This is a genomic window from Niallia taxi (genome assembly GCF_004005475.1).
GTDB lineage: Bacteria > Bacillota > Bacilli > Bacillales > Cytobacillaceae > Niallia > Niallia taxi.
In genome coordinates, this window is record NZ_RZTZ01000001.1 from 173,015 (window position 1) to 230,685 (window position 57,671).

A 57,671-nucleotide genomic window follows, 5' to 3' on the forward strand; every position below is an offset into this window, starting at 1 on the left:
AAATTTTGATATTGAGTGTATTTAATGCCTTCTTGACCGCTTCGACATTACGTGGACCAATTCTCATAACATCACTAGTTCCGCTAAATTGAAACATTTGTGCTCCACCGGCAATTTTTGCCTTTAAGGAAAACTTACTTGCCCCCAGTTCTCCTAACTTGTTTACTAGCTCCGTTATGGCTGTGTCAGCAAATTTAGCAATATTGACGGGTCCACTCTTGCTTAATGATGAATCAGGAAGCATGATATGAGCTAAACCTGCAATAGACCTTCTCTCATCATATAAAACGATGCCAACACAAGATCCAAGCCCGGAAGTTCTTATTAACTCCGGTGCTTTGACTGTGTTCATATCCGCTATACCAACCTTCACGATAGTAGCTTGATCAATCATCGAGCTTCACTCCCAATGATTCAAACAGGGTGTGAAAGGAATCAGGGTCTGGGAGCAGGAAAAAATGACCCTTAACCGTTTCAGAAAGTGATTTATCATCTTCATTGAGGGCAGTGTTGATGACAATAGCATAGTCGCTGACTTGTGATAATTCAATCAACCCATAGCTTACAATTGCTCCAACCATGTCAATTGCAAGTGCAGGAACAGATGGATATAGAGACAGATTGGTAAAATCCGACAATGCGGACAAATAAGACCCTGACAAAATATTGCCTAGCTCCTGTAAAGCAGATAAGGATAGTTCATCATATGGTTCGGACAATTGTGCTGTTTCGTCCCCTATCATGTCCCTGATAAAATTTGTTGCTTGTTCGATTGGGAGCATAAAGAACATACTGCCAGGCGCATCTCCTTCAATCCTCAGAAATACTCCTGCAGCAATATTGTCAGATCCTCCTGCCATATCCATCATCTCATCGAAAGACACTATTTCCACATTAGGGACTTTCATATCAATCTTTTTATTAAGAAGCTTGGAAAGAGCAGTGGCAGCATTGCCAGCCCCAATATTCCCAATCTCCCGTAATATGTCAAGATGAAGAGAAGTAATCTTATCTGTGAAGCCCATTAAAGTTCACTTCTAGCATATTTTTTTAACTCTTCGCGATCAAACACTCTTTCTAAGTTAACGAGGATAAGCAAGCGCTTGTCTACCTTCACAACACCACTGATGTAATCAACTTCCTGGCCGCCAACCACTTCTGGAGCAGGCTCAAAATCACCAGAATCTACATCAACAACATCGTTTGCAGCGTCAACAATCAACCCGACTTCCATGTCCTCGATCGCAATGATAATAATACGTGTCTGATCCGTATGTGCTAATTCCTCCAGATCAAAGCGTCTGCGTAAATCAATGATTGGTGTTACGACACCACGCAGGTTTATTACTCCTTTAACAAATGGAGCAATGTTAGGAATTCTCGTAATGTGCATGATTTTTTCAATTGATCTTACATCATTCACAGGAATCGCATACTCTTTTCCCTTCAGTTCGAAAATAATCAGTTTTACTTCTGTTGAAACCGATTCTACCATTTCATTCCTTCCTCTCTATCAAACAATCTTTGCATCAAATTTATCGATTATTTAATCAAAGCGTTGCAATCAACGATTAAGGCTACTTGTCCATCTCCTAATATTGTTGCACCAGAGATTGCAAATGCATTTGCTAAATAGTTTCCAAGTGATTTCAATACGACCTCTTGCTGTCCGATAAAGGAATCAACAACAAATCCTGCGAGCTTCTCACCTTTTCTTACAATAACAACCGAATAGAACTCTTCTTCTTCTTTCGTTTCTGGAACCTCAAAGATATCCTTCAAGAATAGAAGTGGAACTACTTTGCCACGGAAATCAATTACCGTTTGGTTATGTGCTTGAAGCACGTCCTGCTTATTAACGATTGCCGTTTCAATAATAGATGATAAAGGAATCGCATATTTTTCCTGCTGGATTTCCACAAGCATCACAGAAATGATAGAAAGTGTTAATGGCAACTGGATAGAGAATAAGGAACCTTTTCCTTCCTGTGATTCTATCGTTATAGTTCCGCCAAGTGATTCAATCGTGCTTTTTACAACATCAAGACCAACACCGCGACCAGAAATATCAGAAATTTTATCTGCTGTTGAGAAGCCTGATGCCAGAATTAATTCTGCAATCTGTGAATCAGTTAAGCTATTAGCTGTTTCTTGTGTGATTATCCCTTTGCTTAATGCCTTTTGAAGTACTTTTTCTTTGTTGATTCCAGCACCGTCGTCCTCAAGCTCAATAAACACATGGTTTCCACTATGATAAGCCCTTAGTACTACCGTTCCTTCTTCATTTTTACCATTAGCTCTTCTGACCTCTGGAGACTCCACTCCATGGTCTAAAGCATTTCTTATTAGATGGACAAGAGGATCACCGATTTCATCAATGACTGTTCGGTCCAATTCTGTTTCCGCGCCAATAATCTCAAGATTGATTTTTTTGTTCAAATCCCTTGCTAGCTGTCTGACCATACGAGGGAATCGATTAAATACAGTCTCAACAGGTACCATTCTCATATTTAAAATAATGTTTTGAAGGTCACCAGTGATTCTTGACATTCTTTCGACCGTTTCATGGAGCTCTTGAACCTGAAGGTCTTGCGAGATTTGATCTAATCTTCCTCTGTCAATGACTAGCTCCTCAAACAGATTCATTAATATATCAAGACGTTCAATGTTAACTCTGATTGTTTTGCTTGATTGCTTCGCCACAACAGCAGGCTTTTCCTCTTCTTTTTTCGGTGCTGCAGCAGGTTGAACAGGTACTGAGCTTTCTTGAGCTTGTGGAGCAGCTTCTTCTTCCGTCACTTGCTCTACACTCAACTCAGAAGCAGAGAAACTATTTACATTTACTTTTTCTACTTCAGATACCTTCATAATTCTTGCTTCAATCGTACTAGGCTCTTCCTTAGAAATAATTGTAACCAAGAAAGAATACTCGAACTTTTCTTCTTCCAATTCCTCAACAGGAGGATTTGATTTAATTACTTCACCTAATGATTCCAATGCTTCAAAAATCATAAATACCCTTGCTGCTTTGAGCAGACAGTTTTGACTTAACGAAATCTCAATTTCATATGTGTTGAAGCCTTGTTCTTTTGATTGCTGCATAACAGTGATTTCGAATTCATCATAGCTGCTTCCAGTTAGTGATACTTCAGCTACAGCAGTTGCCGTTTGATTTGCAGCTGTTTCAACAAATGCTTCTCCGCTTTCAATTGCTACTAGCTTTTTCACAACATCTTCTACATTTCTTTTTCCATCTCCACCGCTTGCAATCGATTCTACCATTGCTTCTAGGTCATCTACTGCAAGGAAGATAACATCTAACACTTCAGGTGTAACAGAAATTTTCTCGTTTCTAATTGCATCAAGAACATTCTCCATTTGGTGGGTAAGGCTCGCAAGATCTTCGTATCCCATTGTCGCAGACATACCTTTTAATGTATGAGCAGAACGGAATATCTCGTTTACAATTTGCAGGTTTTCTGGATTCTTTTCTAATTCCAGTAATTGTTCGTTACATGTTTGCAAATGCTCCTTGCTTTCTTCAATAAAAACTTCTAAATACTGGCTCATCTCCATAAATTTTACACCCCTTGGCGTTTATACATACTTCATTATTGTTTGTGCAATATTTTCTACATTTTGGACTTCATCTACATAGTTTGTCGCGATGGCAGCCTTTGGCATTCCAAAAACGATGGACGTTTCCTTCGATTCTGCAATGGACTTGACTCGTCCAGAGTTTACAAGCTTGATAAGGCCATTCGTTCCATCTGAACCCATCCCGGTCATTATTACCGCAAGCTTGTCATAGTTATTTAATTCACTTGCCGACTCAAACATAACATCTACACTTGGTCTATGACCATTTACAGGGGTCGATTGGTCTAGTTCAATTACAAGGGTGTTCCCTGAGGATTTCACTCTCAAGTGATATCCCCCTGGAGCAATATATGCTATCCCTTTTTGTATCGTTTCCCCGTCTTCCGCTTCCTTAACTGTTATCTCTGAAAGAGAGTTAAGCCTGTTAGCAAGCGACTGAGTAAAGCCTGCTGGCATATGCTGAACAATTAAAATCGGTGCATTAATGCTTGCAGGCAATTTTGTGATGACATGCTGTAACGCTCTTGGTCCGCCTGTTGAAGTTCCTAAGACGATAAGTTTACTTGAGGCGGGATTCCATTTTGAATCTACTATTTTTACTGTTTTTTCTTCTTTTGGTTCTATTTTACTATAACTAACTCTGTTACTAATAGGTTTTTTTTCCTGCATAGGAGAAATCAACAGTTTAGACAGCTTTACCTTACTTGCTGAAACTACTTTTTCAATTAATTCATCCTTTACCTTATATAAATCAAGAGATATCGCTCCAGACGGCTTAGCGATAAAATCAATGGCACCGATTTGCATTGCCTGAATGGTATTCTCTGCTCCTACCTTCGTTGTGCTCGAAAGCATGATAACAGGGACTGGGCTTTCTTTCATAATTCGTTCCAATGCACTAATGCCATCCATAATTGGCATCTCAACGTCCATCGTAACTACATCGGGTTTAAGTTCCTTGATTTTTTTTAATGCATCTTGTCCATTTCTGGCAGTGCCTACGACTGACATGCGTGAGTCTTCTGTAAGAAAATCAGTTATAAGTTTACGCATAAAAGCCGAATCGTCGACAATCAAGATTTTTATTTTTCCCACGACAACTCCACTACCTTTCAAACAGCAGCCTCTTCAATTTTGCCATGAACGGCTTTTTGTTTTCTTGAGGATCTGCAAACTCTTGTTTACAGTATCTATCGGCTATTTCTGTCAAAGCTTTAGAGGCTTGAGAATTTTCATTAAAAATAATGAATGGAACTTGTTTCCTTACCGCTTTGGCAACATTCTGATCGTCTGGTATCGCACCAAGATTAATAATATCCCGCTCCAAAAACCGGCCCACTACATTTTTTAATTTCTGGTAGGTTTCTTTGCCATCAAGGATACTAATTGTTCTATTTACAACAACGTAAAAAGGGATATCATCTTTTTGCAGGTGAATAAACTTCATTGCAGCATAGGCATCTGTTATAGAAGTAGGCTCAGGGGTAGTTAGCACAATCACATCATCGACAGAAAGGATGAAATGAAGGGTATCAGTACTTATACCTGCCCCCATATCAAATAATATATAGTCATAGTTGCTAAGATGGCTTTCAAATTCCTGAAAAAATCTTGCAAGCTGATTTTCCCCCATATCAAGAAAATCAGTTAGGCCTGAACCTCCTGCAATAAAGTCAATTCCACCTGCACCAGTATGGATAATGTCTGAAAAGGATGCATTATTTCTAAAATAATCGACAATAGAATAGGATGGCTGTGAACCCATTAATATATCAACATTACCCATTCCAATATCCATGTCTATTAAAAGAACAGAATAACCTTTCAATTTCAGCGATAAAGAGAAATTTAACGAGAAATTTGATTTCCCAACTCCTCCCTTTCCGCTAACAACGGCTAATGTTCTTTGCTTTTTTGGGTTATGAAACTGTTCAAATCTTTTTCTCAGCATTGCCGCCTGATCTGTCATATTAATCGACCTCTATCATCCTTTTTGCTATTTTTCGGGGATCTGCAGGCATTATATCGTCAGGAACATTTTGTCCTGTAGTCACATAAGCCACACCCTTTTGATATTTGACCACAAGATTGACCATTGCTCCATATGTTGAAGTTTCATCTAATTTTGTAAATATAAACTGATCGATATGAATCGAAGAAAATTGCTGATATATTTCTTCCATGTCTGTTTGTTTAGCAGTCAGTGATAAAACAAGCAATGTTTCCATATCACTATTATAATCGACCACTTCTTTCAAATCTTGAACATATTGTTGGTTACGGAAGTTTCTTCCAGCTGTATCCACAAGAATAATATCGCAATCTGCCAGGCTTTTTGTTGCTTTATCGAAATCCTCCAAGTTATAACAAACCTCGATTGGAACATTTAAAATTGTGGCGTATGTTTTCAGCTGATCAATGGCGGCGATACGGTATGTATCTGTAGTAATAAATCCTATCTTTTTCTTATGCTTCATCATAAACTCTGCTGCCATTTTAGCTAATGTCGTTGTTTTTCCGACACCAGTTGGCCCAATTACGTTTATGAATTTCTTCTTAAGCGGAAGCTCCCCAAAATTATATTGCTTCATTTCTTCATAAAGGAAGTCCTCAGCCCAGACGTAGACCTCTTCCACCGGGCTGTTTGCCCCTGCTAAATACCATCTTTCCAAAAGCTTTGCTGTCAGTCTTGACTGAATATCTACATCAAGGTCCTGATGCACTAAACTATCTATTACTGTTTGCAGCTGGATTGGCAGCTCCATTTGTAACTTACCGCTTTCAGACATTTTTTGGATATGTTGATTCATGCGCGCAAGCTGCTTCATGATTTCTTCACTTGCAGGAACAGGAGACTTTTGGAGCTCCTTCATTACTTCAAGATCAAGATTACGCTCTACTTTCGGTAATAGCTTTGGTGCTGGTATTGGCGCGGGCATCGGCTTTTCTTGTGGTGGTCTTGAAGTGTTCAAATCAGGATCTATTGCTGCAAGCACTTCAATATTTCTTTTTTTGAACATTCCTAAGAAACCGCCGGTATAAATGATTTTTGATTGTAAAATCACCGCATTATTACCTAATTCTGCCCTAACTTGCTTCATTGCGTCTGGCATGCTAGCTGCAATATATTTTTTTATTTTCATTCTATTGTCACCACCCCAACACTTTGAACTTCCACATTAGATTCTAACTCGTTATAAGACAGTATCGGTACCTGTGGGAAGTATCTCTCTGTCAACTGGCGGACATACATGCGGACAGCTGGAGAACAAAGAATAATTGGCATTTGTTCCATTATGGACTGCTGTTCTACTTGCCCTGCAACAGCCTCAAGGATTGCTTGGGACACACTTGGATCTAATGCTAAATAATTGCCGTGCTCTGTCTGCTGGATATTGTCTGCAATTAACTTTTCAACTTTTCCTGATAATGTGATTACCTTCAATATATCTGTCGTGCTTGTATACTGATTCGTAATTTGACGAGCTAATGCTTGTCTTACATATTCTGCAAGCAAATCTGTATCACTTGACATTTTTCCGTAATCTGCCAATGTCTCAAAGATAACAGGTAAGTTGCGAACAGACACATTCTCTTTTAATAGTTTAGCCAAAACCTTCTGAATATCTCCAATTGATAAAGGATTAGGTGTAACTTCCTCAACAAGAATTGGATAGGTTTCCTTCACATGGTCAACAAGCTGTTTTGTTTCTTGACGTCCTAAAAGCTCATGAGCATTTGACTTTATGACCTCCGTAATATGTGTGGAAACAACAGACGGAGGATCGACTACAGTGTAACCAAACATTTCTGCCTGTTCCTTAACCGTTTCCGTTATCCATTTTGCTGGAAGACCAAAGGATGGTTCAACAGTGTCGATACCTTTAATAGAATCATCATCAATTCCTGGGCTCATTGCTAAATAATGATCCAGCAAAAGTTCGCCTCTTGCCATTTCATTTCCCTTTATTTTCAAACGATATTCATTTGGCTGCAGCTGAATATTATCCCTGATGCGAACTACTGGAATGACAAGACCAAGCTCAATAGCCAACTGTCTTCTGATCATGACAACCCTGTCAAGAAGATCTCCTCCTTGGTTAGCATCTGCCAATGGAATCAAGCCATAACCAAATTCGAATTCTATCGGGTCCACATTCAGCAGGCTGACAACACTTTCTGGACTTTTGAGTTCGTTTGTTTGGATATCTTCTTCGATTTCCAGCATTTCTTCCAAATCTTGTTTTGGTGCCTTTGAAAGGGCATAGCCTCCAAATGCAAGCAAACCAGCAATCGGAATTGTCAAAAGGTCATTTATTGGTGTAATCAAGCCAAGCACAAAAATCGTTCCACCTGCTACATATAGCATCTTTGGGTAAGACAGAAGCTGCTTCGTTAAATCAGACCCAAGGTTGCCGTCTGAAGCTGCCCTTGTTACAACAATCCCTGTAGCAGTCGATATTAATAATGCAGGTATTTGGCTGACGATTCCATCCCCAATAGACATAAGAGAAAAGTTTTGAGCTGCATCTGCTATCGACATGTCTAGCTGAGTCATCCCGATAACAATACCAAATATCAAGTTAATAAATACGATAATAATCCCAGCAATGGCATCCCCTTTAACAAATTTACTGGCACCATCCATTGAGCCATAAAAGTCTGCTTCTCTGCTGACTTTTTCCCTGCGGGTTCTCGCATCTGCTTCTGAGATGAGTCCAGCGTTCAAATCTGCATCAATGGCCATTTGTTTCCCTGGCATCGCATCAAGCGTAAAACGGGCTGCCACTTCTGACACACGCTCAGACCCTTTTGTAATAACAATAAACTGTATAATAACCAAAATGGCAAATACAACTAATCCAACAACTAAATTTCCGCCAACCACGAATGTTCCAAATGTATGAACAACCCCGCCAGCTTCACCAGTGGACAGGATCGATCTTGTTGTGGAAACGTTCAGTCCAAGACGGAACAATGTCATTAGAAGCAGCAAAGATGGAAAGATGGAAAATTCCAACGCTTCACTCATGTTCATTGTCAATAATAATATTAATAATGCTAAAGAAATATTCAGCAGAATCAAGATACTTAGCATCCATGTAGGGAATGGAATAATGAGCATCGCTATGATTAGTATTACGCTGAATACGACTGTTAAATCTCTACCAGACATATTTTTCGCTCCTAACTAACAACCAAACATCTATTTTAAACAGGTGAATGTTATGAATGCTGTTTTTTTGTACGGTAAACATAGGCAAGTATTTCTGCAACTGTTTTAAAAAACTCTTCGGGAACTATATCCCCAACATCCACCTGACTGTAAAGCGCCCGTGCAAGGGGTCTGTTTTCCACTGTTATCACTTCATGCTCCTTGGCAATCAGCTTGATTTTCTGTGCCAGAAAATCAACGCCTTTTGCGACCACATATGGAGCATCATACTTATCCTCATCATATTTTAGACAAATTGCATAATGGGTCGGGTTCGTGATGACTACATCCGCTGTCGGCACATCCTGCATCATCCGGCGCATCGCCATTTCCCTCTGCCTTTGCTTAATCTTTGATTTAATTAATGGATCCCCTTCAACATTCTTATATTCATCCTTTATATCTTGTTTAGACATACGAATGTTTTTTTCATAATCATATTTCTGATATAAATAATCAAAAAGGGCTAAAAATAACAAGGCTCCTGAACCTACCAGGCCCATTTGTAAGGTTAATTTCGCAATTGTAATCAAGGCAGCTCCAATCGACTTCTGAGACAGAAGTAAGATTTGTTCGAGCTTGTTCCAAAGGATTGCAAATGTAACAATTCCAATAACAGTTATCTTTAAGATGGATTTAAGCAGCTCTACAATTGATCTTATCGAGAACATCCTTTTCAATCCAGATAAGGGGTTTATTTTTTCCAATTTAAATTTTATTGGTTCTGTCGTAAAAAGCACTCCGACCTGTATATAGTTGGCAATAACGCCTGCAATAATTGCGGCTGCCAATATAGGACTCAAAATGATGGCCGTTTGTTTCAATATCTCAATGAAGATACTCTTAATATTATGTTCTGTCAGCTCCATTAGCATGAGATCATTTAAGGAAAAATTCATAAGGGAAACAATCCCTTTTAAGATAGAACCACCTGCAAAGTTAAGAACCGCAAAAACTGCAATTAACACTAAAGCCGTATTGATATCCTGGCTTTTGGCGACCTGCCCCTTTTTCCGAGTATCTTGTTTCTTTTTTGGTGTTGCCTTTTCTGTTTTTTCCCCTGAAAAAAACTGTAAATCCAGTCTTAACAGCATGCTTAACCTCCCATCAATTTCATCATATCTCTCATTGTCGTCAATATTGTTGAAAACAGATTTGAAACAGATCCCATCAGAGTACCCATAACAACAACGAGCATAATAAGGCCGACTATTAGCTTCACAGGCATCCCTACAACGAAAATATTTAATTGCGGTACAGTCCTAGCTACAATCCCTAAAGCAACGTCTACTAAAAAGATGCAGCCTACAACAGGTATGGACATCTGAAAGGCAACCGCAAACATCAACGCAAGCGTTTTTGCTGCATATTTCATAATGTTTACATCTCCAAAATCAACCCATGACTGTTCAAGCGGGATGAATTGATAGCTGTAAAAAACTCCATCTAACAGCAAGTGATGCCCATTTATCGTCAATAAAAAAAAGAGAGCAATAATGTTTAAATACTGCCCTGTCAGCGGACTTTGAGCACCAGTTTGCGGGTCGATGACATTGGCGATGGCAAATCCCATCTGAAAGTCAATAAAGCCCCCGGCAATCTGAACGGCGGAAAATAGCATATATGCTAAAAAACCGATAAATAGCCCGACCATTGCTTCTTTTATAATTAAAAGATAATATGCCCCGTCCACCTCTAATTCAGGGGTTTCCATCCCAAAAAACATCATTAAAGAAAGAAAAAATGCAAAACCTACTTTATGACTTGTCGGTATCGTCCGATAAGAAAAGAGAGGGAGCATTAGAAAAAAGGATGTAACCCTAACAAAAATCAGCAAAAAGGCCGGAAACTTTGGTAAAAAATCCTCCATAGTATCACCCTATAAACCTTGTCAGGTTAGAAAAGATATCACTTGTGTAGGATAAAACATGGCTTAGCATCCAAGCTCCAAAAAAGATAATTCCTAAAAGGACTGCAACAATTTTCGGCACGAATGCAAGCGTCTGCTCTTGAATTTGGGTTGTAGCCTGAAAGATACTAATCAAAAGCCCTACAACAAGGGCAATAATAAGCAATGGGCCACTAACAATTAATACGGTAAGTACCCCTTTTTCCGCAACGGAAATAACCATTTCTTGTGACATGAAACATCACCCTTCTTAAAAGCTTTCTAATAAAGATTGAACTACCAAATACCAGCCATCGACCATTACAAACAACAATATTTTAAATGGCAATGAGATCATAACAGGTGGTAGCATCATCATCCCCATGGACATTAGGATACTTGCAACGACCATGTCGATGACCAAAAATGGGATAAATATCATAAAGCCGATTTGGAAGGCTGTTTTCAGTTCACTGATTGCATAGGCCGGAACCAATGTTGTTAATGGGATGTCTTGAATAGACTTAGGAGTTTCCGCTCCTGAATAATTCAAAAACAAAGCCAAATCCTTTTGTCTTGTATGTTTACTCATATATTCCTTAAAGGGGACTGCTGCATTTTCATATGCTTGGTCCAGGCTTATTTCCTCATTGAATAATGGAGTCAATGCTGTTTTATTTACCTCTTGAAATGTTGGTGCCATAATAAAAAATGTCATAAATAAGGACAGTCCGATAATAACTTGGTTTGGCGGCATTTGTTGTGTCGCAAGCGCCGTTCTGACAAAGGAAAGAACAATGACGATTCTCGTAAAGCTTGTCATCAATATCAGGATGCTTGGAGCTAAAGAAAGGACAGTCAATAGCAATAACAACTGCACAGAAGTCGAAACATTTTCTGGTGCACTGTCATTAAAAAGCTGCATAAACTCATTCATCTTTTTCTGAACCTCTCTTTTTCAATACTTTCATTATTTCTTTTCGGCCGTTCGATACTTCTTGCAATTGCTTCTTTAAATGACTGGCGAAGTCTTCCTTTTTGTGTTTCTGGTTAGGATAATTTTTTACGCCTTTCATAACCTTTGTCACAATATCGCTTGGCTGTATTAGCTGCTCCATCTTTTCGTTGTAGTCCTTAATGATGCTTGTATATTCCTCTTCCTCTTCAATCTCTTTAATAAGCTGAATATTTTCGCCAACCCCAACCACGAGCAAGCGCTTGCCTACTTTCACAATTTGAATAGATCGATTTGCACCTAATGCAGTTCCGCCTAAATTTTCAATTATTTGCGAGCTTTTATACACATGATTTCGTTTATTAATAAAACGAAGTACAACATAAAGCAGGGCAATAACAAAAAGGGTAGCAAAAATCATTTTGAGAAAATCCCAAAATGTCAGTCCTACGTCTCCAGTTGCGATCTGCGATGTTGAATCATTCGTTTCTGTGTTTGTTTCATTCTGATTTGTTGACTGCTCATCAGCAGTATTGTTTTTATCATCTGTTTGATTTTGATTTTTTTCGATTGCATCAAAGACACTATTATCAAGTTGTTCTGCATAGGCTTCATGATTAAAGCCTAGCAGAACAATTAAGAGTAGTGTGCATTTAATAAATAACTGTTTTGTATTCAATGATGACACCCTCTAATGTTTGTTTCTTATCCTAATGTTTTGCTGATTGCTTCAAGTACTCGATCAGCTTGGAATGGTTTTACAATGAAGTCTTTTGCTCCTGCTTGAATTGCATCAATTACCATTGCTTGCTGCCCCATTGCAGAACACATAATGATCTTAGCATTTGGATTAATCTTCTTGATTTCTTTTAATGCAGTAATACCATCCATTTCTGGCATTGTGATATCCATTGTTACAAGGTCTGGCTGTGTTTCTTTATATTTCTCAACAGCCTGTGCGCCGTCAGCAGCCTCTCCAACTACATCATATCCGTTTTTAGATAAGATATCTTTAATCATCATTCTCATAAATGCTGCATCGTCTACAATTAGTATTTTCTGTGCCATAAATCTCTACCCCCATAAAATATAATTAAGTTTATTTTAAATTGTTCAAGCGATCTGACTTGCTAACAATATCCGTAACACGGACTCCAAAGTTTTCATCGATAACGACTACCTCACCTTGGGCAATAAGCCTGTTGTTAACAAGTATATCAACTGGTTCCCCTGCAAGCTTATCTAGCTCAATAATGGAACCTGAGCTTAGCTCAAGGATTTCCTTCACAGAACGCTTTGTTCTGCCAAGCTCCACTGTAACTTTTAAAGGAATATCCAACAGCATGTTCAAATTTCTTGATTCATTTTCTGTTGGTGTAAAAGTTTCGAAATTAGAGAAAACAGCTGGCTGTACATTTGGCTGTCCTCCGCTGTAGTTTGAACCAAAGTGCTGCGGCTGGCTTGGTGCTCTTTGCTGCTGTTGCTGTTCTACATATACAGGCTCTGGTACTGGCGCTGCATATGTTTGCTGCTCTCGTGCAGGTGGTGCAGGTGGTTCAGGTCGCTGCATTTGCTGTGTTGGAGCAGGTGGTTCAACAGAATCGGCAGCAGGGTTCAACAAGCTATCCACAAGGCTTTTTGCAAAATCAAGCTGTAAAAGCTGCATAATATTTGAATCAATCAAGTTTCCAATTTTCAATCGGAAGGAAATCTTGACAAAAATATCATGATCAGGGATTGTGTCTGCTCCTTCTCCATCTGACAAGTTTAAAATGTCTATAGCAGGCGGGGAAATATCCACCTTTTTGCTAAAGATAGTCGACATGGATGTTGCAGCAGAGCCCATCATTTGATTCATTGCTTCTTGTACTGCGCTTAACTGAATTTCATTAAGCATTTCCGGTGGACTTATACCGTCTCCACCAAGCATTAAATCAGCAATGACAGCGGCATCTGATTGTTTTATAACTAAAAGATTCATACCAGAGAAGCCTTCTGTATAATTTACACTGATTGCCACATATGGATGTGGGAACTCTTCTGCTAAGTCTTTTTTCAGGACAATCGTAACATTTGGTGTCGTAATATCCACCTTTTGGTTTAAAAGGGTAGATAATGCTGTCGCAGAACTCCCAAACGAAATATTTCCTATTTCACCTAATGCATCTTCTTCTATTGATGTTAAATAATCCTCTACAGCCAGCTCTTCTTGCGGTTCTGGACTATCTCCTTTTAATAGAGCATCAATTTCATCTTGTGAAAGCATATCGTTACTCACCATCTTCTTTCCCCCTCTCTAAAGTCCCTAATACTTGAACGGCCACCTTCTTATTAACTTTACCAGGCTGTCCAATAAATTTAGGTATATCTCCAACTTTAATAGTCAAGGGTTGATCTATCGTTTGATTCATTTCAATAACATCCCCTATATCAAGCATCAAAAAATCTTGTATAGAAATATCGGATGTTCCTAATTCAGCAACAACAGAAACAATTGATTTTTGTATGTTATTTTGCAAAGCTTCGGCCACTTCAGGCACTGGTGCTTTCTTTTCTGTTTGCATCCAATAATGTCCAGAAAGCTTTGGGATAATTGGCTCTAAAACAACATGAGGGATACAAATGTTAATCATTCCACTTGTGTCACCAATCGTTGTATTTAAGGATATAACCACTACTGTTTCGTTCGGTGAAACCATTTGTAAAAATTGCGGGTTCACTTCAAACTCTGACAGTGTCGGTTCAATTTCTACAATATCCTCGAGCGCTTCTCTTAAGTAATCAAAGGCCTGTTCAAACGTATTGGACATGATCTTTGATTCAATCTCCGTCAAGTTTTCCACTTTATTGACGCTTGTCCCTTTTCCGCCCATCATACGATCCATCATGGCATAGGCGATATTCGGGTTTACTTCCATTAAAATTCTTCCATCTAAGGGTGTGACTTCAAACACATTCAAAATCGTCATCTTTGGAATGGACCGAATAAATTCTTCATAAGGTATCTGGTCAGCGGATGTGACAGATATTTGTACTAATGTTCTCAGCTGTGCGGAGAAATATGTCGTCAAAAGCCTTGCAAAGTTTTCATGTATACGCGTTAAGCTTCTGATTTGATCTTTAGAAAAGCGCAAGGCTCTTCTAAAGTCATAGGCTTTTACCTTTTTCTCTTGCTGTTCTTTTTTTAATTCATCTGCATCCATTTCACCTGATGATAAAGCGGATAATAATGCATCAATTTCATTTTGGGATAATATATCTCCTGACAAAAACTCTCACCTCAAATCTCTTTCATTCATCCAGTTTTTTATTGGAGAAGAGAATTGGTTATATATACTTGAACTACCTTTCCTTCTTGCATCAAATCATTAATTTTATCTTTCAAATCATTTTCTAACTTAACCTGACCTTCTTTACCTTGCATATCTTTTGGTGTTTTCTCAGACAGCTCTTGAATGATAATATTCTGAACTTGGAAAACACGTTTTTCTAGCTCTTCAGCGGCTTTTTTACTATCTGTTTGCACTTTAAAGGATATGCGAATGAAGTTATCAGTTGCTAAATTGGTTGTTAATTCAGGAATATCAATAGAAGCTTCCACTACTTCATCAATAGTTGGTTCCTTCTCTTCTTTATCGCCTGAAAACTTCCAGATATAAATGAATGCTCCTGCTCCAACAAGAGCAATTGTTAGTATTAAAACTAACATAATAACAAGGACTTTATTGTTCTTCATCGTCTCTCTCTCCCAAGTTCGGTAATCCAAAAAGGTTAACAGATTGATAAAAAGCTCTCACTGACTTCACAACTTCATCTTCTTTTTCTTTTACAACATATTTCCTCCCATTCGACAACGTTATCGTTGTATCTGGGAAGGATTCAATTGTCTCAATAAATAATGCATTAAGCCTGAAAGTCTTTCCATTTAGTCGAGTAACATTTATCACTGTTTTTCTCAGGAGAGTTCTGCTAGTTTATGCCTCTCCTGATCCTCCTTTTATTATCGTTTTAAGTTAACTAATTCTTGCAGGATTTCATCAGATGTAGTGATGATTTTTGTATTAGATTGGAAACCTCTTTGTGCAACAATCATATCTGTAAATTCTTCTGATAAATCAACATTGGACATTTCCAAGTAACCACTGTTAATACTTCCTGCTCCACCTTCATTTGCATTAGTTAAAGTAGCAGGACCAGAGTTCCCAGATACTTGGAACGTATTTCCGCCAGATTTTTGTAGGCCTTCTGGGTTAGAAAACTTAGCAAGCTGAATTTGGCCAGCATCTTGTGTTTCGCCGTTTTCATCCACATAAGAAATGCTTCCATCTGCACCAATACTGAAGGATTGCGCTGTTTCAGGAATTGTGCCCGCTCCAGCTAGTTTCATCCCACTTGATGTTACGATATTTCTGTTTGCATCAAAGTAGAAGTTTCCTGATCTAGTGTAGAAGTTAGAGCCTGCAGCATCTTGGACAACGAAATAGCCGTCTCCTGAAATTGCTAAATCAAGCGTTCTTCCAGTTGTCTGCATGCTTCCTTGTGTATGAATAGTATCTACAGAAGCAACCTGTGATCCAAGACCGACTTGCTTTGCGTTAATTCCTCCTGCAGTTGCTGTTGGAGCTGTAGCACCAGCAGATGTCTGGCTAATAAGATCACTGAAAGTAGTTCTTCCCTTTTTAAAGCCATACGTATTAACGTTGGAAATATTGTTTCCGATAACATCAAGCTTAGTCTGGAAGTTTTTCATACCGCTGATTCCTGAATATAGTGAACGTAACATTTATAATTTTCCCCTTTCGTTTTGAGCTGCTTCTATCTTTCCACAGCTAGGCTTCCTTACGGTCCAGCCTTTTCTCCCTAGTCATTGTTTTTTTTATTCATTCATAATTATTGTGCCATTTATATTAGTAAATATTTGTTCTGTTGCTTCTTTACGATCCATTGCCGTAATCACTGTATTGTTTTTTGCACTGACAATTAGAGCAGCATCCTGGAGCAAGACGAGTGATTCCTTAACTCCCATTTTTTTTGCTTGGTTTACTTTTTGTTCTATCTGCTTCCACTTCTCTTCATCAATCACAATGCCTCGCTGCTCAAGTCGTTGCGATGCATGTTTGGAGATGGACAGTTTATCAAGTGTCTGGATTGAACTTTGTAAATGCGATGAAAATGAAGCGTTACTACTGTTAGATTTGATATTCCTTATGCCACTATTGATTACGGCTTGTGATTTTAAAGAAGGATATATGGGTCTATCCATCTAATCACTTCCTATTCGATTTTCGTGATTTTTCCTGCAGTTATCTGACTTTGCTGGTCATCATCCAATGTTAGCTGAATTTGGCCATTTTTTAAGGAGACTGACTTAACGACACTGCTAATCTCTTCATTGTCTGCATTCAGATAGGAAACTGTTTTCCCAATCAAACGGCTAGCAGAAACCAAACTATTGTCATCAGATTCACTGTATACATTTGATATGTTGCCAGGGTTGACAACAGTGCCATCCTCAAGCGTAAATTCGACATCTGTTCCTTTATAAGCAATAGATGCAACTTTGCCTGTTCCAGTTGTTATAGATGATTCACCATTCTCACCTGTTTCTGCTTTTGTCCATGCAACTTCCTTGCCGACAAACTGTCCGTAAGAAATTAAGTTTGATTGTGTTTGCAAAGAGATGAAGTTGCTCATCGTCGTGTTCATATTTGTCATTTGCTCCAGGCTTGAAAATGTCGCCATTTGAGCTATAAAATCTTTATCTTCCATCGGGTTTGACGGATCCTGGTTTTGCAATTGTGTTATAAGGATTTTCAAGAATTCATCTTTGCCAAGACTTGAGTTGCCCGTTTTTGCTGTCTGGTTTTGTAATGTCGATAAATATAAGGAAGAATCATCGATAGTATTTGCCAAGTCTAACTCCCCTTTCTTACTGTTCCACTTGCAGAAGCTCTTCTAAGAAGCTTTTATCATCTTGCTCCTGTTCATTTCTGTTTTCCTCTTTTTCAGCAGGCCTGTGTTGCTGATGGTTTTCCTGCTGTTGTTGGTCTTTCGTTCCTTTTTCCTGTGAGGTTGGCACAAAATTAATTTCAATCTTATCAACATTAATATTTTGTGAGCTTAAGCCATGCTTTAAACTGTTTAAATGTGCATCAAGAGCATCCTTCGCCTGTGCAGTTGTCGTCATAATCTTGGCGACCAAATTTCCATCGGTTTGCAGTATCTCAATTCGTAATGAACCAAGGTTTTCTGGTGCAAGCCTTAAAATCATCTTTTGGGTATTTCCTATTTTCGTAAACGAACTGCTTTTCAGGATATTTTCAAGCTGCTCTTCCAACTCACTTCCAGAGACGGAATTACCTGTTGACTGCATTAAAGTTAATGCTTCTGGTTTTCCAAAGGAACTGCTGGTTTGAAGCTGGCCTACATAGGAAGGCATCTTCCATTCTGATTTACTAGCCGTGTCTGTTTCCTTCGTTTCTGTCTTTGTCTCTGACACGGAGACTGCATTACTTTCTGCCTTCTGCAAGGATCCTACAAGCAAGGGGTTCAATAGCCTTTTAGGAAGTGTATCCGTATTATCTTGCTTCTTAGAAAGTGTTTCGACCTTTTGAGCAATGGACTCAATCAATGTTTTCAAGCTGCCTGTTTGTCCATCCTCATCCATTACAGAAGCTTTTGCATCTTGTGCTCCCGTCCTGTCAGTAGCTGCCTCCTTTTGTAAAATAGCTGCAGCTTCTAAAGAAGCAGAGGTGCTTGGAGACTGACCATCTATTGCTTGCATGATGGTTGTAAATAGCTTGGACAAGCTTTGCATAACATCAGTAAGCTGCTTACTGAATTTAAAATCTGGATTTTGACCTGCAACCTGTTCAATTGCTTTCAGCTGATTTAAAACCTCTGGAAGATTCGTTTTGGAAAACATATCATCTGAGACATTTGTAAAATTCATCCCATTCATTAATTCCATCAGCTGATTTACTATGAGATTGAAGGCAGCTTCCAAGGAATCTGAATCGTCCTTTCCTTCTTCTCCATTATCAGCTAGCAGCTGCTGTATTGCTGTTAAGCTTTCTGCAAGCTTATCTGAATCTATCGTTTCACCTGTCAACAGGTCTGCCAAGCCTTGCAAACTAGAATCTTCTTTTTGCGTGGTTGCAGAGGTTTCTTGCTGTGAATCGCCGTTCATTATCCCATTGATCATCGATAAGAACTTTGTTTTATCTGCCGCTTTGAAAGAAAGCTGATTTGATGTAGTTCCTGCTGTACTAACTCCCACACTATTAAGCAGCATTTACCCACCTCCTTAAATATTAAGAATTACTCACTAGATGCTGTATCTGTGCTGGTATCAGATGAGCTTCCACTTGCAGAATTTGCAGCAAGCAGTTCTGTATATTTACTTGCAACAGAAGGCTCCATCTTTTCTAATATCGTCGCAAGTGTTACAGGTTTTAGCGATGCCAATATTTTCAATGCTTCATCCTGAGACATTGCAGAGAGAATTGCCGCAGATTTTTTTGCAGACATTGTTTCATATGTTTTGACAATGTCATCAAAAGCCTTTTGTGTTTTTTCCTGTGTGTTTTTGAGTTCATCAAGCTGATTTTGAAGTTTAATTTTATCAACCTTCAATGATTTGCTTTCCGCTTCACTTGCCTTTAGCTGTGACTCTAATGATTCTATATTCGCGGTTTGTTCCTTAAGCTGTTTTTCTAAATCTGCGATATTTTGTTTGTTGTCCGCAATACCCTGGTCAGTAGACGCCTTTTCTGAGCTAAGGAAAGGAATTTGGTTCATCAATTCCTTTCCTTTTGAGACCACGTCCGCACCAGAGTAAATCATCAGGATTAATGCAACGACAACAGCAAACATCAATGGAATAACAATTACCAGCAAAAACCGCTGAAAGAAATTGAATGATTTCTTTTTGTCATCGACCATATTATCCATTAGCTACCTAACCTTCCTGGCTGCATATATTGCTGAATGGAGATATCATCCATCTGCTTTGCTTCTAGTGCCTTTTCTGTATTGATAAAATGCAAGATATCTTTTTCTTTAATTTTGACAAACTTTTTTACTTCCAAGTTTTTATCAACAAGCTTTTGCTGATAATAGTTCATGGAATTCCGTGCATTTACGACCATCTGCTGGCTATGCTCAATCATCTTTGCCAGATTGCTGATAAAATGCTGATGATGTCGGATTGCTTGAACAGAAAGCCCGCCTACTAGCTTGTTAGATTGGTATTCTTCCAATTCTTCCTTTCGTTTCAGCAGCTCATACAATTTCTCTGCTGCATCTTCGAAACGCTTGACAGCCAGATTGTAATCAGCGCTAGCCTCATCCTTTTCTCTCTCTTTAATTGTCAGGATTTTTTCAAACTTAAACTTGTAGCTCATCGGTTATCTCCAACTCCAGATAATGATATTAATGCGTTGACACTTTCTTCTAAGGAGATTTTCTCGTCTGTTGATTGCTTTATATATGATAATATTTCAGGATATAAACGGATCGCTGTATCGATTTCTATCGATGAACCTTTTTTATATGCTCCGATGTTAATCAAATCTTCTGAATTAATATAAGTGCTGAGTAAACCACGTAATTTCTCCGCTGCATGAACATGTCCTTTAGGTACAATATGATTCATAACACGGCTCACACTTTTCAATACATTTACAGCTGGATATTGCCCCTTATTAGCGAGATCCCTATCTAAGACAAAGTGACCATCCAATATCCCCCGAACAGTATCGGCAATCGGCTCATTCATGTCATCTCCGTCTACTAGAACTGTATAAAAAGCCGTAATGCTTCCGTGTTCATTTGTTCCTGTTCTTTCTAGCAGCTTTGGCAAGATAGCGAAAACAGAAGGTGTGTATCCTTTCGTTGTCGGCGGCTCACCGATGGCTAGTCCAACTTCCCTTTGCGCCATCGCTACCCTTGTTACAGAATCCATCATCAGCATGACGTTTAATCCTTTGTCACGGAAGTATTCAGCAATTGCTGTTGCCGTGTATGCTCCCTTTATCCTCATTAGTGCAGGCTGATCACTTGTTGCGACAACAACAATCGATCGCTTTAAGCCTTCTGGACCTAAATCTCGTTCAATGAACTCTCTTACCTCTCTACCACGTTCTCCAATTAAGGCAATAACATTAAGATCGGCTTTTGTGTTTCTTGCGATCATACCAAGCAGAGTACTCTTACCGACACCACTACCGGCAAAAATCCCAAGACGCTGACCTGTTCCGACTGTTAGAAGGCCGTCAATCAGGCGCACCCCAACCTCCATCGATTCTGAAATCGGTGGTCTTTTTAATGGGTTCGGCGGGTCTTGATCAATCGGAACACTCTTTAATCCTTTTGGTAATGATGTGCCATCAAGCGGCATTCCAAGTGCATCAACGACTGTTCCAATCATGGCAGCACCAGCTTTAACCTCTAGGGGTTCAGATGTACCTTCTACTAAGCAGCCTGGTGATATATCGTTCACGGTCGTATATGGCATTAGAATGATACCATCTTCTTTAAATCCAACTACCTCTGCTTTAATAACTCGTTTATTTTTTGTACCAATATATATGTTACACACATCACCTATGGAGCTTTCAGGACCTTGCGACTCTATCATAAGACCAACTACTTTTTTAACCCTGCCATAACGTTTGTAAGGATCGATGGAATCGATCGATGATAGAAGTTCTGCCGCTCTCATCCTCATTCACTCTCCAATAGGTCTAGTAATTTTTGTTTAATCATGAGCAGCTGTGTATCAACACTTGCTTCAATCCGTCCATTAGCTGTCTCAATTATGCAGCCATTTTCTGCTGTTGCTTCATCAGGAAAAATAAACAAATTCGGCTTGATTGGAAATAACGATAATAACTCTTCCTTTTCTGAAAGGAGGTATTGATAATGAACCGGATTAACATGCAATTGAATTTCCTTTTGGTCTCTTGTTTCCTTCAAAACTTTTTTGACAAGCTGCATGAAATATTCTTCTTTTTCTGAAATACTTGTCTGAACAATCTTTTCAGCTACCTTCATGCTAAGTTCCAGGATTTCTGTTTCAGCACTATTTAAATATTTGTCATAATCCAATTTGCTTGCTTGAATAATTGATTTCGCTTCTTCAATATGCTCTGCATACTCTGTAAATCCTGCCATTCTTCCTTCATCAACACCAGATTGGTAGCCTTCTCGATGGGCTTCCTCCATCAAAAGATTTTTTTCTGACTGCCAATTGTTTTTTTCCTGTTGCAGCAGCTCTCTTAAAGCTGCTGCTTCTTTTTCTGCTTTTTCGCGGATGGCAGCTGCGTCTGCAGTCGCCTGTTCCATGATTTTTGTGTATTCGGGATCAGCATGGAAACCTGCACCCTGAAAGTTGTTTACATGTTTAATGGAGATAATCTTTTCATTTGCTTGTTCTGCATTTGCCCAACTTGATTTAATAAGCCTAGACAATAATATCATCTCCTCCACCGCGCGCAACGACAATCTCACCAGAGTCTTCTAAACGTCTGATAATAGCAACAATTCTTGATTGTGCTTCTTCAACATCTTTCAGTCGGACAGGTCCCATGAATTCCATTTCATCCTTGAAGGATTCAACCATTCTTGCAGACATGTTACTGAATACAATTTCCTTCACTTCGTCACCAGAAACCTTCAATGAAAGCATAAGGTCTTCATTTTCACAGTCACGGATAATACGTTGAATTGCTCTGTTATCCAATGTAACAATATCTTCGAATACGAACATTCTTTTCTTAATTTCTTCTGCCAACTCAGGATCCTGTATTTCAAGAGCGTCAAGAATTGTTCTTTCTGTCGAGCGGTCAACACCATTCAACACTTCAACAACTGCCTCAATACCACCAGTTTGTGTATAATCCTGTGTTACAGTGCTAGATAGCTTTCTTTCTAAGATTTGTTCCACTTCATTAATAATTTCAGGAGATGTACTGTCCATAACAGCAATTCTCTTCGCAATATCTGCCTGCATTTCCTGTGGCAGTTCAGATAATATCTGGCCTGCCTGGGTTGGATCTAAATAAGAAAGTATTAATGAAATGGTTTGTGGATGTTCATTTTGGATAAAGTTAAGGATTTGGCTCGGGTCGGCCTTTCTTGCAAAATCAAACGGTCTAACCTGCAAGGAAGAGGTTAATCGATTCAAGATGACAGATGCTTGATCTGTTCCTAACGCTTTTTCCAAAACTGTTTTAGCATATCCGATACCGCCTTGAGAGATATAATCCTGTGCTAACGCTATGTTATGGAACTCTTCTAGTACTTCTTCTTTAGAAGAGTTCTCCACCTTTTTAACACCAGATATCTCTAAGGAAAGTTTTTCTATCTCTTCTTCACTTAAATGCTTATAAACAGAAGCTGCTACATCTGGTCCTAATGATATAAGTAGAACAGCAGCTTTTTGTTTTCCTGTAAGCTCCGTAGCTTCTTTTCGTGCCATCGATATCCTCCTTGCCTTATTCCTCTGTTATCCAAGTGCGAAGAAGTTTCGCAAAGTCTTCTGGCTTATCTTTTGCCATTTTCTCTAATTGTTTTCTGCGAAGTGTTCCCTCTGATTCCACTTCATCATTTACGTCAGGAATGGATACAGGTGAAATAATTTCTTCTTCCGGCTCTGCTGCTTTCTTCTTACGTCCTCTTACAAACAAGAAGATTAATAGTCCAATTACAGCAAGTAATACTCCACCAACTGCGTATACCCACCAAGGAATTGACGTGCTAGCTGTTTCTGATGAAGCAGTAGTTTTTCCGTTAAATTGTTGCACAGATACGGCAATTTTACTTTGTAAGTCTGCATCTGAAAGAGTGCCTGTTTCTGTCTTATCAATAGAAGTTCTTACGATTGTTCCTAGCATATTTGTAATGTCGTCAACACTATCCTGTGAAAGTGAAGATGGATCATCTGCTGTAGGAGGCTCTACCATAACTTGAATACCAAGGTCACGGATTTTATATGGGCTCTCTACAATTTGCTTTTTAATTCTATTAACCTCGTAATTAATTGTGTTATCAATTTTCTCAGAGTCACCAGAACCTGATGTAGTTGTTTCCGTGTTCGTAGTAGTTGTATCTGCCTGATCTTCTGCTGCAGGTGTACCTTCTGCTGCAGCACTACCTCCTGTATATGTTTCAGAGATATTTTGTGCGCTCACTTCGATACCCTTCATATTTTCTTCATCAACTGGCGTAACCAGGTTTTCTTCTCTGTTTTCTTGGGTAAAGTCAATATCAGCAGTTACTGAAACCATGACTTTATTTTGTCCCATTAATGTGCCAAGCATTTGCTGAACTTGTCTTTGAATGTCTTTTTCAACTTGTTTTTTCACGTTATTTTGAGCAGTAAATGTGTCACCTGCATTATTAGTTGTAGAATTTAGGTCAAAATACTCAAAGTTTTGGTTTGTTATGACGATATTATCAGTAGGAAGGTTTGGAACACTTTTTGCGACAAGTGTATATAATCCTTTTATTTGACTCTCGGAGAAGTTATAGCCTGGTTTTGTGTTGAGAACAATAGAGGCTGAAGCTTCTCCGGCTTCATCTGATACAAACACACCTTTACTTGGTAATGTGATCATAACATTCGCATCGTTAATACCGTCGATGCCTTTAATCAAGTTAGAAATTTCTGTTTGCATTGCATCTAGCTTCATAACATTGAATTCATTATCTGTCATTCCGAAGCTCGCATTTTGACTGAAAAACGAATAATCAATACTGCCTGTATTCGGTATTCCTTCTGCTGCTAATTCCACCTTCAATGAATCCACAACATTTTCTGGAACGCTTATTGTTTTTCCGCCATCTGAAATCTCTGATGTGATTCCCTTGCTATCAAGGGTTTCTTTAATTTGTCCTGTTTCTGACGGAGACAGGTTGCTGTATAAAGGAACTAAATTTTCTTTTGTTAAGAAATAAGTTGCAAATGATACCATAAGAAGAAGCAAAAGAATGCCGCTTACCAAAACAGTCTTTTGCTTTTTAGAACGATTTGTCCAATATTCTTTTAAAGGATTAAAAAACTTATTCATGTTTTCTTTCATCTTTACCCCCGGTTACCGTTATTTTTAATGATAATAACCGCCCACAACTCAACTGACCTTAAATAGACATTCTCATCATTTCTTGATACGCTTCGACTGCTTTGTTTCTAAATTCTAATGTAGCTGACATCATAACACTTGCCTTTTGTGATGTAATCATTACTTGCGAAAGATCAACGTCTTCTCCTTTTGCAAGCTTGTTTGTAAGAACATCCGATTCATTTTGTGCTTTATTAACATTATTAATTGATTCCTTTAAAAAGGAAGAAAAGCTTTTTTGTACTTCTGAACCAGTCGCTTTCGTTGCTGTTGCAGAACTGTTAGTTAACGGCAATGTGGATGACACTGCTGGAAGATTTACTGTCGCCATTTATAATACCTACTTTCCAATCTCTAAAGTTTTCATAAGCATGCTTTTCGATGCATTTAATACTGTTACGTTCGCTTCATAAGACCTTGTAGCACTCATCAAATCAACCATTTCCCTTAATGGGTCCACATTCGGCATTTGTACATAACCGTCGGCATTAGCATCTGGGTTTTCCGGATCATACACCATTTCAAAAGGTGTTTCCGTATCTTCTGCAACCTTTGTTACTTTAACGCCATTTCCTGTGGCTGAATTGCCTGCTGTTGCGGCATTCAAATGTGACGCAAATGAATTGCCCTCTTGTGCTTGCAATACCACTGATTTTCTTCTGTACGGCTCCCATTCACCATTTACCAGCTTTCCTCTTGTTGTTTCTGCATTCGCCATATTAGAGGAGATAACGTCCATTCGCAGCCTGTTTGCTGTTAGCGCAGAAGCGGTTGTATTCATGCTATGAAATATCGTCATTTTATCTTCCTCCTTTTATGACATTTTCTAAAGAATTAAACTTACCGCTAATTCTCTCGACTAAAGCATTGTAGTAAATCTGATTTTCTGCCAGCTCACTCATCTCTTTATCCATATCAACGCTGTTGCCATTATTATTATAAGTAACGTTCTTATCTGTCGTTATTTGGACAGAGCCAGTAGCTCCTTCAAAATCAAAATGCCTGCTGTCCGTTTTGTTAGCATTCATGGCAGTTGCTAATGTATTTTTAAAGGTAACTTCCTTAGCCTTATAATTAGGCGTATCGACGTTAGCGATATTTTGTGAGATAACCTTCTGTTTTGTATTTGAATAATTCAAAGCATTTTCTAGTGTTGAAATAGTATTCGAAAAAAGCTTCATCTCACACCTCTTATTATCTATGATTATCGTATTTGTAGAATTTTGCAGTTTTATGACGAATATTTTTCAGATGATGTATTTAATTGTAATAAATGAAAAATAATCTGTCTATCATAATAAGGTCAATTTTAATAATCCAATAGTCCTATTTTAGTTAAAAATATTTGAGAAATTATCCTTTCACTAATAAGAAAGGTATATTTTTGTTATTTTTGATATGAATTAACTCATCATTAGGAACTACTAAATTCATAGTATCAATGAACTATCGCGCAACAATCATCTTGTCTATGTATCGAATATAATGTACAACGATTGTAATGTAAATGATATATTTTGGAAAAATGTCGAACCATGTTGAGGCGAAATCTCGATAAATCAATATTCTCTTAGAAAAGCTTATTTCATTACCACTAATTCCCTGTAAATAATAAAAAAAAGAACCTTTTCCACGTAGGAAAAGATTCTTTTTTTTATTAATTAGCTTTCAGCTTTTCTAATTCCAGCAAGAACTTATCGTTCAATACTTTAATGTAAGTTCCTTTCATTCCAAGAGAACGAGATTCGATTACACCAGCACTTTCTAGCTTGCGCAATGCATTAACAATAACAGATCTTGTAATACCGACTCTGTCTGCAATTTTTGAAGCAACTAAAAGTCCTTCATTTCCGTTCAATTCTTCAAAGATGTGTTCAATTGCTTCTAATTCACTATAAGATAATGAACTAATCGCCATTTGCACAACAGCTTTGCTTCTTGCTTCTTCTTCGATTTCTTCTGCTTTTTCACGAAGAATTTCCATACCAACAACAGTTGCTCCATATTCAGCCAAAATTAGATCATCATCATGGAATTGTTCTTGAAGTCTTGCAAGAATTAATGTTCCAAGTCTTTCTCCGCCACCGATGATTGGTACGATTGTTGTAAGCCCTTTGCTGAATAGATCTTTGTTTTCAATTGGGAATGCTGTATATTCGCTTTCCACATCCAAATTACTTGAAGTCACTTGAATATTAAAAAGATTATTTGTGTACTCTTCTGGGAATTGACGGTCTTCCAACATTTTAATCATACGGTCATTTTCAATTTGCTGGTTAATAGCAAAACCTAGTAATTTCCCTCTTCTGCTTACTACAAAAATATTTGCTTCAATAACTTCACTTAAAGTCTCAGACATTTCCTTGAAGTTAACTGGCTTTCCAGCAGCTCTTTGCAGCATCGCATTAATTTTTCGAGTTTTTGACAATAAATCCATTTTCTTTTCCTCCTATTAACTAAAACCAAAACTGTCACTTATTCCTTCTTTATGGCCGCGGCATTTGATTGCTTCATCCTTTTAGGAGTACGTAATCGCATTACACATTCTTAAAGAATAAATTGACTTAAATCTTTATTTCTTGCAATCGCACCAAGTTTCTCTTCCACGTATTGTGGAGTTATGGATACTTTATCCATCGTAATTTCAGGTGCTTCAAATGATAGATCCTCCAGCAATTTCTCAAGGATCGTATGAAGTCTTCTTGCTCCGATGTTATCCGTGTTCTGATTCACTTCATAAGCCACTTCTGCTATCTTACGTATAGCATCGTCAGAAAATTCAATTTCTATACCTTCAGTTTGCAGTAATGCTTGATATTGCTTAATTAACGCATTATCAGGCTCCACAAGGATACGGTAGAAGTCATCAACTGTAAGCTTACCAAGTTCAACACGGATCGGGAAACGACCTTGAAGCTCAGGAATCAAATCGGACGGCTTAGAAATATGGAATGCACCTGCAGCAATGAATAAAATATGATCTGTTTTAACAGATCCGTATTTTGTCACAATTGTCGAGCCTTCCACTACTGGAAGGATGTCACGCTGAACACCTTCTCTTGAGACATCAGCAGAAGATCCGCCATTGCTTTTGCTGGCAATTTTATCGATTTCGTCGATAAAGATAATTCCCATTTGCTCTGCTCGTACGACCGCTTCTTGTGTTACTTCATCCATATCGATCAGCTTTTGTGCTTCTTCGTTAGTCAAAACAATTCTAGCTTCACGTACAGTCAATTTTCTTTTTTTCTTTTTCTTAGGCATAAAGCTGCTTAACGCATCCTGCATGTTCATACCCATTTGCTCCATACCAGAGCCTTGCAGCATATCGAACATAGATGGCTGCTGCTCATCTACCTCAACTGTAATTGTTTCATTCTCAAGCTCGCCAAGCGCCAATTTTTCTTTAAGCACTTTTCTTTTTTCATATCTGCTTGATTCTTCCACAGTCGGCTCCTCTGTTTGAGTTTCCGAATTTCCGCCGCCAAACAACATTTCAAGCGGATTACTGTAGTTTTTTTGTTTTTTAGCAGAAGAAGGCATCATCAGGTCGACGAGACGGTTGTTCGCTGCAGACTCCGCTCTTTCTTTCACCTGAACCATCTTCTCTTCTTTTATAATTCGCACAGATGTTTCCACTAAATCTCTTACCATGGATTCAACATCTCTGCCGACATAACCGACTTCAGTGAACTTGGTCGCTTCCACTTTAACAAATGGCGCGCTGACAATTTTTGCGATTCGTCTTGCGATTTCCGTTTTACCTACACCAGTAGGTCCCATCATTAAGATGTTTTTGGGGCTGATTTCATCCCTTAGCTTTTCATCAAGCAACCCACGGCGAAAACGGTTTCTTAACGCTATCGCAACAGCTTTCTTTGCATCCTTTTGTCCAACAATATATTGATCAAGACGTTCTACAATTTGACGAGGTGTTAAGCTTGTGTTCTTATTCATCAAGTAATCCTCTCCTTATAATTCTTCTACAATAATATTATTGTTCGTATATACACAAATATCGCCAGCGATTTCAAGAGCTGCCTTTGCTATTTCATAAGCAGAAAGATGTTCGCCTGAGTATTGTTTAAGAGCTCTTCCAGCTGATAATGCGTAGTTTCCGCCAGAACCAATCGCTAAAATTCCGTCATCTGGCTCTATAACTTCACCTGTTCCAGATACAAGCAGCAAATCTGTTTCATTCATAATGATGAGCATCGCTTCAAGCTTGCGTAAAATCTTGTCACTTCTCCAAAGCTTCGCAAGCTCAACTGCCGCTCTTTGCAGATTCCCGTTATACTCTTCCAATTTCCCTTCGAACAGCTCAAATAAAGTAAAGGCATCGGCAACAGAGCCTGCAAAACCGGCAATCACTTTTCCGTTAAAAAGTTTTCTTACCTTTTTTGCAGTATGTTTCATCACGACAGCATTGCCGAAAGTGACTTGACCATCACCTGACATGGCGCATTTCCCTTTATGTTGAACAGCAAAAATAGTAGTTGCATGAAACTGTGGTAGTCCAGACATCTTTACTTCCTCCTTTATCCATTTACAGCTATGCCCTTGGATGGAAGGACATATATGTTTTTTTTAAGTAGTCGCTTGTGACATGTGTATAAATTTGGGTGGATGATAAAAAAGCATGACCCAATAATTCTTGTACAGTCCGCATATCGGCACCGTTTGCCAAGAGATGTGTAGCAAATGAATGGCGAAGTTTATGCGGATGGATTTTCCCTTTGGTAGCAGACGATTCCATCATTCTGTTAAGAATATCGCGCACACCGTTTTCAGTGAGCGGTCCTCCCTTATAATTGACAAACAAAAAGGGATGATTCGTCTTGTTTTTATCCATCAGCTTACTTCTGCTGTTCTCTATGTAAGATTCAAGGGCGGTATGGGCAAAGCTGCCAAATGGAACATACCGCTCCTTTTTCCCTTTCCCCTTTACCAGCAATGTCGAGATGCTGAAATCGATATCTTTCATTTCAATTTTTGTGCATTCACCAACGCGGATTCCTGTTGCATACAGCAGCTCCAGGATGGCAACATTCCTTTTTCCTAGCATGCTTGTCGTATCACACGAACGAAAAATATGCTGCAATTCCTCTTCATAAAAGAAATCTGGCAGTCTGCTTTCCAGCTTTGGTATACTGACAACTGCAAAGGGATTGCTTTCCACTATATTCTCTCTAGCTAAAAATCGGTAAAAGCTCCGAAGACTAGATATTTTACGGGCAATAGATTTTCTTGCAAGCTCCTCATTGAACAGCTCTGTCAAAAAAATCCGCACATCCTGTGCGCTTACTTCCTTAACATGTCCCAGCAATTGCTTGGACATAAACAGGAAAAATTGCTGTATATCCTTTTTATAGACATCAATCGTATACGGTGAGCAGTTTTTTTCAATCTTCAAGTATTCAATAAACAGGTTCAAGAAAGCGTTTTGTTCCTTATTCATTGCTTCACCTCACAACGGCTTCACTATATTAACATACTTTGTAGCGACAAGCAATTAATTTACACATTTTTCATAAAGTTCTGAATTGTTTCTAACGCTCTGTTAGCGTGCTGTTCGTACCTTTCCTTTTTCCCTTTTATTCTAGTTGGTAGCTCAGGGAAAAGTCCAAAGTTAGCATTCATCGGCTGGAAAGTTTTTGCGTTCGTCTTCGTGATATAATTCGCCATGCTGCCAATAGCTGTTTCGACTGGGAATTGGATCAACGGCTCACCATTAACAAGCTTCGCTGCATTAATACCTGCAACAAGACCGCTCGCTGCTGATTCTACATAGCCTTCAACGCCAGTCATTTGTCCTGCGAAGAAAAGATTAGGACGGTTTCTGAACTGATATGTCGCATTAAGAACTTTCGGTGAGTTGATGAAAGTGTTTCTGTGCATAACGCCATAACGGACAATTTCTGCGTTTTCAAGACCTGGTATTAAGCGAAGCACCTCTTTTTGTGGTCCCCATTTCAAATGTGTCTGAAAACCGACAATATTGTACAATGTTCCTGCTGCGTCATCTTGACGAAGCTGAACAACTGCATATGGGCGTTTCCCTGTTTTGGGATCTTCAAGACCAACAGGCTTCATTGGTCCAAACAGCATTGTCTTTTTACCCCTTGAAGCCATTACTTCAATAGGCATGCATCCTTCAAAGAAAATTTCCTTTTCGAATTCCTTTAATGGTACCGTTTCAGCATCAATCAATGCTTCATAGAAGCGGTCAAATTCCTCTTCCGTCATCGGGCAGTTTAAATATGCTGCTTCTCCCTTGTCATAACGAGATTTCAAATATACCTTATCTAAGTCTATGCTGTCTTTTTCAATGATAGGAGCCGCTGCATCATAAAAATACAAATAATCTTCTCCTGTAAGTTCCTTTAAGCTTTCTGAAAGTGCTGCACTAGTTAGCGGTCCTGTCGCAATTACAGTTACCCCTTCTGGAATAGATGTAACCTCTTCATTAATAACCGTAACATTTGGGTGGTTTTTGACCATCTCTGTCACTCTGCCTGCGAATTCATGTCTATCAACAGCAAGAGCACCGCCTGCCGGTACTGCACAAAGATCCGCAGAATCAATAATAACGGAGTCTAGTCGTCTCATTTCCTCTTTCAGTACTCCAACAGCATTTGTTAGCGCATTTCCTCGTAACGAGTTGCTGCATACTAGCTCGGCAAATTTATCTGTATGATGTGCGGGAGTTTGTTTTACAGGTCTCATCTCGTAAAGATTTACCTTAATTCCTCTTTTGGCAATTTGCCAAGCTGCTTCACTTCCAGCAAGGCCGGCACCAATTACATTAACAATCTTTTGTGTATCTTGCATTGTAAATCCTCCAACTTAATATTATCTATAAGATTCTCAGTGCGCAAGAATCCTTATCATGTATATGTATGCTTAACACCAGCTGATTCTTATAGTAGTAAGCAAATGTCCATACAATTATAAGCTAAAAATATATCCTTTAGCATTTTACACTACGTTTTGCATCTTGAAAAGTTTCAACTTATGGACAATTGTCCTAAAACTCATTAAAACAGTTATTCATACACACGGAAAGAGTGAGCATACATGGCTCACTCTTTGTTAGCTTTGAGGTTCTTCCTTATAGTCGCATTCGACACATTGGACTTGGACACCTTTTTTCAGCTTTTTCTCTACAAGCATATTATCACATTTTGGACATGGGCGCTGTAAAGGTTTATCCCATGAAATGAAATCGCACTCTGGGAAACGGTCACAGCCATAAAAAATCCGGCGCTTTTTGCTTTTTCTTTCAATGATATTACCTTCAGCACATTTCGGACATTTCACGCCAATTTCTTTCACTATGGCCTTTGTATTACGGCAATCAGGGAAATTGCTGCATGCCATAAACTTGCCGTATCTGCCCATTTTAAACACCATTGGATTGCCGCATTCCTCGCAATCCTCACCTGCAGGCTCATCCTTTATTTCGACAGATTGCATTTCTTTTTCAGCTTTATCAAGGCTTTGTTCAAAAATTTTATAAAAACTATCAATAACTTTGACCCAGTTTATTTGCCCTGCCTCAATATTATCAAGGTTTTGCTCCATATGTGCAGTAAAGTCGACATCGAGAATTTCCGGGAAGAATTCAAGTATCAGCTCAAGCACTATTTCACCAAGCTCTGTCGGCACAAACCTTTTATTATCAAGAGCAACATATCCGCGTTTTTGAATCGTATCGAGCGTAGGTGCGAATGTGGAAGGACGCCCTATACCAAGCTCTTCTAATGTTTTTACTAACCTTGCCTCTGTATACCTCGGCGGCGGCTGTGTGAAGTGCTGCTTTGGATCAATATCCTTATTGATGACTTCATCTCCCTCTTTTAAATCAGGGAGCTGTTTATTTTGCTCTTCTACCGCATCATCTGTACTTTCTACATACACCTTCATAAACCCAGGGAATTTAATTTTGGAACCTGTCGCACGGAACTTAACATCGCCGTTACGAAGATCAACACTCATAGTATCCATAACTGCCGGTGCCATCTGGCTCGCAATAAATCTCTCCCATATAAGCTTATACAAACGAAGCTGATCTCTAGAGAGATGTTCTTTTAAGGAATTAGGCTCTCTGTGTGTGCTTGTCGGTCTGACAGCTTCATGGGCATCTTGAGCATTTGCGTTTTTCTTTTCTTTACGATTTTGCTCTTTTGTATATTCAGTCCCATAGTTTGAAGTAATGTATTCATGTGCTTCCGTTTGGGCAACTTCCGAAATTCGAGTTGAGTCTGTTCTCATATAAGTAATTAAGCCGACTGTGCCTTCTTTTTTACCTAAATCAATTCCTTCATATAGCTGTTGGGCAAGCATCATTGTCTTTTTCGCTCTGAAATTCAGCTTTCTTGCTGCCTCCTGTTGCAGGGATGAAGTTGTAAAAGGAACGGCAGGATTCCGTTTACGCTCCTTCTTCGTTACCTTCTCAACAGTAAACTTGTTGCCATTAAGCTGTTTTTTGACATTTTGTACTTCTGCTTCAGAATGAAGCTCTAACTTTTTATCTTTCAAACCATAAAACGCTGCCTCAAAGCTGGTTTTTCCCTTTGCAAAGCTTCCTTCTATTGACCAGTATTCTTCAGGTACAAATGCTTTTATTTCATGTTCCCTGTCGATGATTAACCGAACTGCCACAGATTGTACTCTACCAGCACTCAGCCCTTTTTTGACCTTTTTCCATAGCAACGGACTGATATTATAGCCTACCAATCGGTCGAGCACCCGTCTTGCTTGCTGGGAATCGACTAAATCCATGTTTATTGGCCTTGGATGCTTGAATGACTCCTTAATAGCATCTTTAGTGATTTCATTAAAGACGACACGGCAATCTGAATCCACATCAACCTGGAGGCTGTTTGCCAAATGCCAAGCAATTGCTTCCCCTTCGCGATCCGGATCGGCTGCGAGGTATATTTTTTTTGCCTTTTTAGCTGCTGTTTTTAATTCCTTTAATACAGGACCTTTTCCACGTATCGTTATGTACTTCGGTTCGTACTCTTTTTCTACGTCTACACCCATTTGGCTTCTAGGCAAGTCTCTGATATGCCCCATTGATGCTTTAACTTTATATTTTTTACCTAAATAGCGTTCAATTGTTTTCGCCTTTGCTGGCGACTCTACTATTACTAGAAACTCTGACATCCAACGTCCTCCTTAGAGGGATTATAAATATTCATTATTATTGTATACTATGTTCGCTTTTGTCAAACATTACGAAAATAAGTAAACGGTTACACTGTTATTATATGAATGGAAATCCTTGAAAATTTATTATTTCATCTGTTGCAAACAGTATAACAGATTGTAAAAAATAGCAATACCTTTTTAAAAAAAAATGGAAAATAGATTCATTCTATTTCCCATAAAACTAGTATTACTGCTTTTAATTTACATGGTAAATTCCCATTCTTCCAATATATCTGCTGCATTTGTTACTAGCTTTGCCCCTTGCTTAATCAATTCATTCGTTCCATCTGAATATTTGCTGAAAATGCTGCCAGGAATAGCAAATACATCCCTGCCTTCTTGTAAGGCAAGATTTGCTGTTATCAGCGAGCCGCTTTGTCTTTTTGCCTCGACTACAAGCGTGCCTTTTGTTATACCACTGATTATTCTGTTACGCATTGGAAACTGCCATTTTTGAGGTCTTGTATTAGGAGGGTATTCAGACAAAAGTAGCTGGGATTTCATCATTTTCTCTGCTAAAGGCAAATTATGCTTTGGATAAATATGCTCAAAGCCGCCGGCAATAATCCCAATTGTTTTGCCGTTAAATTCAACTGCCGTTTCATGTGCGAGAGCATCCACACCAGCGGCAAGCCCACTGACTATGACGACCTGCTCGTTAACAAGCTCTTGCATCATTGCCTTTAAAGCGTGTCTGCTGTATACTGTGGCATCACGGGAGCCTACTATTGCCAATTGCCTCGGCTTTTGTAATAGAGATAGATCTCCTTTTGCGTAAAGCACCCAGGGCGGCTGATATATTTCCTTTAACAAACTTGGATAACAGGGGTCAAAATAGGTGATTATGTGTATTCCTTGCTGTGTGTATCGCTGAATTTGTTGATGAATGGTGTGGGAATAAAAGTCTTCGAGGGTATCTTTGTCAAGGAAGTTTCCGTTTGGATGGCAGCTATCGCGGAGGAAGTGAAGTCCAGGATCTGTTTTCAATATGGTAAAAATTCTTTTCCATGTCATTTTTCGGCAATGATGCAAGACAATTAATGTTTCTCTTAAATCATGTAACAGCACACTCAACCCTTTCTTGTATATATTCAATTACTATTATAAAAATACATATCCCTGTCTCCTTTTTATTATAATAAATTACCCACTTTAATTCCAAAGATTTGCTATATAATAGAAGAAACTCGTCTTTTTTTTGCACAAAAAGGCTAGCCTCCAGCGTTAAGCTAAGGCTAGCCTTTTACTTGATAAAATTAGACTCTGCTTTCTTCCACCTTATGTGTTTTGCATTTGTCTAAAAGATCTGTTTCCTTCAGCACTTCAATCAATGTCGCACCCATTTCAGCAGGAGTAGGGGCTACCTTGATTCCACACTCATTCATTGTTTTGATCTTTTCATCTGCTGTGCCCTTACCACCTGAAATGATCGCACCTGCATGACCCATCCTTTTTCCTGGAGGTGCTGTTCTTCCACCGATAAAGCCAACAACAGGTTTTGTCATATTGGCTTTGACCCACTCGGCTGCTTCTTCTTCTGCCGTTCCGCCAATTTCACCAATCATAATAACCGCATACGTGTCTTCATCCTCATTGAACTTCTTCAACACGTCAATAAAGTCTGTGCCATTAACAGGGTCTCCGCCAATTCCTACTGCCGTAGACTGGCCTATTCCTGCCTGTGTCAGCTGATGAACCGCTTCATATGTCAAAGTACCTGAACGGGAAACAACGCCAACATGACCCTTTGTATGGATATATCCAGGCATAATTCCAATCTTGCACTCATCTGGAGTGATAACTCCCGGACAGTTCGGGCCTATTAATCTTGTATTTTTGCCTTCCATATAGCGTTTAACCTTTACCATATCTAAAACAGGGATATGCTCTGTTATACAAATCGTCAAATCTAGCTCTGCATCAACAGCTTCCATGATTGCATCTGCTGCAAACGGGGCAGGCACATAGTTGACAGATACTGTTGCATTTGTTGCTGCAACAGCTTCTTTCATTGTATTAAAAACCGGAACACCTTCTACTGCTGTTCCACCTTTACCAGGTGTTACCCCAGCAACAATTTTTGTGCCATATTCGAGCATTTGCTTCGTATGAAAAAGAGCCGTTGCTCCTGTAATACCTTGAACAATGACTTTCGTTTCTTTATTGATGAATATGCTCATTGATTTCTCCCCCTTTTTGTACATATGACACGATCTTTTCAGCACCATCTGCCATGGAACTTGCAGAAATGATATTGATGCCTGATTCGCTCAAAATCTTTTGGCCAAGCTCCACATTCGTTCCTTCCAGCCTAACAACAAGCGGTACTTGCAGGCTCACCTGTTTTGCTGCTTCAACGATACCCTCTGCAATGATATCGCACTTCATAATTCCACCGAATATATTAACAAAAATGCCCTTTACTTTTTCGTCGGACAAAATGATTTTAAATGCTTCTGTAACTTTTTCAGCTGTTGCACCGCCGCCAACATCAAGGAAGTTCGCGGGCTCTCCGCCGTAGTGCTTCACGATATCCATTGTGGCCATCGCTAAGCCAGCACCGTTTACCATACAGCCGATATTTCCATTTAATGCGATATAGCTTAAGTCAAATTTTGAAGCTTCAAGCTCCTTCTCGTCCTCTTCATCCAAATCACGGTATGCAAGAATATCCTTATGTCGGTATAATGCATTAGAGTCAAAGTTCAGCTTTGCATCAAGTGCCATCACATCACCTTCCTCTGTTAAAACAAGAGGGTTAATTTCAGCAATAGAACAATCCTTCTCACAAAATACGCGATAAAGGCCTGTCATGAATGAAACAGCTTTATTGACTTGAGGACCAGGAATATTGATTGCGAATGCAACTCGTCTTGCTTGGAAAGGAGTAAGACCTGTTAATGGATCAATTACTTCTTTAATGATTTTCTCAGGCTGTGTTTCAGCTATTTCTTCGATTTCTGTTCCACCCTCTTCTGATGCCATTAATACAATACGAGAAGTAGAACGGTCAACAACAAAGCCAATATAATATTCCTTTTTGATACGGCAGCCTTCCTCAATCAGCAAACGCTTAACAACTTTTCCTTCAGGGCCAGTCTGATGTGTTACAAGGGTGCTCCCCAAAATCTGTTCTGCGTATTGCTTAACCTCTTCAAGAGATTTCGCAACTTTAACACCGCCGGCTTTTCCTCTGCCTCCAGCATGAATTTGCGCCTTAACAACCCATGCATCACTGTTAAGATGCTCTGCTGCAAATAGGGCCTCTTCAACGGTAAATGCAACACTTCCTTTAGGGACAGCTACACCATTTAATGCTAGAATTTCTTTCCCTTGATATTCGTGAATATTCATTCTCCCACATCCCTTTTGCAAATTCTTTTTCACTTCTTGCCAGATTTCCCTGCATACTTTTACTTATGTACGAGTGTGAAAAAAAATAGCTTTTTTCCATCTCGACAAAAAAATATTTTTTCCGTTTTAAAAGGACCCCTTCCTTTTAAAAGTATCTTTAACACTGTATTAATATTCTCTATCAACACAATATTTTCTTACTTTTTGGAAAAAACACTCTATTGTTTACGCTTTCATTTTATATAAAAGCAACACTTTTGTCTATTAAAAAGGCACTAATTTACAATAAAAAAATTATCCCCTTTAAAAAGGGGACTATACTACTAGTTATCAGACTCCGCTCCATATGTTTTATCAAGCTTATAGATAAAAGCAAAAACCTCAGCCACTGCCTGATACAAGTCTTCAGGGACTTGCTCCTGCAAGTTGAGCTTACCTAGCAGTTCTACTAGTGATGGGTCTTCCTGAATTGGCACACCGTTTTCTTGTGCCTTTTTAATAATATTATCAGCAATCAGCCCCTTACCCTTTGCTGACACTACTGGTGCAGAGTGCTGCTGCTGTTTATAGCTAAGGGCAACAGCTTGCCGCCTTTCCTTATCGTTTGCCTTCATACTTTGTAATCTACCCCTTTATAATAGGCAGGCATTAATTTGTGCAGACCTAAATCTGGTTTATCCAGCTTATCTTCCTGAAAAGATTTAAACTCCAGTGATGACAAGGTGTATTGAACGTCCTTCATTTTTTCCTGCAAGCCATGAATCATGCCTTTCATAAGCGGCTCTATTTCATGATTTTTATTAAAGACTGTGATATTTACTATTCTGTGCTGTATTTGCATATCTATTGCTGTCTCTTTTAAATGTGCCAAATCAAGATAAAACAGAATGCGGCAATAATCAGAATCTATCTTTCCATCTTTCGTTTTCCTTCCACTGTATTGCATAGTAGCATCCATGGAGTGATTTTGGAAATGCAGGGGGAATTGGAGCATTAACTGCATGATTGGACCTGTTTCCTGGCTTAATAGCTGCATGCCTGTTACCTTGTCCGTAAGAGCAGCTGCCAATTCCTTCACATGTGTGGGAGCATCCGTTTTTAAAAATTCCAGCAGAAGCGGCTTAAGCAGGTTCCATTCAGGAGCGCCCTTGCCTCCATCTGTTTTTGCATGCAGCAATTCATGTTCGTAAGAATAGCCAATGGTATGAAGCAATTTTTGCAGCTGCTCCTTTATTACGCTCGCATCAGGTAAATCAATATTTTTGCCTGTTGCAAGCTCCTTAAGAACAGTTTGTAATTTTGGAGAAACAGATGGACTACCAGACAGTTCATTCAATAATTTTCCCGCAAGACTGTTCATGGAACTGCCTTCTCTAACAGCCATTAAGCTCGCAAACACTTTTTCCGTAAAGGGAAGCTCCCTCTGGATCATTTCCTTTATTGTGTCTATAGCTTTAGGGCTGTCTGCAGATTCTTTCATCCATTTGCCTGCAAGAGAGAGGACCTCACCAGACAGCGGCAGGTTCTCCTTTAAAAGCATTGACGTAAGCTGCTTCATTTCTTTTGTATTAGGCAAGGACCATTGTTCAAGCAATGTGTCTGTATTAGCATCATTATTGACAGGGCTTATAGGAGACAATACCTTTAATGCCAGCTTTCCATCACCGTCTTGAACTTGGAACAAATAGTTCTTGTCGGTGTTTAATGCAGTCGATAATTCAGCAAGGACCTTCTGGCTTCCAACTTGAATTTCTGCCATATTATTCGTAAAATACTTATTTACACGCCCCGTGATTACTTGACCTTGGCGAAGCTCTAGTGGTCTTGCAGTAACTGCTTGCTCCAAACCTGCTGGAAGTCCTTGTCCAATACGTATGCCATTCATTTAAATGCCCCTATTCCTCGTAGCCATTTCCTTGATCGGGGAAAAGCTTTTACGGTGATGTATCGTATAGCCTTCTGTCTCTAATGCAAGCAGATGCTCTTTAGTGCCATATCCCATATTACTTGCGAAACAATATGCTGGAAACTCTTTATCGAGATTTTTCATCATCTCGTCTCTTGTTACCTTTGCAATAATACTCGCTGCTGCAATGGATACACTTTTACTGTCCCCTTTAATAATCGATTTACTTGGATACGGAACGTTTAGCTTCATAGCATCAATCAGCAAAAAGTCCGGCTGCTGATCGAGATTTTGGACAGCTGCTAGCATTCCTTTTTTTGTCGCCTCATAAATGTTAATCCTATCAATTTCCGCTGGTTCGATAATACCAACACCGATGGAAATTGCTTGTTTTTGAATAATTTCATAGTATTGCTCTCGTTTTGCTTCAGACAGCTTTTTTGAATCATCTATTCCCGGCAGATAGAAGCTTTCAGGGAGTATGACTGCAGCGGTCACAACTGGTCCTGCTAGAGGTCCCCTGCCCACTTCATCAATGCCAGCAATATATGTATATCCTTGTTCTCTTATTTCTGTTTCATATATACAAAGCTCTATAAAACGGTTATGAAGCTGCACTTCCTTTTCCTTTTGCTTTTCCCAAGAAGTTATCAGCTTTTGCACGCCAACTCGTTTGTCTTCTTTTAACTGCTCCCAATAAGGGTCATGTTTGTCTGTTATCTTTTCAAGTAATTCCTTAATTTCCTTTAATGTTGCCAATGCCACTTTAAGTAACTCCCTTTCTCCCTATTTATATCGTCTCTTTCTAGAATTAATTTAACAGCTCCTTAAACAATCGTCCATTAAAAAAAAAGAGAAGCGCCCAACAAAACGATGGTCAATTCTCTTTTCTTTGCTAAGACAGGCTGCCTTATCTATTAATCTTCTTGCACATCGAAATCACTTGGTTGTTCGAATGTCAATCTGCCGAATTTTTCACTTCTAATTTCTCTTATTACCAATTCTGTAACCTTGTCATAATCGACAACAGCTCCGCCTGTAAGGCACCCGCGAACTTCACCGATTCTGTCAAAGAACTCAACAATGTCCTCTGGTATTTCTTGAAGCTGAAAACGCTCCTTCAGCCTTTCAGGATATTCTTGTTCTAAGAATCGCAGTCCATAAATAGCGATATCCTGCAGGTTAAGAATTGTATCCTTAATGGCGCCAGTTAATGCTAGCTTTAATCCAACACTCTGATCCTCAAACTTTGGCCAGAGAATCCCTGGGGTATCAAGAAGCTCCAATTCCTTCCCTACCTTAATCCATTGCTGTGCCTTTGTTACACCTGGAGTATTGCCTGTTTTAGCAATATTCTTTTTGGCAAGCCTGTTAATTAATGTGGATTTACCTGCATTTGGAATTCCAACAATCATCGCTCTTATTGCACGAGGTCTTATGCCTTTTGCCCTCATTCTATCAAACTTCTCTGCAAGCACTACATGCGCCAATGCCGTAATTTCCTTCATTCCGACACCCGCCTGCGAATTTATCGCAAGTGCTTGTATGCCTTGCTTTTTAAAATGAGCAATCCATTGCTTTGTTCTTTCGCCATCTGCCATGTCTGCCTTGTTAAGTAAAACAATTCTTGGCTTATGCTGGATGATCTCGTCAATCATCGGATTTCTGGAAGACTGTGGAATTCTCGCATCCACTAATTCAAAAATGATGTCAACAAGCTTTAATTTCTCTGTTACTTGTCGTCTTGCTTTGGCCATATGGCCCGGAAACCATTGTATTGTCAAAATATCCACCTCTAATTACTGCTGCTTTTTTGTCAGCATAAAACTTTTCTTAGTTCACTAATTTAATGTCTGATATTGGCCAGTAAATCATGCTTGTATTGCCAAGAACCTTCTCATAAGGGATTGTCCCAATATGACGGCTATCCTTGCTGTCACGGCGGTTATCACCCATAACGAATAGCTCTCCTTCTGGAACAGTGCTTTGACCAATTTTGTCTTCCAGCTTAAAGGATTCTGTTAAAGGACCATCTGTAACCTGTTTTTTGTATTCATCCAAATATGGCTCTTTATAAGCCTTCCCATTCACGTATAGTACGTCATCCTTGTACTCAATTGTATCACCAGGTAAACCGATTACTCTTTTAATATAATCCTTTCCTTCTGGTGCATGGAATACAATAATATCAAAGCGTTTAGGTTCACTTACTTTGTAATTTACTTTGTTTACAATCATTCGGTCTGAATTATGTAATGTAGGCATCATCGATTCTCCGTCCACTACAATCGGAGCAAATAAAAAGGAGCGAATCACAACGGCCAATACAACTGCGATTACTAACGCCTTACCCCATTCCCATATCTCGTTTTTCTTTTTCTTTGCCATCTTGTTCACCAATCCTCATTTTTTGTAAGCTCTCTTTTTAAGTATCTCTAAATCAGATACTTTTTAAATACAGTAAAAGGCATATGTCTTTTTTTCAGGACAAAACCTCTTCCTTTATTGTAGCGAAATAAAAAGTCGAAGTAAAATGCCAGGTGGCTATACTTTAGCAAATTATGTGGATAGTCAGGTGACTATTAAATAAAAATAAATAATAGGCAATAAAAAAGAGCTTGTTGCAAAGAACAGGCTCTTTTTTGATAGCATTATCGAATTTCTTTAATACGAGCTTTTTTACCACGTAGGTTACGTAGGTAGTAAAGTTTAGCACGACGGACTTTACCGCGGCGAATAACTTCAAGCTTCGCAATTTTTGGTGTATGAACAGGGAATGTACGCTCAACGCCTACTCCGTAAGAAACTTTACGTACTGTAAAAGTTTCGCTGATTCCACCACCACGACGCTTAATCACAACACCTTCATAAACCTGAATACGCTCGCGAGTACCCTCAACAACTTTAACGTGTACACGTACAGTGTCACCAGGACGGAACGCAGGAAGATCTGAACGAAGTTGTTCTTTTGTGATATCTTCTATTAATTTTTGCATCGTTTTCAACTCCTTCCAACAGACGCTCTTGCAGCTAATTCCTTGCAGCGGAACATCGTTATAAGACTTTTGTAGCAGAAAAGGTTTCTGCTTAAGTCACAAGTGTTATCTTAACATAAAAAGTTTAAGACATCAATATCTATTATTTGTTTTTCTGCAAATCATTTAATAGTTTTTGCTGCTTATCTGTTAATGGGTAGTTTTCGAGAAGATCTGGACGTCTTTCAAGCGTTCTTTTCAGCGACTCTTTTTCTCTCCATTCGTCAATATGCGCATGATTTCCAGACGTAAGCGTGGCAGGCACCTTCATCCCTCTAAAATCAGCAGGACGGGTATAATGCGGGTGCTCAAGCAGTCCTGTGCTGAACGAATCATTCACATGGGACGCCTCGCTTCCTAACACCCCTGGAAGCAGTCTGACAACACTATCAATCACTACCATTGCTCCGAGCTCGCCGCCTGTTAGCACATAATCACCAATTGATATCTCATCTGTTGCCAAATGCTCGCGAATACGCTCATCATAGCCTTCATAGTGACCGCAAATAAAAATTAAATGCTCTTCCTTTGCAAGCTCTTCCGCTTTTTTTTGGGTATAACGCTCACCTTGAGGACACATAAGGATTACTTTCGGCTTAGTCCCGCTCTTCGTTTGCAAATCGTCGACCGCATCAAAAATCGGCTGCGGCTTAAGGACCATCCCAGCGCCTCCGCCATACGGATAATCATCAACAGACTGGTGCTTATTATCAGAGTATTCCCGGAAGTTTGTGACACCGTATGATACCTTCTCTGCCTCTTTCGCTTTTTTCAGGATAGAGCTGTTAAACACACCCTCAAACATTTCTGGAAACAGCGTTAATACATCTACTCTCATTACGATAACAGCCCTTCCATTGGCTCAATGACAACTAGCTTTTCTTTCACATCCACCTTCATAACGACCTCTTCAATATAAGGGATCAAAACTTCTTCTTTTTTATTAGTCTTAATCACCCATACATCGTTTGCACCAGGTGTAAGTATCTCTGAAATGACTCCTACCTCATCACCTTCGACTGTCTCCACTTTACAGCCAATGATTTCATGGAAATAGTACTCGTTCTCTGGTAATTCTCCTAAAAAGCTTTCAGGCACCTTTAATGTGCTGCCCTTCATAAACTCTACCTCATTAACATTATCATAGCCTTCAAATGTCAACAGATGGAAGTTTTTATGGGGACGCTGTGTTTTTATTTTCAGCTCGATTGGCTCCTTTTTTCCTTCCCCAAAAAGATAAATGGAGTTTCCTACTTTATATCTTTCTTCAGGAAAATCCGTGCGGGAAATGACGCGAAGCTCTCCTCGTATTCCATGTGTATTGACAACCTTGCCTACATTAAACCATTTTTCCATAATAATCACCTCTACCGTATATCTACGACTTTTCCGTCTTTTAGAAGAATTGTTTTGTGGAGCAATTGCTCATCCCAAACATCTCCTATATTTATATCAACAATCCCAGTAAGCTCTTGACTTTTAAGTTCACTGCCCAATGGTAGTATATGTAATTGTGCTAATTGAAACTCTAGTGTTTTCTTTTTTTCCTCTCTTTGAGCAAGTTCCTTGCTTATATGCTGCTTAACAGCACTTGCGGAATGATTGCCTTTGAGCAGTTTTTTCTCCTCAAATTTGAGTTGTTCGGATTCTTTTTCAAGCTGAAGCAGTTCCTGCGAGATTTTCTTCTCTGATGCTTGTTTCGTTTTTTCGGTCAATATTTGTTTGACTGTGACAGTGTGGAGAATCTGCATTTTTTTCCTCCTATCAATGCAATACTATTTAATTGCTGAAAAAGCGGCAAGCGGGGCCGTATCCCACGCTCTAAAGCACATTTTCCTTTAGTATAAAGAATTACCTTGAAGATATAAACAAATAAAGGAGAAGGGTTCCCCCTCCTCCTTTTTATTCGCCAATCTCTAAGACCAGCTTTTTGTGCTGCTGTGACCCAGCAGCGTAAACAATCGTCCGAATTGCTTTCGCAACCCGCCCTTGCTTCCCAATTACCTTTCCCATGTCATTCTTGTTGACAGAAAGCAAGTAAGTGATTCGATCATCGTCTTCAGTAACTTGTATCGCAACATCATCCGGAAAATCTACAAGGGGCTTAACAATCGTTTCAATTAATTCCTTCATCTTCAAACGAATTATTTACCGTTTTTGATGTTGTGGAATTTCTCCATGATACCTTCGTTAGAGAAAAGGTTACGAACTGTATCAGATGGTTTTGCACCATTTTGTAACCATTGTAGAGCTTTCTCTTCGTTGATATCAACGATAGCAGGGTTTGCTACTGGATTGTAAGTTCCTACTGTTTCAATGAAACGTCCATCACGTGGTGAACGAGAATCTGCTACTACAATACGATAGAAAGGAGTCTTTTTAGCTCCCATACGTTTTAAACGAATTTTTACTGCCATTTTAAAAATGCACCTCCGAATAGTTTCACACAAGATAGTATAATATCAATAGTTGAACAGTTTGTAAAGTGTTTTTTCTTGTCAGACAAAACATTCTGTTCAAATTAATAAAAAACCGCTTGTTAACACCCTTAAAAAGGGTTAAATGGTAATTTAAACTTGCCTTTTTTCTTGCCTTTTTGGGTCATACCCGTCATTTGTTTCATCATTTTTTTCATGTCCTCAAACTGTTTCAACAGCCTATTTACTTCAGGAACCGTTCTGCCGCTCCCTTTAGCAATACGCTTACGTCTGCTTGAGTTAATAATTTCAGGGTTTTCTTTCTCTGCCTTTGTCATGGAGCGAATAATTGCTTCCACATGGCTGATTTGCTTCTCATCCACTTGGAGATTATCCAAGCCCTTGATTTTGTTAGCTCCTGGCATCATTTTCAGCAGCTCATCAAGCGGCCCCATGTTGCGTACTTGCCCAAGCTGTTCTAAGAAGTCATCTAAAGTAAAGGAAGCTGTTTTCATTTTCATTTCCAGCTCTTTTGCCTTTTCTTCATCGACATTCATTTGTGCTTTTTCGATAAGGCTTAGCACATCACCCATTCCAAGAATACGTGACGCCATACGCTCTGGATGGAATGCCTCAAGTGCATCCATCTTTTCACCCAAACCGACAAATTTAATCGGTGTATGCGTAACAGAACGAATAGATAATGCCGCCCCGCCTCGAGTGTCACCATCTAGCTTCGTTAATACGACACCTGTCAGACCAAGCTGCTCGTTAAAGCTGCTTGCCACATTGACTGCATCCTGACCTGTCATCGCATCCACAACAAGGAATATTTCATCCGGATTAGAAAGCTCTTTAATTTGCTTCAACTCGTCCATTAATGCTTCATCAACATGCAGTCGACCTGCAGTATCAATTAAAACATAATCATGATGGTCTTCCTTCGCTTTTGCAATAGCCTGTTTCGCAATCTCAACAGGGCTGACTTGATCTCCAAGTGAAAAAACAGGAAAATCGAGCTGTTTACCCAGTGTTTCCAGCTGTTTAATAGCAGCAGGACGATATATGTCTGCCGCAACTAGCAACGGCTTTCTATTATGCTTTTTACGCAGCAAATTAGCCAATTTTCCAGTTGTCGTCGTCTTACCGGCACCTTGCAAACCAACCATCATAATGACAGTCGGCGGACGGTTGGATACAGCAATTTTACTTTGTTCTCCACCCATCAGCTCCGTAAGCTCTTCTTTAACAACCTTAATGACCTGTTGACCTGGGGTTAGACTTTTCATAACCTCTTGTCCAACAGCACGCTCACTGACTTTTTTAACAAACTCCTTGACTACCTTAAAGTTAACATCCGCCTCAAGCAATGCAAGTCGGACTTCACGCATCATTTCCTTAACATCCGCTTCATTTACTTTCCCTTTTCCGCGGATCTTCTGGATCGTATTCTGCAGTCGGTCAGCTAAACCTTCAAATGCCATTGCGCCGCCTCCTTAATCTAATTTCTCCAGCTCGCAAACTGCTTCCAGCAATGCTGAAACCGAAGGAGTATCATCCTTTAATAACTCTTTTATATGTATAAAAAGAGTATTACGCTCTTGAAACTTTTGAAGTAAGAGTAATTTATTTTCATATTCCTCCAGCATCGCTTCCGTCCGTTTAATATTATCATAAACAGCTTGACGACTAACGTCATATTCATCCGCAATTTCACCAAGAGAATAATCATCTAAATAATAAAGAGACATGTAACTTCGTTGCTTCGGTGTCAACAACGACTGATAGAAATCAAACAGATAATTCATTCGTGTTGTTTTTTCAAGCATCGAACAATACCTCCATGTTAAGTCAAACACCTTTACACCCTTATTGTACACACCAACAAAAAAGATGTCAACATAAAAGCGGAAGGCGCCTGGTTATCGGCGACAAGCATAAGACAATCTGGCCGAGAAGGGGTGCCCCTTCCCCTTCTTGGCCAGCTTGGCTTATGACCTCGAGCCGATGGCGCCTGCAGCTGGACAATGAAAAGCGGAAGGCACCGTTTAGCGGCGGAGAAACTGGAGGACCTTGACTGAGATAAAGGAAACACGGCGAACGGAAGTGAGCTGATGTTGACTTATCGCAAGGAGAAGAGGGAAGTCCAGTAGGCGCTAGGCCATCGCAGCTGGATCACATAAAAGCGGAAGGCGCCTGGTTATCGGCGACAAGCATAAGACAATCTGGCCGAGAAGGTGGTGCCCTTTCTCCTTCTTGGACAGATTGGCTTATGACCTCGAGCCGATGGCGCCTGCAGCTGGACAATGAAAAGCGGAAGGCGACCGTTTCGCGGCGGAGAAACTGGAGGACCTTGACTTATCGTAGGGAAAGGACCGAAGTTTCGCAGACGCTGGTCGCCTGCAGCTGGACACCAGAGAAGCGGAGATGGCCTGTTTAGCGCCGTATGGACTGGAGCTCTTAGTATGAGATAAAGGAAACACGGCGAACAAAGTGAGCCGATGTTGACTTATCGTAGGGAAAGGACCGAAGTTTCGCAGACGCTGGTCACCTGCAGCTGGACACCAGAAAAGCGGAAGGCGACCGCTTTTCACCAAGCCCTTCAAAGCACAAACCACATCAAAAAAAGCCCTGTTTCAAGGCTTAGACAGACTATTCTCTCTATCCTCATAACGAGGGCTATTTATCATGCAGGGATTCCTGCTTCTTTATTGTATTTCGACCATCTGTTTAATATCATTATTCCACCAGTAATTAATAAGATAGGGATAATAACAGTAAACAGGTTAGCAACTCCGACAATTATAAATAATACAGCACTTGTACGCGGCAGCTTGTTCATCGCAATGGTACTAAATAATATTGCGGCAATGGAAAGCACTGCACCGATTACAGGAATTAACAACAGGTTTTTCCAAGTGGAAATCATCCCATCAGCAAACCCCTCTGGCGTGTCAGCATTTGTAAGACCTAAATTCTCCTGATAAATAGGATCTGAATTGTACGCTTCTATTAAAGAATCTCTAAAGAGGTCCACATTGTCAATTTGTGTGTAAATCACTAGTAAAAGAATAAATCCAATTACCAATAGTACTAAGGATACTATACCTAAAATCTTAGGCACTTTTAAATTAAGACCCATTTTAACCCAATCACCTCAAGTTTTTATAATACAATCTTCTTAATAAAAAAGATTACAATAATATGATAGCATACTTTTACTAGTCCATTCTTCTCATTTTATACAAAAAGTTCCAATAAATAGAAAAAGATCTTTTTCTCAACGGAATGACAAAAAGATCTTTTAGCCTTTAAATATGGAATAAAATAATTAAACTTGCGGTGATTCCCATTAATAGTGCTCCGACGATTTTCATTCTTATCCCGGAAAGGCTGCGCAAAAATAGATTTTCCTCTTCTAATGTTATCGGATAGGACTCTTCATCAAGCAGTCTTTTTCCCCCAAGCATATTGCCAAGATGCCAAACAGAACTGCGTTGAACGATACGGCCTTTAATAGACAGAAACGCTCCAAACAACATGATAGTTATGAGAATCAGCTGTATGAACATGATGCTCCTCCTTGCCTTCTTGTCATCCTTATACATGCTTATTATCTGTCTTGCCGTTATTTTTATAACATAAAAAAAAGCTGTACAGGAATCTCGTTAACGGGATTCCTGCAGCAGCTTTTTGCTTATTCTTCCTCCGCTTCAACCAAGTTGGAAAATAAGCCGTATACGTATTTTTCTGCGTCAAAGTTTTGTAAGTCGTCCATTTTTTCACCAAGTCCGACTAATTTAACTGGTATTTGAAGCTCCTTGCGGATTGCGAGTACAATTCCACCTTTTGCTGTGCCGTCAAGCTTAGTAAGCACAATTCCGCTTACGTTAGTCGCTTCTTTGAACGTCTTCGCTTGAATAAGGGCATTTTGTCCTGTTGTTGCATCAAGCACTAAAAGCACTTCATGTGGTGCACCAGGAACTTCCCTTTCAATTACGCGTTTTACTTTTTCTAACTCATTCATTAGGTTGACTTTATTTTGAAGTCTTCCAGCAGTATCACATAAAAGAATATCGGCATTTCTTGATTTAGCGGCTTGAACAGCATCATACATGACCGCTGCAGGGTCAGAACCGGCACCTTGTTTAATAACATCTACACCCGCTCTTTCTCCCCATACTTCAAGCTGCTCGATCGCACCAGCACGGAATGTATCACCTGCTGCTAGAACAACCTTTTTGCCCTCTGCTTTATAGCGATGTGCTAGCTTACCAATTGTAGTTGTTTTTCCAACACCATTAACCCCGACAAAAAGGATAACAGTCAACCCGTCTTGCTGTACATTAATAGCTGAGGTTTCTTCCTCGCCACCTTGATAAATTGCTACAAGCTTCTCTGAGATAACTGCTTGTACTTCTCTTGGGTCTTGAATATTTCTTTTTTTGACTTCGCTTTTCAGCTCATCAATCAATTCCATTACTGTCTCAAAGCCAACATCTGCTCCGATTAAGATTTCTTCTAATTCTTCAAAAAAATCCTCATCCACTTTGCGGTATCTGGACACTAAATCATTCACTTTATCAGAAAAATTACTTCTTGTTTTCGCAAGTCCATCTTTAAATTTTTCTGTGACAGTATTTGTTTGCTGGGACATTTTTTCTTTAAGCTTTTTGAAGAAACTCATTTGATTCCCACTTTCTCATTTATTGATTAATTATGTTGCAACAAGCTCACTTGTTTCACTTAACCGAACAGAAACAAGTCTGGATACACCAGATTCTTGCATAGTTACACCGTACAGCACATCAGCCTCTTCCATCGTCCCTTTACGATGCGTAATGACAATGAATTGCGTCTCATCGCTGTAAGCTTTTAAATAGGAGCTGAATCTGTAAACATTCGCTTCATCAAGCGCTGCCTCTACTTCATCAAGAATACAGAAAGGAACTGGCCGCACCTTTAAGATTGCAAACAGCAATGCAATGGCAGTCAAGGCACGTTCTCCACCTGATAACAAGCTTAAGTTTTGCAGTTTTTTCCCTGGTGGCTGTGCCACAATATCGACACCTGTGTTCAGTAAATCGTCTGGGTTAGTTAAGCGCAGTGCTGCGTGCCCGCCGCCAAACAGCCGCTGAAACACACCTTCGAAATGGGACTGAATCCCCTCAAATGTTTGCTGGAACCGTTTTTTCATTTCGTCATCCATTTCGTCAATTACGAGGTAAAGAGTATCCTTCGCTTCCTCCAGATCTGTCTTTTGCTCAAGAAGAAAGTCATATCTTTCCGATATTCTCTCGTATTCCTCAATGGCTCCAAGATTGACTGTTCCAAGCTCTTCCATTGCCAGCTTTATCAGCTTAACTTTTTTGCGAGCGTCCTCTAAATCCAATGTTAAAGGATATTCCTCCTTCGCACCCTCAAATGACATCATGTACTCTTCCCTCAAATTCGAAAGGCGCGTATCTAGCTCCACATCAATCCTGTTAAGCTTTACCTCTTCATCCTTTAAGGCTTGTACGATGCCACGGTGGATACGGCGAGTTTCTTTCACATCCAGATCCATCTCGTCCAGCTGCATTTGCAGCTGGAGACGTTCGGCACGACGTTCCCCAATTAGTTGAATAGCAGCATTCTTTTCTTGCTGCTTTTTAACTGCAGCATCCTCAAGCTGCTCTTCTCCTGAATGGCTACTTGTCATCTCAGAAGTTAACAGCTCTAAATCTTCTTTCACAAGCTTCCATTTAGCCTCAGATATTTCTAATTCAGAAGTTACATTACTTAGCTTCTCTACAGCATGTGCTAATTGCTCTTTCTTTGCGGCAAATGCCACACGCTTTTCTCCAATCAGCTCTCCAACCTGTTCTCTCGAATGACTCTGCTGATTTTTCTGTTCTGTCAATTGAGCAATTTCCTGCTCTAGCACCTGTATCTTACGGACAAAGTCTTCAAGCTTTTCCTGCAATATTTGCTGCCTGTCTTTTAAAGACTGCTGTTCATCGAGATAATCAGCCTTATTGCGGTCATATTGTGACAGCTTTTCATTCATTGCTCTTTCATCAAACTCAATCTCTTTAAGTTCATCTTTACTTGTTTGCAAGGAAAAACGGATATCCTCTTGCTTTATTCTTAACTCTTCTAAAGCTGCCGTTTCCGTTTGGGAGGTAGCTTTTCCTTTTTTTAACTGGTCTTCTAACTTTAGTGACGATTTCTCCATCTCAAAGATTTTTGCCTTTAAGTCCTCAAGCTCGCCTTTTCTTGTTAGAATGCTTGTTGATTTTTGTTTAACAGCACCACCAGTCATCGAACCGCCAGGATTTACAATTTCTCCTTCAAGTGTTACAAACCTTGAGCGGTATTGCAGCGTTCTTGCCATTTCATTGGCGCCCTTTAGGTCTTTCGTGATAACGACATTTCCAAGTAAGCTTCCCATAATTTCCTGATACTTTTCATCAAAAGAGATTAAGTCTGCAGCAACTCCTATAAAAGAAGGATGATCTTGAATAGAACGGGCTTGAGAATCAGACAATTTTTTGCCCTTAATAATACTCATTGGCAGAAATGTTGCTCTGCCGTAGCCGTTCTTTTTCAAATAGGAAATTGCCTGGCGTGCATGCTGCTCTGTTTCGACAACTAGATGCTGCATGCTCCCTCCAAGAGCAATTTCAATACTCACGTTATATTCCTTTGGCACATTCATCAATTCAGCGACAGCGCCATGTATGCCGTCAAGTCCTTTGCCTCTTGCCTTCAAAACCTCTTTAACACCTTGGAAGAATCCAGCATAGTCCTCCTCAAGCTCTTCAAGCATCTCTTTTCTCGATTTTGCCTGCTGAATGAATTGGTAGGACTGGTATAACGATTTTTCGATTTTTTGTACTTTCGCATTCATTTCGTCAACTGATTGCTGTTTTTGCTTGTAGTCATTTGCCGATTGTGCAAGCTCTTTTTCTAATGCTGCCAGGCTTGCGGAAACGCGTGCCTTTTCTGAATTTATCCGCGTTCTTTCTGAAGTGAATTTTTCATTATCTTCATCAAGAAGAGACGTTTTTCTGTTTTGCGACTCGAGCTGTTGCGTGATATAGCTGCTTTCGTTTTTTGCAGCAGCCTGCTCATTCAAAAGCTCAATATAATCACTTTTTAGTGATTCGATTTTTTCTTCAAGATTGACGCTAAAGAGCTGCATTTTCTTTTCATTAGCCTTTAGCTCTTCTTCTATCTGTTTTGCTTCAAGGCTTAACTGATTGACTGATTGAAGATGCTCCGCTTTTTGCAGCTTTAAAGATGCCACTCTTTCTTCAAGCTCTTCCTTGCTTTTTTCGAGCTGCCCTCTGTTTTGCACAGCATTTTTTTTGCGTTCTTTCAGTACTTCTTTTCTGCCCTCAAGCTTTTCAAGCTCTTCACTTACTAGCAAAAGCACCTGCTGGAGATCGTTGATGGATTCATCCAATGCAGCTACATCGTTCTTCCATTCCTCCATTTTTGCTTCCTTGCTTTGCAGCGTGGAGAGGAGGTTAAGCTCCTTTTCCTTATAGCTTTCCAGCTGAGCGGAAACTGCCTCATATTTCTGATGTGCTTCCTCTATATCATGAACCATCAGGGCAACTTCAATTTGTTCAAGGTTTTCCTTGTGATCAAGATATTCCTTGGCCATAGAACTCTGAATTTTCAGTGGCTCTACCTGACCTTCCAGTTCATGGAGAATATCATTCACTCTGTTCAAGTTTTCCTGTGTCTCAATTAGCTTGCCTTCTGCCTTCTTTTTGCGTGTTTTGTATTTAAGCACACCTGCTGCTTCCTCAAAGATGGCACGGCGTTCCTCTGCTTTACTGTTGAGGATTTCCTCCACTTTACCTTGGCTGATGATAGAAAATGCTTCTCTACCTAGCCCTGAATCCATAAACAATTCAACGATATCCTTTAACCTGCATGATTGCTTATTAATAAGATATTCGCTTTCCCCTGAGCGGTACACCCGTCTGGTTACGCTCACCTCATTGTAATCAAGTGGCAGGAACTGGTCTTCATTTTCAAGCGTTAATGTCACTTCTGCAAAGTTGACTGCTTTCCTCGAATCACTTCCAGAAAAAATGACATCCTCCATTTTACTGCCTCTGAGGCTTTTGGCAGATTGTTCTCCCAACACCCAGCGTATCGCGTCTGTAATATTGCTTTTTCCGCTTCCATTCGGTCCCACTACTGCGGTGACTCCTGGGACAAAATCTACTGCAATTCGATCAGCAAATGATTTAAAACCGATTACATCTAACCGTTTTAAAAACACCTACCTCACCTCCTAACCCCTTTACTATTTCGCATCATCTCTAGCTGTCGTTTGGTTATAAGAAAGCAAAAGAATCAACAGTGATTTCGCTTTCTCCAACGGATGCTTTATTATTTTTCGTCTGGCTTAGCATCTTTTGTTTTCAGCATGGTAAGCGACATCTGTGCTGCATGCTGTTCTGCTTCTTTTTTGGAACGTCCTGTACCAGTTCCTAATTCCATTTCATTCAAGAAAACTTGAGAAACGAATTCTCTGTTATGTGCGGGTCCCTTTTCCTGCAGAATTCTATAGGAAATTGTCCCAACTGCATCCCTTTGGACATATTCCTGAAGCTGACTCTTAAAATCCATCACATGAGAAAAAGCACCGGAATTTATTTTCGGAAACACGACTTTTTCCAGGAAGGAAACAACCTTTTCCAGTCCTTGATCAAGGTAAAGAGCTCCGATAAATGCCTCAAAAACATCTGCTAGAAGAGCTGGACGAGCTCGTCCTCCTGTCATTTCCTCACCCTTTCCGAGCAAGACAAATTTGCCGAATGATTGATCATTCGCAAATGAAACTAGTGATGGTTCACAAACAATAGCTGCTCGAAGCTTTGTCAGCTCGCCTTCGCTCATCATCGGGAATTTCTTGAAAAGAAATTGGGAAACAGTAAGCTCCAATACGGCATCTCCAAGAAATTCAAGTCTTTCATTATCTTCATGAGGCTTTCTACGATGCTCATTCACATATGATGAATGAGTGAATGCTTGTTTCAGTAATTTTTCATTTTCAAACTGGATGCTTAGACTTTCTTGCAATTCTTTTAATTTTTTATCATTTGGACGTATTTGTCTCTTGTCTTTTCCGTTGCCTCGCATTTTGCCTCCACCTTAGCACTAAGTTTACATATCCATAATAAGTTTAAGTAAAACAGATAAAAAACGCAAAGAAACTTGGAAAGTTTTTTCTCTCCAAGCCGTTTCTTTTCAGATAGGCTGCCGTTTTTATTACTGTTTATAGTTTTAAATCCTTACTATTTTAAACTAACTTGCAGCGATTTACCAGTCTTTTTCTCATAAGGCAGGACTGTTTTTACATTAATCACAGTTGTATATCTAATCATGCAAACAATGAAAAAAGCACCGTATATCTCTGTTTTTTTGCAATCTAAAAGCTCCGCTGTTAACGGAGCTTTTATTGGTTGGATTAACGATTACTTATGTAATTAACAGCATCTCCTACTGTTGCAATCTTTTCAGCATCGTCGTCAGAAATCTCCATATCGAACTCATCTTCAAGTTCCATAACAAGTTCTACTACATCAAGAGAATCTGCTCCTAGGTCGTCTTTGAAAGAAGCTTCAGGCTTAACCTCAGACTCTTCCACACCAAGACGATCAACAACGATTTTCGTTACGCGTTCTAATACATCAGACATTAATGTCACCTCCCCTCAAATGATTATAGAGCATTTTGAGCAAATAATAAATGCTCTTTTTATTACAAAAATAAAATATGCCGAATTACTAGTTAAATTAAGTATTTCTAAGAGAAACCATTTTTATTTATAACGGCATATTTTTCGTTTTTATTACATGTACATGCCACCATCAATATGAATTGTTTGGCCTGTAATATAGTTGCTCTCATCAGAAGCTAAAAAGACAACAGCATTAGCAATATCATCAGGCTCCCCAAATTTTGCAAGCGGAATTTGGGTAAGCATCGCATTTTTCACATCTTCCGGTAGTTTATCTGTCATGTCAGTCGTAATGAATCCAGGAGCAACAGCATTTACCGTAATATTTCTTGCCGCAAGCTCTTTAGCAGTTGTTTTCGTTAAACCGATTACTCCTGCTTTTGCTGCTACATAGTTTGCTTGACCTGGATTACCTGTCACACCAACGATTGAAGTAATGTTGATGATTCTACCTTTTCTTTGCTTCATCATTTGTCTAGTTACTGCCTTAGTGCAATGGAACACGCCTTTTAAGTTCGTGTTGATAACATCATCCCACTCTGCTTCTTTCATGCGCATCAACAGGTTATCTCTTGTGATACCTGCATTGTTTACAAGGATATCTAGACTTCCAAAATGATCTAATGTTTCTTTAATCATATTAGCTACAGATTCACCGTTTGAAACATCACATTGAATCGCAATCGCATCTTTGCCAAGCTGTTTGATTTCCTCGACCACTTCATTTGCCAATGCAGCACTTCCTGCATAATTGACAGCTACGTTAGCTCCCTCTTTAGCAAGCTTTAAAGCAATCGCACGGCCAATTCCTCTTGAACCGCCAGTAACTAATGCTGTTTTACCATCTAATTTCATATTATTCGTCTCCTTTTAACGCTGCAGCAACACTATTGCTCGTTTCCTCATCGTATACAGAATAGATTCGCACATTACGATCAATTTTCTTCACTAAACCTGCCAATACTTTTCCAGGTCCGATTTCAATAAATGTATCAACACCTAATTCAATCATCTTTTGGACGGAATCTTCCCAAAGCACAGATGAATATAGCTGTTCAATCAATTTATTTTTGATGTCACTTGAATCTGATACTGGAGTTGCCGTCACGTTTGCAATAACAGGTATTTCTGCATCATTCATAGAAAGTTCATCTAAGACAGCTGAAAATTTATCTGCCGCTGGCTTCATAAGCTCGGAATGGAACGGACCGCTTACTTCTAACGGAATCGCTCGTTTCGCTCCAGCAGCCTTCGCTTGTTCAGAAGCAAGCTCAACGCCCTTAACAGTCCCTGAAATGACAATTTGCCCAGGGCAATTCAAGTTAGCAAGCTGAACAGAGTTTCCTTCATTCGATACAGCATTGGTAACTTCTGTGAGCTTGCTGCGCTCTAAGCCCAATACTGCTGCCATTGCACCTTGACCTTCTGGCACAGCCTCCTGCATATATTCCCCTCTTTTACGGACAGCATATACTGCATCCTCAAAAGAAAGAACATTTGCAGCAACTAAAGCAGAATATTCACCTAAGCTATGTCCTGCTACAAAATCTGCCTTAATGCCATGCTGTTTAAAATGCTCAAGCAGTGCTGTACTTGCTGAAAGCAGCGCAGGCTGTGTGTTTTTTGTTAAAGTCAACTCTTCTTTCGGACCCTCGAAAATAACGGATGACAATGAAAATCCTAATCTTTCATCAGCCTTTTGGAAAATTTCTTTAGCTGGCTCAAAATTTGCAGCAAGATCCTTGCCCATTCCAACCGTTTGGGAGCCTTGACCTGGAAATACAAAAGCTATTTTACTCATAAATCATCTTTCCTTTCCATATGAATGCCTTAAAAAGCATTAACCTTTATTTTCAATTGTTGTCTTAATCGTGCCGATCACTTCAGACTTAACGACATCTCTTGTTTGTCTGATTGCATTATAGATTGCATTACTGTCAGAGGAACCGTGCGCTTTAATGACTGGAGCATTTAAACCAAACAATGCGGCACCGCCGTACTCCGAATAATCGAGTTTGTTTTTTAGCCCTTTAAGCTGAGGCTTCATCATCCCAGCAGCAAGCTTTGTTTTTAAACTGCTAGTCATAACCTCTTTCAGCATTTTGAACATGGACAGGGCCGTTCCTTCAATCGTCTTAAGAACCATGTTGCCTGTAAATCCGTCCGTAACAACAACATCACAGACACCGTCAAGCAAGTCTCTTGCTTCCACATTCCCAATAAAGTTGACTGGAGCGTTTTTAAGCTCCTCGAAGGTTTTCTTCGTCAGCTCATTTCCTTTTTTCTCTTCTGTTCCAATATTAAGCAATCCGACTCGAGGATTTTGTATCCCAAGCGCCTTTTCCATGTATATGCTTCCCATTATGCCGTATTGCACCAAATGCTCAGGTTTGGCATCCACATTCGCACCAACATCAAGGAGCAAGAAACCAGCTCCGCTGATTGTTGGCAATGTCGGCGCCAGCGCTGGCCTTTCAATACCGTTAATTCTGCCGACAACAAAAAGTCCTGTTGCCATCAAGGCTCCTGTATTTCCTGCAGATATAAAGGCATCCGCTCTTTTTTCTTTTACTTCATTTGCACATAAGACCATGCTGGCATCTTTCTTTCTTCGCACAGCCCGTGCTGGTTCATCTGTTGCAAGGATTTGTTCTTCTGTATGTAAAACTGATATTCTCGTCTTGTCTGTCAAATAAGAATTAATTTGCTTTTCATCACCGACAAGCAGTATTTCAATATCTGGGAATGCTTGTACAGCTTTTATAGCACCTGCGACAATTTCCTTTGGTGCGTTATCTCCGCCCATTGCATCTAAGGCAATTCTCATAATAATTACTCCCAATTATTTATTTTTCGACCGGTACATTTCAAAATGTCCTTTAAATACAAGCTCTGATTGAACAAAGCTGCTCACTTCCACTGTCGTTCTGCCGCTTTTCTCCTCAATATTCATCACTTTTGCTTTCGCTATAATACGTTCACCTAATTTAACTGATGAAGTAAAGTGAATATTCGCTTTAGCTGTAAGAGCCAAATCGTCATTTATTAAGGCGACAGCCAAGGAATTCGCCTGTGCAAACAAATGGTGCCCCCGTGCAATTCCATTACGTTTGAAAACATGCTCTGGCATTATTTCCAGCATGGATATGGCAGAGCTGTCTAATTCGACATCTATTATTTCACCGATGACTTCCTCAATCGGTAAGGATTTCA

63 protein-coding genes (2 of these 63 running past the window's edge) are annotated in these 57,671 nt (G+C 39.5%); all 63 read right to left on the reverse strand.

The features are described from left to right. On the reverse strand, positions 1 to 394 hold the 5' portion of the coding sequence (locus tag EM808_RS00950) for a chemotaxis protein CheD (RefSeq protein WP_127734544.1). 104 nt of this gene lie to the left of the window's left edge; the window shows 394 of its 498 coding nt (coding positions 1–394); the start codon lies at positions 392 to 394; the stop codon falls past the left edge of the window. Continuing rightward, complete coding sequence (locus tag EM808_RS00955) at positions 387 to 1,025, reverse strand: chemotaxis protein CheC (RefSeq protein ID WP_127734546.1); 639 nt, start codon at positions 1,023 to 1,025, stop codon at positions 387 to 389. The genes EM808_RS00950 and EM808_RS00955 overlap by 8 nt, the downstream gene beginning before the upstream one ends. After that, the gene (locus EM808_RS00960; RefSeq protein WP_127734548.1) at positions 1,025 to 1,495 is read right to left on the reverse strand and encodes a chemotaxis protein CheW; all 471 of its coding nucleotides are present in this window, start codon (positions 1,493 to 1,495) and stop codon (positions 1,025 to 1,027) included. Before EM808_RS00960 ends, EM808_RS00955 begins: the two co-directional genes overlap by 1 nt. A 47-nt stretch (positions 1,496 to 1,542) precedes the next feature. Further along, a complete protein-coding gene (locus EM808_RS00965; RefSeq protein WP_127734550.1) occupies positions 1,543 to 3,576 on the reverse strand; it encodes a chemotaxis protein CheA in 2,034 nt (677 codons plus the stop codon). A 21-nt stretch (positions 3,577 to 3,597) separates the two neighbouring features. After that, entirely contained in the window at positions 3,598 to 4,695 is a 1,098-nt protein-coding gene (locus tag EM808_RS00970; RefSeq protein ID WP_127736629.1) for a protein-glutamate methylesterase/protein-glutamine glutaminase, read from the reverse strand. 10 nt (positions 4,696 to 4,705) lie between these two features. Then, the gene (locus EM808_RS00975; protein ID WP_127734552.1) at positions 4,706 to 5,569 is read right to left on the reverse strand and encodes a MinD/ParA family protein; all 864 of its coding nucleotides are present in this window, start codon (positions 5,567 to 5,569) and stop codon (positions 4,706 to 4,708) included. Between the two features lies 1 nt (position 5,570). Then, complete coding sequence (flhF, locus tag EM808_RS00980) at positions 5,571 to 6,743, reverse strand: flagellar biosynthesis protein FlhF (protein WP_127734554.1); 1,173 nt, start codon at positions 6,741 to 6,743, stop codon at positions 5,571 to 5,573. Then, positions 6,740 to 8,776 carry a flagellar biosynthesis protein FlhA gene (gene flhA, locus EM808_RS00985; RefSeq protein WP_127734556.1) on the reverse strand — a complete coding sequence of 679 codons (2,037 nt, stop codon included), beginning with the start codon at positions 8,774 to 8,776 and terminating at the stop codon, positions 6,740 to 6,742. The genes flhF and flhA overlap by 4 nt, the downstream gene beginning before the upstream one ends. 50 nt (positions 8,777 to 8,826) lie before the next feature. After that, complete coding sequence (gene flhB, locus EM808_RS00990) at positions 8,827 to 9,909, reverse strand: flagellar biosynthesis protein FlhB (RefSeq protein WP_127734558.1); 1,083 nt, start codon at positions 9,907 to 9,909, stop codon at positions 8,827 to 8,829. 2 nt (positions 9,910 to 9,911) lie between these two features. Continuing rightward, on the reverse strand, positions 9,912 to 10,685 hold the full coding sequence (gene fliR / locus EM808_RS00995; protein WP_127734560.1) for a flagellar biosynthetic protein FliR: 774 nt from the start codon (positions 10,683 to 10,685) through the stop codon (positions 9,912 to 9,914). A gap of 4 nt (positions 10,686 to 10,689) precedes the next feature. Then, positions 10,690 to 10,959 (reverse strand): flagellar biosynthesis protein FliQ, encoded by a 270-nt coding sequence (gene fliQ, locus EM808_RS01000; RefSeq protein WP_127734562.1) that lies wholly within the window; start codon positions 10,957 to 10,959, stop codon positions 10,690 to 10,692. Positions 10,960 to 10,974: 15 nt separating this feature from the next. Further along, on the reverse strand, positions 10,975 to 11,640 hold the full coding sequence (gene fliP / locus EM808_RS01005) for a flagellar type III secretion system pore protein FliP (protein WP_127734564.1): 666 nt from the start codon (positions 11,638 to 11,640) through the stop codon (positions 10,975 to 10,977). Continuing rightward, positions 11,633 to 12,337 (reverse strand): flagellar biosynthetic protein FliO, encoded by a 705-nt coding sequence (locus EM808_RS01010; RefSeq protein ID WP_127734566.1) that lies wholly within the window; start codon positions 12,335 to 12,337, stop codon positions 11,633 to 11,635. The genes fliP and EM808_RS01010 overlap by 8 nt, the downstream gene beginning before the upstream one ends. 26 nt (positions 12,338 to 12,363) lie before the next feature. Then, entirely contained in the window at positions 12,364 to 12,726 is a 363-nt protein-coding gene (locus EM808_RS01015; protein ID WP_127734568.1) for a response regulator, read from the reverse strand. Between the two features lie 31 nt (positions 12,727 to 12,757). Beyond that, positions 12,758 to 13,939 (reverse strand): flagellar motor switch phosphatase FliY, encoded by a 1,182-nt coding sequence (gene fliY, locus EM808_RS01020; protein WP_127734570.1) that lies wholly within the window; start codon positions 13,937 to 13,939, stop codon positions 12,758 to 12,760. Beyond that, a complete protein-coding gene (fliM, locus tag EM808_RS01025; RefSeq protein ID WP_127734572.1) occupies positions 13,929 to 14,927 on the reverse strand; it encodes a flagellar motor switch protein FliM in 999 nt (332 codons plus the stop codon). The genes fliY and fliM overlap by 11 nt, the downstream gene beginning before the upstream one ends. A gap of 38 nt (positions 14,928 to 14,965) precedes the next feature. Then, positions 14,966 to 15,394 carry a flagellar basal body-associated protein FliL gene (fliL, locus tag EM808_RS01030; RefSeq protein ID WP_127734574.1) on the reverse strand — a complete coding sequence of 143 codons (429 nt, stop codon included), beginning with the start codon at positions 15,392 to 15,394 and terminating at the stop codon, positions 14,966 to 14,968. Next, positions 15,381 to 15,605 carry a flagellar FlbD family protein gene (locus EM808_RS01035; RefSeq protein ID WP_127734576.1) on the reverse strand — a complete coding sequence of 75 codons (225 nt, stop codon included), beginning with the start codon at positions 15,603 to 15,605 and terminating at the stop codon, positions 15,381 to 15,383. The genes fliL and EM808_RS01035 overlap by 14 nt, the downstream gene beginning before the upstream one ends. Positions 15,606 to 15,658: 53 nt before the next feature. Next, positions 15,659 to 16,441, reverse strand: a complete 783-nt coding sequence (gene flgG / locus EM808_RS01040) for a flagellar basal body rod protein FlgG (RefSeq protein WP_127734578.1) — start codon at positions 16,439 to 16,441, stop codon at positions 15,659 to 15,661. Positions 16,442 to 16,534: 93 nt separating this feature from the next. After that, positions 16,535 to 16,921, reverse strand: coding sequence for a TIGR02530 family flagellar biosynthesis protein (locus tag EM808_RS01045; protein WP_127734580.1), 387 nt, complete (start codon positions 16,919 to 16,921; stop codon positions 16,535 to 16,537). Positions 16,922 to 16,932: 11 nt separating this feature from the next. Then, entirely contained in the window at positions 16,933 to 17,571 is a 639-nt protein-coding gene (gene flgD / locus EM808_RS01050) for a flagellar hook assembly protein FlgD (RefSeq protein WP_127734582.1), read from the reverse strand. Positions 17,572 to 17,587: 16 nt separating this feature from the next. After that, entirely contained in the window at positions 17,588 to 18,952 is a 1,365-nt protein-coding gene (locus EM808_RS01055) for a flagellar hook-length control protein FliK (protein WP_127734584.1), read from the reverse strand. A gap of 26 nt (positions 18,953 to 18,978) precedes the next feature. After that, positions 18,979 to 19,611, reverse strand: a complete 633-nt coding sequence (locus EM808_RS01060) for a MotE family protein (protein ID WP_127734586.1) — start codon at positions 19,609 to 19,611, stop codon at positions 18,979 to 18,981. Next, positions 19,611 to 20,063: a flagellar export protein FliJ gene (fliJ, locus tag EM808_RS01065; protein WP_127734588.1), complete on the reverse strand. Its 453-nt coding sequence runs from the start codon at positions 20,061 to 20,063 to the stop codon at positions 19,611 to 19,613. Before fliJ ends, EM808_RS01060 begins: the two co-directional genes overlap by 1 nt. After that, on the reverse strand, positions 20,060 to 21,382 hold the full coding sequence (gene fliI / locus EM808_RS01070; RefSeq protein WP_127734590.1) for a flagellar protein export ATPase FliI: 1,323 nt from the start codon (positions 21,380 to 21,382) through the stop codon (positions 20,060 to 20,062). Before fliI ends, fliJ begins: the two co-directional genes overlap by 4 nt. A 2-nt stretch (positions 21,383 to 21,384) precedes the next feature. Continuing rightward, positions 21,385 to 22,131: a flagellar assembly protein FliH gene (gene fliH / locus EM808_RS01075; protein WP_164849545.1), complete on the reverse strand. Its 747-nt coding sequence runs from the start codon at positions 22,129 to 22,131 to the stop codon at positions 21,385 to 21,387. Next, positions 22,124 to 23,140 (reverse strand): flagellar motor switch protein FliG, encoded by a 1,017-nt coding sequence (gene fliG / locus EM808_RS01080; protein WP_127734594.1) that lies wholly within the window; start codon positions 23,138 to 23,140, stop codon positions 22,124 to 22,126. The genes fliH and fliG overlap by 8 nt, the downstream gene beginning before the upstream one ends. Positions 23,141 to 23,156: 16 nt before the next feature. Further along, positions 23,157 to 24,743 (reverse strand): flagellar basal-body MS-ring/collar protein FliF, encoded by a 1,587-nt coding sequence (gene fliF / locus EM808_RS01085; RefSeq protein ID WP_127734596.1) that lies wholly within the window; start codon positions 24,741 to 24,743, stop codon positions 23,157 to 23,159. A gap of 58 nt (positions 24,744 to 24,801) precedes the next feature. Further along, positions 24,802 to 25,113, reverse strand: a complete 312-nt coding sequence (gene fliE / locus EM808_RS01090) for a flagellar hook-basal body complex protein FliE (RefSeq protein WP_127734598.1) — start codon at positions 25,111 to 25,113, stop codon at positions 24,802 to 24,804. Between the two features lie 9 nt (positions 25,114 to 25,122). After that, positions 25,123 to 25,581 carry a flagellar basal body rod protein FlgC gene (flgC, locus tag EM808_RS01095; RefSeq protein ID WP_127734600.1) on the reverse strand — a complete coding sequence of 153 codons (459 nt, stop codon included), beginning with the start codon at positions 25,579 to 25,581 and terminating at the stop codon, positions 25,123 to 25,125. Between the two features lies 1 nt (position 25,582). Next, positions 25,583 to 25,963 (reverse strand): flagellar basal body rod protein FlgB, encoded by a 381-nt coding sequence (flgB, locus tag EM808_RS01100; protein WP_127734603.1) that lies wholly within the window; start codon positions 25,961 to 25,963, stop codon positions 25,583 to 25,585. A 476-nt stretch (positions 25,964 to 26,439) separates the two neighbouring features. Continuing rightward, a complete protein-coding gene (gene codY / locus EM808_RS01105) occupies positions 26,440 to 27,219 on the reverse strand; it encodes a GTP-sensing pleiotropic transcriptional regulator CodY (RefSeq protein WP_127734605.1) in 780 nt (259 codons plus the stop codon). A 110-nt stretch (positions 27,220 to 27,329) separates the two neighbouring features. Next, complete coding sequence (gene hslU / locus EM808_RS01110; protein WP_127736632.1) at positions 27,330 to 28,739, reverse strand: HslU--HslV peptidase ATPase subunit; 1,410 nt, start codon at positions 28,737 to 28,739, stop codon at positions 27,330 to 27,332. A 15-nt stretch (positions 28,740 to 28,754) separates the two neighbouring features. Beyond that, a complete protein-coding gene (hslV, locus tag EM808_RS01115) occupies positions 28,755 to 29,306 on the reverse strand; it encodes an ATP-dependent protease subunit HslV (RefSeq protein WP_127734607.1) in 552 nt (183 codons plus the stop codon). A gap of 28 nt (positions 29,307 to 29,334) precedes the next feature. Beyond that, positions 29,335 to 30,240 carry a tyrosine recombinase XerC gene (gene xerC, locus EM808_RS01120; RefSeq protein ID WP_127734609.1) on the reverse strand — a complete coding sequence of 302 codons (906 nt, stop codon included), beginning with the start codon at positions 30,238 to 30,240 and terminating at the stop codon, positions 29,335 to 29,337. Positions 30,241 to 30,299: 59 nt separating this feature from the next. Next, positions 30,300 to 31,613 carry an FADH(2)-oxidizing methylenetetrahydrofolate--tRNA-(uracil(54)-C(5))-methyltransferase TrmFO gene (gene trmFO, locus EM808_RS01125; protein ID WP_127734611.1) on the reverse strand — a complete coding sequence of 438 codons (1,314 nt, stop codon included), beginning with the start codon at positions 31,611 to 31,613 and terminating at the stop codon, positions 30,300 to 30,302. Positions 31,614 to 31,874: 261 nt separating this feature from the next. Beyond that, a complete protein-coding gene (gene topA / locus EM808_RS01130; protein WP_127734613.1) occupies positions 31,875 to 33,953 on the reverse strand; it encodes a type I DNA topoisomerase in 2,079 nt (692 codons plus the stop codon). Between the two features lie 246 nt (positions 33,954 to 34,199). Then, positions 34,200 to 35,063, reverse strand: coding sequence for a DNA-processing protein DprA (gene dprA, locus EM808_RS01135; protein ID WP_235856565.1), 864 nt, complete (start codon positions 35,061 to 35,063; stop codon positions 34,200 to 34,202). Positions 35,064 to 35,254: 191 nt separating this feature from the next. Beyond that, a complete protein-coding gene (gene sucD, locus EM808_RS01140; protein ID WP_127734615.1) occupies positions 35,255 to 36,178 on the reverse strand; it encodes a succinate--CoA ligase subunit alpha in 924 nt (307 codons plus the stop codon). After that, the gene (sucC, locus tag EM808_RS01145; RefSeq protein WP_127734617.1) at positions 36,159 to 37,352 is read right to left on the reverse strand and encodes an ADP-forming succinate--CoA ligase subunit beta; all 1,194 of its coding nucleotides are present in this window, start codon (positions 37,350 to 37,352) and stop codon (positions 36,159 to 36,161) included. The genes sucD and sucC overlap by 20 nt, the downstream gene beginning before the upstream one ends. A 323-nt stretch (positions 37,353 to 37,675) precedes the next feature. Then, entirely contained in the window at positions 37,676 to 37,966 is a 291-nt protein-coding gene (locus EM808_RS01150) for an EscU/YscU/HrcU family type III secretion system export apparatus switch protein (RefSeq protein WP_127734619.1), read from the reverse strand. Further along, positions 37,963 to 39,237 (reverse strand): hypothetical protein, encoded by a 1,275-nt coding sequence (locus EM808_RS01155; protein WP_127734621.1) that lies wholly within the window; start codon positions 39,235 to 39,237, stop codon positions 37,963 to 37,965. The genes EM808_RS01150 and EM808_RS01155 overlap by 4 nt, the downstream gene beginning before the upstream one ends. Beyond that, on the reverse strand, positions 39,238 to 40,023 hold the full coding sequence (locus tag EM808_RS01160) for a ribonuclease HII (protein ID WP_127734623.1): 786 nt from the start codon (positions 40,021 to 40,023) through the stop codon (positions 39,238 to 39,240). A gap of 152 nt (positions 40,024 to 40,175) precedes the next feature. Beyond that, entirely contained in the window at positions 40,176 to 41,042 is an 867-nt protein-coding gene (gene ylqF, locus EM808_RS01165; RefSeq protein ID WP_127734625.1) for a ribosome biogenesis GTPase YlqF, read from the reverse strand. Positions 41,043 to 41,091: 49 nt separating this feature from the next. Next, positions 41,092 to 41,646: a signal peptidase I gene (gene lepB, locus EM808_RS01170; RefSeq protein WP_127734627.1), complete on the reverse strand. Its 555-nt coding sequence runs from the start codon at positions 41,644 to 41,646 to the stop codon at positions 41,092 to 41,094. A 263-nt stretch (positions 41,647 to 41,909) separates the two neighbouring features. Next, the gene (gene rplS, locus EM808_RS01175) at positions 41,910 to 42,254 is read right to left on the reverse strand and encodes a 50S ribosomal protein L19 (protein WP_127734629.1); all 345 of its coding nucleotides are present in this window, start codon (positions 42,252 to 42,254) and stop codon (positions 41,910 to 41,912) included. A gap of 142 nt (positions 42,255 to 42,396) precedes the next feature. Beyond that, positions 42,397 to 43,131 carry a tRNA (guanosine(37)-N1)-methyltransferase TrmD gene (gene trmD, locus EM808_RS01180; RefSeq protein ID WP_127734631.1) on the reverse strand — a complete coding sequence of 245 codons (735 nt, stop codon included), beginning with the start codon at positions 43,129 to 43,131 and terminating at the stop codon, positions 42,397 to 42,399. Then, entirely contained in the window at positions 43,131 to 43,649 is a 519-nt protein-coding gene (gene rimM / locus EM808_RS01185; protein ID WP_127734632.1) for a ribosome maturation factor RimM, read from the reverse strand. Before rimM ends, trmD begins: the two co-directional genes overlap by 1 nt. An 11-nt stretch (positions 43,650 to 43,660) precedes the next feature. Next, positions 43,661 to 44,044: a YlqD family protein gene (locus EM808_RS01190; RefSeq protein ID WP_127734634.1), complete on the reverse strand. Its 384-nt coding sequence runs from the start codon at positions 44,042 to 44,044 to the stop codon at positions 43,661 to 43,663. Positions 44,045 to 44,195: 151 nt separating this feature from the next. Further along, the gene (locus EM808_RS01195; RefSeq protein WP_127734636.1) at positions 44,196 to 44,426 is read right to left on the reverse strand and encodes a KH domain-containing protein; all 231 of its coding nucleotides are present in this window, start codon (positions 44,424 to 44,426) and stop codon (positions 44,196 to 44,198) included. Positions 44,427 to 44,437: 11 nt separating this feature from the next. Then, on the reverse strand, positions 44,438 to 44,710 hold the full coding sequence (gene rpsP / locus EM808_RS01200) for a 30S ribosomal protein S16 (RefSeq protein WP_127734638.1): 273 nt from the start codon (positions 44,708 to 44,710) through the stop codon (positions 44,438 to 44,440). A 131-nt stretch (positions 44,711 to 44,841) separates the two neighbouring features. Beyond that, the gene (ffh, locus tag EM808_RS01205) at positions 44,842 to 46,194 is read right to left on the reverse strand and encodes a signal recognition particle protein (protein ID WP_127734640.1); all 1,353 of its coding nucleotides are present in this window, start codon (positions 46,192 to 46,194) and stop codon (positions 44,842 to 44,844) included. A gap of 12 nt (positions 46,195 to 46,206) precedes the next feature. Next, complete coding sequence (locus tag EM808_RS01210) at positions 46,207 to 46,539, reverse strand: putative DNA-binding protein (RefSeq protein ID WP_127734642.1); 333 nt, start codon at positions 46,537 to 46,539, stop codon at positions 46,207 to 46,209. 857 nt (positions 46,540 to 47,396) lie between these two features. Next, positions 47,397 to 47,852: a DUF4064 domain-containing protein gene (locus EM808_RS01215; RefSeq protein ID WP_127734644.1), complete on the reverse strand. Its 456-nt coding sequence runs from the start codon at positions 47,850 to 47,852 to the stop codon at positions 47,397 to 47,399. Between the two features lie 169 nt (positions 47,853 to 48,021). Further along, the gene (locus tag EM808_RS01220) at positions 48,022 to 48,282 is read right to left on the reverse strand and encodes a hypothetical protein (RefSeq protein WP_127734646.1); all 261 of its coding nucleotides are present in this window, start codon (positions 48,280 to 48,282) and stop codon (positions 48,022 to 48,024) included. Positions 48,283 to 48,407: 125 nt separating this feature from the next. After that, a complete protein-coding gene (gene ftsY, locus EM808_RS01225; protein WP_127734648.1) occupies positions 48,408 to 49,397 on the reverse strand; it encodes a signal recognition particle-docking protein FtsY in 990 nt (329 codons plus the stop codon). Positions 49,398 to 49,427: 30 nt separating this feature from the next. Then, positions 49,428 to 52,994: a chromosome segregation protein SMC gene (gene smc, locus EM808_RS01230; RefSeq protein ID WP_127734650.1), complete on the reverse strand. Its 3,567-nt coding sequence runs from the start codon at positions 52,992 to 52,994 to the stop codon at positions 49,428 to 49,430. A gap of 110 nt (positions 52,995 to 53,104) precedes the next feature. After that, entirely contained in the window at positions 53,105 to 53,857 is a 753-nt protein-coding gene (gene rnc, locus EM808_RS01235) for a ribonuclease III (protein ID WP_127734652.1), read from the reverse strand. 328 nt (positions 53,858 to 54,185) lie between these two features. Then, on the reverse strand, positions 54,186 to 54,416 hold the full coding sequence (locus EM808_RS01240) for an acyl carrier protein (RefSeq protein WP_127734654.1): 231 nt from the start codon (positions 54,414 to 54,416) through the stop codon (positions 54,186 to 54,188). Between the two features lie 153 nt (positions 54,417 to 54,569). Beyond that, positions 54,570 to 55,313, reverse strand: coding sequence for a 3-oxoacyl-[acyl-carrier-protein] reductase (gene fabG, locus EM808_RS01245; RefSeq protein ID WP_127734656.1), 744 nt, complete (start codon positions 55,311 to 55,313; stop codon positions 54,570 to 54,572). 1 nt (position 55,314) lies between these two features. Further along, a complete protein-coding gene (gene fabD / locus EM808_RS01250; RefSeq protein ID WP_127734658.1) occupies positions 55,315 to 56,259 on the reverse strand; it encodes an ACP S-malonyltransferase in 945 nt (314 codons plus the stop codon). Positions 56,260 to 56,298: 39 nt separating this feature from the next. After that, positions 56,299 to 57,285, reverse strand: a complete 987-nt coding sequence (plsX, locus tag EM808_RS01255) for a phosphate acyltransferase PlsX (RefSeq protein WP_127734660.1) — start codon at positions 57,283 to 57,285, stop codon at positions 56,299 to 56,301. Between the two features lie 15 nt (positions 57,286 to 57,300). Continuing rightward, positions 57,301 to 57,671, reverse strand: the 3' portion of a protein-coding gene (fapR, locus tag EM808_RS01260) for a transcription factor FapR (RefSeq protein WP_127734662.1). Its footprint extends 196 nt past the window's final position; 371 of the gene's 567 nt are visible here — the last part of the coding sequence; its start codon lies beyond the right edge, outside the window — the gene reads right to left on this strand; the stop codon is at positions 57,301 to 57,303.

Coding starts and splice junctions, on each gene's coding strand:
- fabD (WP_127734658.1), bottom strand. CDS start 56,259: ATGAGTAAAATAGCTTTTGTATTTCCAGGTCAAGGCTCCCAAACGGTT.
- fliR (WP_127734560.1), bottom strand. CDS start 10,685: ATGGAGGATTTTTTACCAAAGTTTCCGGCCTTTTTGCTGATTTTTGTT.
- fabG (WP_127734656.1), bottom strand. CDS start 55,313: ATGAAATTAGATGGTAAAACAGCATTAGTTACTGGCGGTTCAAGAGGA.
- fliJ (WP_127734588.1), bottom strand. CDS start 20,063: ATGAGCTACAAGTTTAAGTTTGAAAAAATCCTGACAATTAAAGAGAGA.
- fliE (WP_127734598.1), bottom strand. CDS start 25,113: ATGGCGACAGTAAATCTTCCAGCAGTGTCATCCACATTGCCGTTAACT.
- rpsP (WP_127734638.1), bottom strand. CDS start 44,710: ATGGCAGTAAAAATTCGTTTAAAACGTATGGGAGCTAAAAAGACTCCT.
- trmFO (WP_127734611.1), bottom strand. CDS start 31,613: ATGCAAGATACACAAAAGATTGTTAATGTAATTGGTGCCGGCCTTGCT.
- EM808_RS00960 (WP_127734548.1), bottom strand. CDS start 1,495: ATGGTAGAATCGGTTTCAACAGAAGTAAAACTGATTATTTTCGAACTG.
- fliF (WP_127734596.1), bottom strand. CDS start 24,743: ATGAAAGAAAACATGAATAAGTTTTTTAATCCTTTAAAAGAATATTGG.
- flgG (WP_127734578.1), bottom strand. CDS start 16,441: ATGTTACGTTCACTATATTCAGGAATCAGCGGTATGAAAAACTTCCAG.
- EM808_RS01150 (WP_127734619.1), bottom strand. CDS start 37,966: ATGAAGGCAAACGATAAGGAAAGGCGGCAAGCTGTTGCCCTTAGCTAT.
- rplS (WP_127734629.1), bottom strand. CDS start 42,254: ATGCAAAAATTAATAGAAGATATCACAAAAGAACAACTTCGTTCAGAT.
- flgC (WP_127734600.1), bottom strand. CDS start 25,581: ATGACGATATTTCATAGCATGAATACAACCGCTTCTGCGCTAACAGCA.
- EM808_RS01240 (WP_127734654.1), bottom strand. CDS start 54,416: ATGTCTGATGTATTAGAACGCGTAACGAAAATCGTTGTTGATCGTCTT.
- plsX (WP_127734660.1), bottom strand. CDS start 57,285: ATGAGAATTGCCTTAGATGCAATGGGCGGAGATAACGCACCAAAGGAA.
- flhA (WP_127734556.1), bottom strand. CDS start 8,776: ATGTCTGGTAGAGATTTAACAGTCGTATTCAGCGTAATACTAATCATA.
- EM808_RS01210 (WP_127734642.1), bottom strand. CDS start 46,539: ATGCTTGAAAAAACAACACGAATGAATTATCTGTTTGATTTCTATCAG.
- fliQ (WP_127734562.1), bottom strand. CDS start 10,959: ATGTCACAAGAAATGGTTATTTCCGTTGCGGAAAAAGGGGTACTTACC.
- EM808_RS01045 (WP_127734580.1), bottom strand. CDS start 16,921: ATGGATAGACCCATATATCCTTCTTTAAAATCACAAGCCGTAATCAAT.
- trmD (WP_127734631.1), bottom strand. CDS start 43,131: ATGAGAGTAGATGTATTAACGCTGTTTCCAGAAATGTTTGAGGGTGTG.
- EM808_RS01195 (WP_127734636.1), bottom strand. CDS start 44,426: ATGAAGGAATTAATTGAAACGATTGTTAAGCCCCTTGTAGATTTTCCG.
- EM808_RS00955 (WP_127734546.1), bottom strand. CDS start 1,025: ATGGGCTTCACAGATAAGATTACTTCTCTTCATCTTGACATATTACGG.
- sucC (WP_127734617.1), bottom strand. CDS start 37,352: ATGAATATTCACGAATATCAAGGGAAAGAAATTCTAGCATTAAATGGT.
- flgB (WP_127734603.1), bottom strand. CDS start 25,963: ATGAAGCTTTTTTCGAATACTATTTCAACACTAGAAAATGCTTTGAAT.
- xerC (WP_127734609.1), bottom strand. CDS start 30,240: ATGAATAAGGAACAAAACGCTTTCTTGAACCTGTTTATTGAATACTTG.
- topA (WP_127734613.1), bottom strand. CDS start 33,953: ATGTCAGAGTTTCTAGTAATAGTAGAGTCGCCAGCAAAGGCGAAAACA.
- fliP (WP_127734564.1), bottom strand. CDS start 11,640: ATGAATGAGTTTATGCAGCTTTTTAATGACAGTGCACCAGAAAATGTT.
- fliL (WP_127734574.1), bottom strand. CDS start 15,394: ATGAAGAACAATAAAGTCCTTGTTATTATGTTAGTTTTAATACTAACA.
- EM808_RS00975 (WP_127734552.1), bottom strand. CDS start 5,569: ATGACAGATCAGGCGGCAATGCTGAGAAAAAGATTTGAACAGTTTCAT.
- rnc (WP_127734652.1), bottom strand. CDS start 53,857: ATGCGAGGCAACGGAAAAGACAAGAGACAAATACGTCCAAATGATAAA.
- EM808_RS01055 (WP_127734584.1), bottom strand. CDS start 18,952: ATGCTGCTTAATAGTGTGGGAGTTAGTACAGCAGGAACTACATCAAAT.
- rimM (WP_127734632.1), bottom strand. CDS start 43,649: ATGGAAAAATGGTTTAATGTAGGCAAGGTTGTCAATACACATGGAATA.
- sucD (WP_127734615.1), bottom strand. CDS start 36,178: ATGAGCATATTCATCAATAAAGAAACGAAAGTCATTGTTCAAGGTATT.
- EM808_RS01190 (WP_127734634.1), bottom strand. CDS start 44,044: ATGCAGATTCTCCACACTGTCACAGTCAAACAAATATTGACCGAAAAA.
- fliY (WP_127734570.1), bottom strand. CDS start 13,939: ATGGTGAGTAACGATATGCTTTCACAAGATGAAATTGATGCTCTATTA.
- hslV (WP_127734607.1), bottom strand. CDS start 29,306: ATGTCTGGACTACCACAGTTTCATGCAACTACTATTTTTGCTGTTCAA.
- fliG (WP_127734594.1), bottom strand. CDS start 23,140: ATGGCACGAAAAGAAGCTACGGAGCTTACAGGAAAACAAAAAGCTGCT.
- codY (WP_127734605.1), bottom strand. CDS start 27,219: ATGGATTTATTGTCAAAAACTCGAAAAATTAATGCGATGCTGCAAAGA.
- EM808_RS01155 (WP_127734621.1), bottom strand. CDS start 39,237: ATGAATGGCATACGTATTGGACAAGGACTTCCAGCAGGTTTGGAGCAA.
- EM808_RS00965 (WP_127734550.1), bottom strand. CDS start 3,576: ATGGAGATGAGCCAGTATTTAGAAGTTTTTATTGAAGAAAGCAAGGAG.
- ffh (WP_127734640.1), bottom strand. CDS start 46,194: ATGGCATTTGAAGGTTTAGCTGACCGACTGCAGAATACGATCCAGAAG.
- fliI (WP_127734590.1), bottom strand. CDS start 21,382: ATGAGAGCGGCAGAACTTCTATCATCGATCGATTCCATCGATCCTTAC.
- hslU (WP_127736632.1), bottom strand. CDS start 28,739: ATGAATAAGAACACAAGCTTAACACCTCGTCAAATTGTAGAACGTCTT.
- flhB (WP_127734558.1), bottom strand. CDS start 9,909: ATGCTGTTAAGACTGGATTTACAGTTTTTTTCAGGGGAAAAAACAGAA.
- ftsY (WP_127734648.1), bottom strand. CDS start 49,397: ATGAGTTTCTTCAAAAAGCTTAAAGAAAAAATGTCCCAGCAAACAAAT.
- EM808_RS01220 (WP_127734646.1), bottom strand. CDS start 48,282: ATGTTCATACAGCTGATTCTCATAACTATCATGTTGTTTGGAGCGTTT.
- EM808_RS01215 (WP_127734644.1), bottom strand. CDS start 47,852: ATGGGTCTTAATTTAAAAGTGCCTAAGATTTTAGGTATAGTATCCTTA.
- flhF (WP_127734554.1), bottom strand. CDS start 6,743: ATGAAAATAAAAAAATATATTGCAGCTAGCATGCCAGACGCAATGAAG.
- lepB (WP_127734627.1), bottom strand. CDS start 41,646: ATGGCAAAGAAAAAGAAAAACGAGATATGGGAATGGGGTAAGGCGTTA.
- EM808_RS01060 (WP_127734586.1), bottom strand. CDS start 19,611: ATGGATAATATGGTCGATGACAAAAAGAAATCATTCAATTTCTTTCAG.
- EM808_RS01015 (WP_127734568.1), bottom strand. CDS start 12,726: ATGGCACAGAAAATACTAATTGTAGACGATGCAGCATTTATGAGAATG.